General features: G+C 68.0%; 46 protein-coding genes and 5 pseudogenes (1 of these 51 running past the window's edge). 28 read left to right on the top strand and 23 right to left on the bottom strand.

Annotation, left to right across the window (positions count from 1 at the left end; translation table 11 throughout):
* From OG963_RS00255 to OG963_RS00235, 5 genes and pseudogenes are all read right to left on the bottom strand, one after another.
* Nucleotides 1-361 (bottom strand): annotated as a pseudogene (locus OG963_RS00255) (IS3 family transposase) (its annotated part extends 105 nt beyond the left edge of the window); the annotation flags it as partial.
* Between the two features lie 2 nt (nucleotides 362-363).
* Nucleotides 364-531 (bottom strand): annotated as a pseudogene (locus OG963_RS00250) (transposase); the annotation flags it as partial.
* A 115-nt stretch (nucleotides 532-646) separates the two neighbouring features.
* Complete coding sequence (locus tag OG963_RS00245; protein ID WP_371798141.1) at nucleotides 647-1306, bottom strand: transposase; 660 nt, start codon at nucleotides 1304-1306, stop codon at nucleotides 647-649.
* 24 nt (nucleotides 1307-1330) lie between these two features.
* Nucleotides 1331-1570: a hypothetical protein gene (locus OG963_RS00240; RefSeq protein ID WP_327425352.1), complete on the bottom strand. Its 240-nt coding sequence runs from the start codon at nucleotides 1568-1570 to the stop codon at nucleotides 1331-1333.
* Between the two features lie 527 nt (nucleotides 1571-2097).
* Complete coding sequence (locus OG963_RS00235) at nucleotides 2098-4164, bottom strand: hypothetical protein (RefSeq protein WP_371798140.1); 2067 nt, start codon at nucleotides 4162-4164, stop codon at nucleotides 2098-2100.
* A gap of 68 nt (nucleotides 4165-4232) precedes the next feature.
* On the opposite strand from OG963_RS00235, the gene OG963_RS00230 reads away from it, so the two are divergent.
* The 8 genes and pseudogenes from OG963_RS00230 (at nucleotide 4233) to OG963_RS00195 (ending at nucleotide 9393) form a co-directional block, all read left to right on the top strand.
* Nucleotides 4233-4772 (top strand): winged helix-turn-helix domain-containing protein, encoded by a 540-nt coding sequence (locus OG963_RS00230; RefSeq protein WP_327419962.1) that lies wholly within the window; start codon nucleotides 4233-4235, stop codon nucleotides 4770-4772.
* Nucleotides 4769-5305 (top strand): transposase, encoded by a 537-nt coding sequence (locus OG963_RS00225; RefSeq protein ID WP_327425749.1) that lies wholly within the window; start codon nucleotides 4769-4771, stop codon nucleotides 5303-5305. Before OG963_RS00230 ends, OG963_RS00225 begins: the two co-directional genes overlap by 4 nt.
* Before the next feature lie 49 nt (nucleotides 5306-5354).
* A pseudogene (locus tag OG963_RS00220) lies at nucleotides 5355-6651 on the top strand (Tn3 family transposase).
* Nucleotides 6588-6818: a Tn3 family transposase gene (locus OG963_RS00215; protein ID WP_371798139.1), complete on the top strand. Its 231-nt coding sequence runs from the start codon at nucleotides 6588-6590 to the stop codon at nucleotides 6816-6818. The pseudogene OG963_RS00220 and the gene OG963_RS00215 overlap by 64 nt, the downstream one beginning before the upstream one ends.
* On the top strand, nucleotides 6815-7288 hold the full coding sequence (locus OG963_RS00210; protein ID WP_327425349.1) for a hypothetical protein: 474 nt from the start codon (nucleotides 6815-6817) through the stop codon (nucleotides 7286-7288). Before OG963_RS00215 ends, OG963_RS00210 begins: the two co-directional genes overlap by 4 nt.
* Before the next feature lie 173 nt (nucleotides 7289-7461).
* Entirely contained in the window at nucleotides 7462-8130 is a 669-nt protein-coding gene (locus OG963_RS00205; protein WP_327425348.1) for a uracil-DNA glycosylase, read from the top strand.
* A gap of 211 nt (nucleotides 8131-8341) precedes the next feature.
* Complete coding sequence (locus OG963_RS00200; protein ID WP_327425347.1) at nucleotides 8342-8968, top strand: hypothetical protein; 627 nt, start codon at nucleotides 8342-8344, stop codon at nucleotides 8966-8968.
* The gene (locus tag OG963_RS00195; protein WP_331740934.1) at nucleotides 8965-9393 is read left to right on the top strand and encodes a site-specific integrase; all 429 of its coding nucleotides are present in this window, start codon (nucleotides 8965-8967) and stop codon (nucleotides 9391-9393) included. Before OG963_RS00200 ends, OG963_RS00195 begins: the two co-directional genes overlap by 4 nt.
* Nucleotides 9394-9648: 255 nt before the next feature.
* On the opposite strand, the gene OG963_RS00190 is transcribed toward OG963_RS00195, so the two are convergent.
* Entirely contained in the window at nucleotides 9649-10065 is a 417-nt protein-coding gene (locus OG963_RS00190; protein WP_327425345.1) for an SsgA family sporulation/cell division regulator, read from the bottom strand.
* Between the two features lie 85 nt (nucleotides 10066-10150).
* A complete protein-coding gene (locus OG963_RS00185; RefSeq protein ID WP_030931185.1) occupies nucleotides 10151-10579 on the bottom strand; it encodes a hypothetical protein in 429 nt (142 codons plus the stop codon).
* A 116-nt stretch (nucleotides 10580-10695) separates the two neighbouring features.
* On the opposite strand from OG963_RS00185, the gene OG963_RS00180 reads away from it, so the two are divergent.
* Nucleotides 10696-10905, top strand: coding sequence for a hypothetical protein (locus tag OG963_RS00180; protein ID WP_327425344.1), 210 nt, complete (start codon nucleotides 10696-10698; stop codon nucleotides 10903-10905).
* 272 nt (nucleotides 10906-11177) lie between these two features.
* Here the strand turns inward: OG963_RS00180 and OG963_RS00175 are convergent.
* Both OG963_RS00175 and OG963_RS00170 read right to left on the bottom strand, forming a co-directional pair.
* Nucleotides 11178-11669 (bottom strand): annotated as a pseudogene (locus OG963_RS00175) (transposase); the annotation flags it as partial.
* A gap of 95 nt (nucleotides 11670-11764) precedes the next feature.
* Nucleotides 11765-17065, bottom strand: coding sequence for a hypothetical protein (locus OG963_RS00170; protein ID WP_327425343.1), 5301 nt, complete (start codon nucleotides 17063-17065; stop codon nucleotides 11765-11767).
* Between the two features lie 420 nt (nucleotides 17066-17485).
* Between OG963_RS00170 and OG963_RS00165 the strand changes: the two are divergent.
* The 4 genes and pseudogenes from OG963_RS00165 to OG963_RS00150 all read left to right on the top strand — a co-directional run bounded on the left by OG963_RS00165 (nucleotide 17486) and on the right by OG963_RS00150 (nucleotide 21887).
* Nucleotides 17486-18600: pseudogene (locus tag OG963_RS00165) on the top strand (IS3 family transposase).
* A 101-nt stretch (nucleotides 18601-18701) separates the two neighbouring features.
* Entirely contained in the window at nucleotides 18702-18983 is a 282-nt protein-coding gene (locus OG963_RS00160) for a hypothetical protein (protein WP_327425342.1), read from the top strand.
* 18 nt (nucleotides 18984-19001) lie between these two features.
* A complete protein-coding gene (locus OG963_RS00155; RefSeq protein WP_327425341.1) occupies nucleotides 19002-19493 on the top strand; it encodes a hypothetical protein in 492 nt (163 codons plus the stop codon).
* Nucleotides 19494-19634: 141 nt separating this feature from the next.
* Complete coding sequence (locus OG963_RS00150; RefSeq protein ID WP_327425339.1) at nucleotides 19635-21887, top strand: DUF262 domain-containing protein; 2253 nt, start codon at nucleotides 19635-19637, stop codon at nucleotides 21885-21887.
* A 1184-nt stretch (nucleotides 21888-23071) separates the two neighbouring features.
* Here OG963_RS00150 and OG963_RS00145 read toward each other — a convergent pair.
* Nucleotides 23072-23761 carry a hypothetical protein gene (locus OG963_RS00145; RefSeq protein WP_327425338.1) on the bottom strand — a complete coding sequence of 230 codons (690 nt, stop codon included), beginning with the start codon at nucleotides 23759-23761 and terminating at the stop codon, nucleotides 23072-23074.
* An 878-nt stretch (nucleotides 23762-24639) separates the two neighbouring features.
* Between OG963_RS00145 and mobF the strand changes: the two genes are divergently transcribed.
* Together mobF and OG963_RS00135 are read left to right on the top strand one after the other, a co-directional pair.
* Complete coding sequence (gene mobF, locus OG963_RS00140) at nucleotides 24640-29328, top strand: MobF family relaxase (protein ID WP_327425337.1); 4689 nt, start codon at nucleotides 24640-24642, stop codon at nucleotides 29326-29328.
* Nucleotides 29329-29724: 396 nt separating this feature from the next.
* Nucleotides 29725-30351 (top strand): hypothetical protein, encoded by a 627-nt coding sequence (locus tag OG963_RS00135; RefSeq protein ID WP_327425336.1) that lies wholly within the window; start codon nucleotides 29725-29727, stop codon nucleotides 30349-30351.
* Between the two features lie 342 nt (nucleotides 30352-30693).
* On the opposite strand, the gene OG963_RS00130 is transcribed toward OG963_RS00135, so the two are convergent.
* Nucleotides 30694-30816 carry a hypothetical protein gene (locus OG963_RS00130; protein WP_371798138.1) on the bottom strand — a complete coding sequence of 41 codons (123 nt, stop codon included), beginning with the start codon at nucleotides 30814-30816 and terminating at the stop codon, nucleotides 30694-30696.
* A gap of 268 nt (nucleotides 30817-31084) precedes the next feature.
* Here OG963_RS00130 and OG963_RS00125 point away from each other — a divergent pair, with 268 nt between their 5' ends.
* The 6 genes from OG963_RS00125 to OG963_RS00100 all read left to right on the top strand — a co-directional run bounded on the left by OG963_RS00125 (nucleotide 31085) and on the right by OG963_RS00100 (nucleotide 37201).
* Entirely contained in the window at nucleotides 31085-31936 is an 852-nt protein-coding gene (locus OG963_RS00125) for a hypothetical protein (protein ID WP_327425335.1), read from the top strand.
* Between the two features lie 287 nt (nucleotides 31937-32223).
* Nucleotides 32224-32427: a cold-shock protein gene (locus tag OG963_RS00120; protein WP_327425334.1), complete on the top strand. Its 204-nt coding sequence runs from the start codon at nucleotides 32224-32226 to the stop codon at nucleotides 32425-32427.
* A gap of 252 nt (nucleotides 32428-32679) precedes the next feature.
* Entirely contained in the window at nucleotides 32680-33486 is an 807-nt protein-coding gene (locus OG963_RS00115; protein ID WP_327425333.1) for a hypothetical protein, read from the top strand.
* Nucleotides 33487-33835: 349 nt separating this feature from the next.
* Entirely contained in the window at nucleotides 33836-34426 is a 591-nt protein-coding gene (locus OG963_RS00110; protein ID WP_327425332.1) for a hypothetical protein, read from the top strand.
* Between the two features lie 18 nt (nucleotides 34427-34444).
* Complete coding sequence (locus tag OG963_RS00105) at nucleotides 34445-36715, top strand: hypothetical protein (protein ID WP_327425331.1); 2271 nt, start codon at nucleotides 34445-34447, stop codon at nucleotides 36713-36715.
* 111 nt (nucleotides 36716-36826) lie between these two features.
* Nucleotides 36827-37201, top strand: a complete 375-nt coding sequence (locus tag OG963_RS00100) for a hypothetical protein (protein ID WP_327425330.1) — start codon at nucleotides 36827-36829, stop codon at nucleotides 37199-37201.
* A 99-nt stretch (nucleotides 37202-37300) separates the two neighbouring features.
* Here the strand turns inward: OG963_RS00100 and OG963_RS00095 are convergent, their stop codons facing one another.
* Nucleotides 37301-38095, bottom strand: coding sequence for a hypothetical protein (locus OG963_RS00095; protein WP_327425329.1), 795 nt, complete (start codon nucleotides 38093-38095; stop codon nucleotides 37301-37303).
* Between the two features lie 294 nt (nucleotides 38096-38389).
* Here OG963_RS00095 and OG963_RS00090 point away from each other — a divergent pair, with 294 nt between their 5' ends.
* From OG963_RS00090 to OG963_RS00070, 5 genes are all read left to right on the top strand, one after another.
* On the top strand, nucleotides 38390-40588 hold the full coding sequence (locus tag OG963_RS00090; RefSeq protein ID WP_327425328.1) for a helix-turn-helix domain-containing protein: 2199 nt from the start codon (nucleotides 38390-38392) through the stop codon (nucleotides 40586-40588).
* A gap of 6 nt (nucleotides 40589-40594) precedes the next feature.
* On the top strand, nucleotides 40595-41149 hold the full coding sequence (locus tag OG963_RS00085) for an XRE family transcriptional regulator (RefSeq protein ID WP_327425327.1): 555 nt from the start codon (nucleotides 40595-40597) through the stop codon (nucleotides 41147-41149).
* 123 nt (nucleotides 41150-41272) lie between these two features.
* On the top strand, nucleotides 41273-43714 hold the full coding sequence (locus OG963_RS00080; RefSeq protein WP_327425326.1) for a Helicase associated domain protein: 2442 nt from the start codon (nucleotides 41273-41275) through the stop codon (nucleotides 43712-43714).
* Nucleotides 43715-43747: 33 nt separating this feature from the next.
* On the top strand, nucleotides 43748-43987 hold the full coding sequence (locus OG963_RS00075; protein ID WP_327425325.1) for a hypothetical protein: 240 nt from the start codon (nucleotides 43748-43750) through the stop codon (nucleotides 43985-43987).
* Nucleotides 43987-44364, top strand: a complete 378-nt coding sequence (locus OG963_RS00070) for a fic family toxin-antitoxin system, toxin component (protein ID WP_327425747.1) — start codon at nucleotides 43987-43989, stop codon at nucleotides 44362-44364. The genes OG963_RS00075 and OG963_RS00070 overlap by 1 nt, the downstream gene beginning before the upstream one ends.
* A gap of 319 nt (nucleotides 44365-44683) precedes the next feature.
* Here OG963_RS00070 and OG963_RS00065 read toward each other — a convergent pair whose 3' ends face one another.
* The 6 genes from OG963_RS00065 to OG963_RS00040 form a co-directional block, all read right to left on the bottom strand.
* The gene (locus tag OG963_RS00065; protein WP_327425324.1) at nucleotides 44684-46648 is read right to left on the bottom strand and encodes a DUF3732 domain-containing protein; all 1965 of its coding nucleotides are present in this window, start codon (nucleotides 46646-46648) and stop codon (nucleotides 44684-44686) included.
* A gap of 4 nt (nucleotides 46649-46652) precedes the next feature.
* Nucleotides 46653-47129: a three component ABC system middle component gene (locus tag OG963_RS00060; protein ID WP_327425323.1), complete on the bottom strand. Its 477-nt coding sequence runs from the start codon at nucleotides 47127-47129 to the stop codon at nucleotides 46653-46655.
* Nucleotides 47122-48306: an ABC-three component system protein gene (locus OG963_RS00055; protein WP_327425322.1), complete on the bottom strand. Its 1185-nt coding sequence runs from the start codon at nucleotides 48304-48306 to the stop codon at nucleotides 47122-47124. Before OG963_RS00055 ends, OG963_RS00060 begins: the two co-directional genes overlap by 8 nt.
* A 266-nt stretch (nucleotides 48307-48572) precedes the next feature.
* Nucleotides 48573-49052: a hypothetical protein gene (locus OG963_RS00050; protein ID WP_327425320.1), complete on the bottom strand. Its 480-nt coding sequence runs from the start codon at nucleotides 49050-49052 to the stop codon at nucleotides 48573-48575.
* Between the two features lie 622 nt (nucleotides 49053-49674).
* Complete coding sequence (locus OG963_RS00045; protein ID WP_327425319.1) at nucleotides 49675-50622, bottom strand: hypothetical protein; 948 nt, start codon at nucleotides 50620-50622, stop codon at nucleotides 49675-49677.
* 238 nt (nucleotides 50623-50860) lie between these two features.
* Nucleotides 50861-51052, bottom strand: coding sequence for a hypothetical protein (locus OG963_RS00040; protein WP_327425318.1), 192 nt, complete (start codon nucleotides 51050-51052; stop codon nucleotides 50861-50863).
* A 241-nt stretch (nucleotides 51053-51293) separates the two neighbouring features.
* Between OG963_RS00040 and OG963_RS00035 the strand changes: the two genes are divergently transcribed.
* On the top strand, nucleotides 51294-51932 hold the full coding sequence (locus tag OG963_RS00035) for an HAD-IA family hydrolase (protein ID WP_327425317.1): 639 nt from the start codon (nucleotides 51294-51296) through the stop codon (nucleotides 51930-51932).
* Nucleotides 51933-51984: 52 nt separating this feature from the next.
* Here OG963_RS00035 and istB read toward each other — a convergent pair whose 3' ends face one another.
* The 5 genes from istB to OG963_RS00010 form a co-directional block, all read right to left on the bottom strand.
* Nucleotides 51985-52779, bottom strand: coding sequence for an IS21-like element helper ATPase IstB (gene istB, locus OG963_RS00030; protein ID WP_222812189.1), 795 nt, complete (start codon nucleotides 52777-52779; stop codon nucleotides 51985-51987).
* On the bottom strand, nucleotides 52776-54410 hold the full coding sequence (gene istA / locus OG963_RS00025; protein WP_327425746.1) for an IS21 family transposase: 1635 nt from the start codon (nucleotides 54408-54410) through the stop codon (nucleotides 52776-52778). The genes istB and istA overlap by 4 nt, the downstream gene beginning before the upstream one ends.
* A gap of 352 nt (nucleotides 54411-54762) precedes the next feature.
* Nucleotides 54763-55020, bottom strand: a complete 258-nt coding sequence (locus OG963_RS00020) for a hypothetical protein (protein ID WP_327425316.1) — start codon at nucleotides 55018-55020, stop codon at nucleotides 54763-54765.
* Entirely contained in the window at nucleotides 55017-55505 is a 489-nt protein-coding gene (locus tag OG963_RS00015) for a tetratricopeptide repeat protein (RefSeq protein WP_371798137.1), read from the bottom strand. Before OG963_RS00015 ends, OG963_RS00020 begins: the two co-directional genes overlap by 4 nt.
* A 423-nt stretch (nucleotides 55506-55928) precedes the next feature.
* Nucleotides 55929-56591, bottom strand: coding sequence for a hypothetical protein (locus OG963_RS00010; protein WP_327425314.1), 663 nt, complete (start codon nucleotides 56589-56591; stop codon nucleotides 55929-55931).
* Between the two features lie 48 nt (nucleotides 56592-56639).
* Here OG963_RS00010 and OG963_RS00005 point away from each other — a divergent pair, with 48 nt between their 5' ends.
* Nucleotides 56640-57104 carry a hypothetical protein gene (locus tag OG963_RS00005; RefSeq protein WP_331740917.1) on the top strand — a complete coding sequence of 155 codons (465 nt, stop codon included), beginning with the start codon at nucleotides 56640-56642 and terminating at the stop codon, nucleotides 57102-57104.
* Nucleotides 57105-57671 lie beyond the last annotated feature (567 nt).

The following is a 57671-nucleotide window of genomic DNA, read 5'->3' as shown; positions in this document are numbered from 1 at the left end:
CAGGCGAAGACGGTCCTGCGGCAGGTGCCGGCGTCACCGTAGTCGCGGGCGCCCTGGAGAGTCTCGCGTTTCAGGGACGCGTGGTAGCTTTCGCAGGCCGCGTTGTCGGCGCTGGTGCCGACCGCGCCCATTGACCGGGTGACTCCGAGCTGGTCGCAGAGGGCGGTGAAGGCCCGGGATCCGTATTGCGCTCCGTGGTCGCAGTGGAACGCGGCGCCGACCAGGCCGCCGCGGGTCGAGGCTGCCATCCGCAGTGCGTCGGTGACCAGGTCGGTGCGCATGTGGTCGGCGATGTGGACCAGCCGACGATCTTGCGGCTGAAGCAGTCCAGCACCGTCGCGAGATAAGCTTGTTCTTTATCTACTAAGGTCTTCCGGGCTTGCCGATGGCCTTGAGGGTCTCGGGGCGTTTGACGGTCTTGCCGACGTCGTAGCGGGGTGCCCGGTGTTTGTTCTTGGCGCCGGGCGGACGTCCGGGGCCGGTGCCCCGGGGTTTGGGAACACGGGCCGGGCAGGCGAGAGGCTGTCGCACGGTTCCTGCCCGGTGAAGGTCAAGAGCGCTTCCTGGGTGCGTGCTTGATCAGTTTGTTGAGGTTGTGGACCGTGCCGAGGAGCTTGATCTCGGTGTCCACGGCCCGGCGGCCGCGCTAGCTGAGGTGGCGCCCGAATCGTTGGAAGAGCTGGGCGAACCCCGGCTCGACCAGGGCACTGCGCTGACGGTACTGGGCCCGTCCTGTCGGGGTGGCGAGGCGGGCCGCCATGTCCTGCTGGCCGGCAGGGGCCTGCTGGCGTTTCGCGGGGAAGCCTGCCTGGTCGGCATCGCTGGTGACCGAGAGCAGCAGTGGGAGGTCAGCGAGGGCCTCGAAGGCGGCGGCGGAAGCGTACCCGCTGTCGGCGAGCCAGAGTTGGATGTCTCCGGGGAGTCCTGCGGCCTGGTGATTGTGCTGCGTCTTGTTCACCATCGGAACGAGGGCCGTTCTGTCCGAGGGATTGTCGTGCGCTTCGATGGCCAGCAAGAACTGGCGGCGAGCGCACACAATCTGGATGTTGTATCCCTGCAGGTAGCCGCCGCGTTTGCCAGGAACCAGCCGGGAGTCGGGATCGCTCAGGCAGGCGCGGGACTCCGGATGTTCTCGGAGCGGAGCAGTTTGGCGACCTCTTGGACGAGGTCTGTCCCATACGAACCGGTGCTTACGCGGGTGATGCCGCTGTCCGTGACGACAAGCAGTGCGGTTGTTGCGTTGCTGCTGGCTTTGTTGCGCCTGAAGAGTGCCATCCGGGGATGGTACTTGGTGTGAGCACGCCATCCGTAAGTGGCTGACGCTGACGGATCAGACTTTTGTGATGACCGCCTTCATCTCGGCTCCGGCCAGCCACCGCTCCAGCGCCGCAACGACCAGCAGCACCGCCAGATCGGTCTCGACCGCCAGCGCGTCACCGTCCAGCAGTCCCGCGCCCACGCACCGCGGTGCGCGGCACCCGGAGGGGGACGCGATCGCGAACGCGGTCTTGAAGTACTGCTTGCGCCGCTGCAGCACCTCCAGCGCGGCGGACGGCAGCAGCTGCACCACCTGGGCCTTGCACCGCAGGTAGGGCGAGGGCAGGCCCGGGCGGTAGCGGTCACCGAGCGGCAGCGCGAACGCGGCGGCCAGGAACGCCTCGTGCAGGAGCAGCGACGCGCCTCCGCGACCGGCCCGGCAGGCGGGATCGCCTCACGGGGGAAGGCCGCGTCCTGCGCGTCGGCCTGAGCCCACGATCGCCCGTCCCGTGCACCTGCGTGTCCACCCATTCCCTCGCCCAGGGTCGCCGCCGACCGGTAGGGCTCGGCGAGGACGGCCGGGGCGATGCCGCCGATCCTGATACGGAGCCCGCGCCAAAGCGCTCGATCACGCCGCGAGAGCCCAACGTCAGCCAGAGCAACTGCATGCCTACGACTGCGCGATGATTCTCGCCAGCAACAGCTCCACCGCGTCCTCGGGCAGATGACTGAGCAGACGGCCGGCAGCCGACGGGGGCAGGAGAGCCGACAACGCAAACCTCTACGTCAACCGCACGGGAATCCCCTGCGAACATCTTGCGCACGACTTCAAACGCCCTCTCATGCGGTGAAGGTGGCGATCAGTCGGGGCAGGAGTACGGCATTGGGGGTGTCCAGGGGAACTCTGGTGGCGGCTTGGGACTGGCCGTGCAGGTAGAACCAGACGTTGCCGTCGGCCGCCCGCGCCCCCGCGAGCGACGACCACGACGGGTTGAACCGGTGGGCCAGGAGGCCCTCCGGGCGGATCTGAAGACCACCGATCCGGACGGTCTCGCCACGGCGGACACGGTCGACGAGCCCTGCCACGAGCTGCGGTTCGACGTACCGTTGGACGAACTCGACCATGGCGATCCACTCGGGCGGCGTCACGTGGTTCTTGCCGTTCTTGAACCACCCGAGGCCGATCACCGGCTTCCGCCCACGCTCGTCGTGACCCACGGACAGCTGGTACGAGGTGTCGTGCATGCTCGGGAAGAGGAACCCTCGGTGGATGGTGTGTGTGGCGGAGTAGGACACCCATTCCACTTCTTCGAGCTCGATCGAGTGGCGGCCGTACACGATCTGCCGTTCGTCGGCGTACAACTGCTTTCCGCGGAGCACGGTGTTCACCATCCGGGGCGGCGGCGCGACAGGCCCGCGCGGCTCGGTGCGGTGGTCGGTGGCGGCGCGCGGCTCGGACGCGGCGGGTTTCCCGGCAGCCGCGGCATGACGCTTCAGCCAGCCGGGGACCTCGCCCCTCGGGTAGGCGGCGAAGTCGTTGCGGTAGTGATGGGGGGCCAGCAGGTCCTCGGTGGGGAAGGGCTCGTCGCCGTAGTCGTACTCGGTCATGACGTGGGCACCTGTTCCCACGCTGTGGCTGACGGTGAGCAGCAGGCGCCACCACGGCCCGGCCGGCAGGTGCGCGGCGAGGTGTCGCTGTCGGCGGACCAGCAGGGCTATTTGCTCGGGAACAGGGGTCTCGGTGCGTCGTTTCCCGGACCGGAAGCGCAGTTGGGCGACTTCGCCGGAGACGGTGAATGAGAAGATTGCGGTGAAGTGGTCCCATCCCGGTGGGCCGAGCTGTGCCAGTTGCTGCGTGATCGGGCCGACCAGCCGTGATGCCCTGGCCACGATCTCTTCTGTGGAGGGGCCGACGACGGTGAACGAACTGATGCCCGCGGCGCCGCCCGATGCGGCGTCGAGCCGCATGACCTCCTCCTTGAGGTCGGTCATGAACCGGTCGGCTGCGGGACTTCGGCAGAGGTAGGTCTCCTCGGCGGTGAACATCTCCTCGGCCTGGTGCGGGGGGACCGAACTCGAGATCTCCTTGATCCGCCCGGCGTCGCTGACAAGGAACACCGACCGGCCCACCGGCATGTCCAGGAAGGCCATCGGGTCGCTATCGTCGACGTTCACCGGTGCGTACACGCTCCAGCCCGCCGCGAAGCGATCCGCCGTCAGGCCCTGCGTGGGGTAGTCCAGGCGGCGTGACAGGATCTCCTCCACGACCAACGAGATCGCCTGTACTGCCGCCATCCGCCTGTCCTCGGGCATCGATACGTCCTCGAGAGGGTGGTGGCCCGCTGGCAACCGCCTCCCGTGACGGCGCGTGAGGTCGAACCAGAGGCACATCTCCTCGGCAGTATCGACGTCGACATCGGCCGCGATCACTGACCAGGAGTTGTCGCTGCCGCGCCCGTAGAGCGTGACCACGTCACTGTCGTGCCGGCCGGCTATGACGTAGTCCGACTCGTGGAGATCGCCGAGTGCGGCGGCCTCGGCGGGCGTAGGCCTTGTGGGGCTGACACGTTCCCCGAACGGCTCGCCGTCCACGCCGATCGCGGTCAGCAGGTAATCGCCGGTGGAGGCGCGGCCGACCTCGGGCTCCTCGTCCCAGGCCGGCCGCGGCCCGCACAGGGCATCGTGCTGCCGGCGCAGTTCCACGACGACGGCGGCAGGGGCGCCGGAGGTGAGGACCGACCAGGTGCCGGTGGCGTCTCTTCCGTAGAGGGTGATGTCGTTGCCGTGACGGACCGACACGTAGTTCGTGCGATGCCCGGCACCGAATGCGGTGGCTTCGCCATGGGTGGGTGCGGTGGGGACGATCTGTTCCCCGAGCCGTTTGCCGTCGGCGTCGGTGGCAGCCATCACGTACTGAGGTTTTCGGGTTGTCGTCGGGTAGTGACGGTTCATGATCCCTGCGGTATGCCGGTGGTATGCGTTATCCGGAGGGTGGGGGCCTGACTGCTGAGCGTCGGGCGTTTCGTGAGGGGATCCGGCTGAAGGCTGGCGAGCGGTTCGCGGCGGGTGAGAAGACCGCGGTGATCGCGAAGGATCTGCGGGTGAGTGTGCGGTCGGTGGAACGCTGGCGCCGTGCCTGGCGCGAGAGTGGCATGGAGGCCTTGCGTTCCGCAGGCCCGGCCAACTCTCCGACCGTTACCGATTCCCAGTTCGCCGTGCTCGAGGACGAACTCGGCAAGGGCCCGTCGGCGCACGGTTTCGAAGATGAACGTTGGACCCTGGCCCGGGTCCAGACGGTGATCCGCCGGCGTCTGCGAGTGAGTCTGTCGGTGGCGACCGTATGGCGGCTGCTGAAACGGCACGGCTGGTCTTGGCAGGCACCTGCCCGCAGAGCCCTCGAACGCGACGAGCGCGCCGTCGAGCTGTGGAAGAAGGAGGTGTGGCCGCGGGTAAAAGCCTCGCGGCGGCCCATGGTGGCTGGATCGTCTTCGAGGACGAGGCCGGGTTCTCCATGACGCCGCCCCGCGCCCGCACCTGGGGCCGGCGCGGACACACCCCCGTCATCCGGGTGAGAGGCAGATCCCGTCGCCGGACCTCGGTGGCAGCCTTGTGCTGCTACAAACCTGGCGAGAAAAGCCGTCTCGTCCATCGGCCCCGCAACCACCTCCTGCTCAAGGGCGCACGCAAGAGCTTCTCCTGGCAGGACTACCGCGATCTGCTGGTCCGCGCTCACATCCAGCTCGGCGGGCCGATCGTGGTGGTCTGGGACAACCTGAACACCCACCTGGCTGCTGGGCTGAAACGGTACGAGGCCGAAAACGACTGGCTCACCACCATCCGCCTCCCGCCCTATGCACCCGACCTGAACCCCGTCGAGGCCGTCTGGTCACTCGTGCGCAGAGCCACGGCCAACACCGCCTTCGACACACCCGACGACCTCGACCGCACACTTCGCCGCGAGTTACGCAGAATCCAGATCCGGCCCCACCTGATCGACGGCTGCCTCACCGCCACGGGCCTGGCTATCAACCCACCGACCTCACCCTGAAAACCTCAGTAATCGGTCAACAGTTTTGCTCCCATCCAGGCTGAGAGGTGTGCAGGCCCACTGCACACCGGTGGGCCTGCACTGCTGGCCCACCGGCGGCCGACGCTCGCATGTTGCTCCACCGACGCAGCACCTTGCCACACTCGATGAGTCGGTCATAGTGGGCGGGACGACGGGAGCTGTGAAGCCCGGTCGCGGTCACGGGCCGTTCGGTTCACCCCCACCCAGGCCGAGGAGTGGATCACCGACGGTGAGAGTCCTGAGCTCGCCCGCGCTACGCACCTTGAAGAACGCCGACTTCCTCACCGGCTTCACCGACGAGTTCACCTCGGTCGCCGCCTACGAGCGCATCGGCCGCGCGACCCTCCAGCGGCGCCTGCTGCTCGCGCTGTTCGCCCTGGGCACCAACATGGGCATCCGGGCGATCGTGGCGACCGGCGAGCACGACGAGACCGAAGCCGCCCTGCGGCACGTGCGCCGGCACTTCATCACCGTCGACAACCTCCGCGCCGCCGTCACCCGGCTCGTGAACGGCACCTTCGCGGCCCGGGATGCCGCCTGGTGGGGTCAGGGCACGGCGTGCGCGTCGGACTCGAAGAAGTTCGGGTCCTGGTCCAGCAACTTTATGACCGAGTACCACGCCCGCTACGGCGGCAACGGCGGCAACGGCGTGATGATCTACTGGCACGTCGAGAAGAAGAACGTCTGCATCTACTCCCAGCTGAAGTCCTGTTCGTCGTCCGAGGTCGCGGCGATGATCGAGGGGCTGCTGCGGCACTGCACGGACGCCGAGATCGAGGCCAACTACGTCGACACCCACGGCGCCTCGGTAGTCGGGTTCGCGTTCACCGAGCTGCTGAACTTCCGGCCGCTGCCGAGACTGAAGAACATCGGCAGCATCCGCCTGTACCGCCCTGACCCGGCCGATCCGCTGGGAGCTGATCGAGCAGCAGTACGACCAGATGGTCAAGTACGCGACCGCGCTCCGCCTGGGGACGGCGGAGGCGGAGCAGGTGCTGCCGCGCTTCACCCGCGGTGGACCCAAGCACCCCACCTACGCCGCCCTCGAAGAACTCGGCCGCGCAGTTCGTACAGTCTTCGCCTGCGACTACCTGGCCAGCCCCGGCCTGCGCCGCGAGATCCACGGCGGGCTCCAGGTCGTGGAGAACTGGAACAGCGCGAACACCGTGCTGCACTACGGCAAGGACGGCGCCCTGACCGGCCCGGACAAGGAGCACGCCGAGACATCGATGCTCGCCCTGCACCTCTCCAGTCCAGCCTCGTGCACGTCAACACCCTGCTGCTCCAGCAGGTCCTGGCCGAGCCGAAGTGGGCGAACAGGCTGAGCGTCGAGGACCGGCGCGGCCTGACCGCGCTGTTCTGGTCGAACATCAACCCGTACGGTACTTTCCGGCTCGACATGGACAGGCGGCTCGACCTCGCGCTGACCGCAGAGTTGCCCCGTCCCCGCACCCCGGTGCACCCCGCCCCGACCGTCGCAGAGGCCCGATGAACGCGTACCGAACTGCCGAGCTGCACCGCCCGGCTGCGGACTACGACCGGAGGTTCGACGGGCAGCCCGTCGTCCACTGCCCAGACTGCCACTGGGCCCAGGCCTTGGACAAGCGCCTGCACCAGGGGCCCTGGGCCCTGATCTACTGGCACAGAGACCACCCGGCCGACGCGGTCGACCACCTCGCAGAGCTGCCGGACCGCCTGGCCATCCCCTCGTACGTGCAGTGGGGGTGGCAGGCCCACTGGCTGGCCATCGAGGACACGCGGACCGAGGAAGGGTTCCTGCTGTTCGGTCGGGAGGACTTGGAGATCTTCCACTCGGTCTCGGCGCACGGCAGCCTGGACCAGGCGGTGGTCGCGAACACCCATCGGCGGTCGGTCTTCCCGTCCGCGGCCCGCGCCGAAATTGAAGCCGCCGCCTCCGACCTGTTCCGCACAGGGCTGCTCCGCCCGGCACGCGGTCTATAAAGAAGTCAAGAATGTTGGGGGTCCAGCCAAGATGAGCCCAAAAGCCGCCACGAGATGATCTTGAAAGTGTGAGCCCCCTCTGGTGCCTGCGGGCAGGGTCGATCGAGCAGTCTGCAGGGTCAGACATGCCCGGTAGGGTCCCCGCGATGGTGGATGCCGGTATCGGAGGAAGCATGGCGAGACGAATGCGTGACGAGGCGTTCCGGATAGAGCAGGAGCAGCGGCGCTACGCCCCACACGTACGTTCGATCAATGAGATGGTCGACGCCTTGCGCGACCATGACGGGCGTGGATGGATGCCGCACGTCGCCCCCTGGCATGGGGGAGTGGATGCGCGCGCCCTGTCGATCCTGCGGGACCCGGGCCCCAAGACGCAGGAGGGTGCCGGCTCGGGATTCCTGTGCGTGGAGAACGACGATCCGACAGCGGAGCTTCAGGTCCAGCTCTTCGAGGGGGCAGGGATCGCGCCGCGAGACGTCACTCCCTGGAACGCCTACCCCTGGTACATCAACCGCTCGCCGAAGGCGGCCGAGCTCCAGGCCGGCGTCGAGGTCCTCAAGCAGCTGCTGGCGCTGATGCCGAAAGTCGAGGTCGTGCTTCTCCAAGGCGGCGAAGCCCAGAACGCGTGGGACCGCCTGCTCAAGACGCACCCCGGAGTTGTCCGTGAACGGAGTCTGGAGGTGGTCAGTACGTACCACCCTGGACGACAGGCTCTCTTCGTGCGAGACCCAGAGGAACGCGCCCGCCGCGCACAGCACAGAATCGACTCCTGCCAAAGAGTCGGTGATGTGCTCCGCGGGGGGCCTGCTTCCAAGGTGAGCCCAGAAGCCGCCATGGGATGACCTTGGTTGGGCCGCTGCCCAGGCTTGCCACGGACGCGGTCGGCTGAACGCCGGTTGCTGCCGCCTGCCGCGGTAAATGCCGGATTTACTGCGGCAGACCCTCTAGCGTGATCATCGCGACCTGCGGCGGGCCCTCCGGCGGCCGCAGGCGAGGTGTACGCATTTACTGCGGCAGGACCGGAAGGGCGGGACGGGCGTGATAAGCGAACCGGTGACCGAACTCGGGAGCGGGGGCGCGCTGCGTGTGCCGCGCACCCGGGTGGTGCCGCTGTCTGCCCCGCCCTCGTCGTACACCGCGGCGGTCGAGCGGTACCTCACCGGCGCGGGCACCGCGAAGTCCTCCGCGCGGATCTACCGGATCTCGCTGACGACATGGGGGTGGATGCTCGCCGGCGAACCGGCGCCGACCGGGCCCGCCCGCCGCGGCGCGAAGCCGCCCGTCTTCCCCGTCGCCGCGATCGACGATCCCGCGCTGCCCGAGGTGCTGGCCGAGCTGGCGGCGGCTCGGGCGGACGAGATGGACGCCGACACCGTCAACCGGGAGCTGTCCATCGCGCGCAAGGCGATCGGCTGGTGGCAGCGCCAGGGCTGGATCAGCGGTGACCCGACGATCGGGATCGAGCGGCGGCCGGCGCCGCCGGACCGCACCAAGGCCCTGGCCGAGAACCAGATCGCCGCCCTGTGGCGCCTGGACGTCGCCCTGCGCAAGAAGACGTTCTGGAAGATGCTCTACGAGTCCGCGGCCCGCGCCGACGAGGTGCTGTGCCTGAACGTGGAAGACCTGTACGCGCAGGACAAGCACGGGAAGATCACCGCCAAGGGCGGGGCCACAGAGTGAATTCACTGGCAGTCCGGCACCGCCCAACTGCTGCCCGCCTCATCGCCCGCCGTACCCGCGGTCCCTTGTTCCTCACCGACCGCAAGGCCCCGGCCGGGACACCGACGCTCGACGTGTGCCCGGAGACCGGACGGGTCCGGCTCTCCTACCGCCGGGCCGAGGAGATCTTCGAGGAGAACACCCGACTGCTGGCCAACCCGCTGGCCTCGCCCGAGGACATCGAGGACCTGGACGGCTGGACCCTCCACCGGCTCAGGCGCAGCGCGTTGACACACGATGCGGAAAGCGGGACATCCACGCCGATGCTGTTGGCCCGCTCCCGGCACGCCTCCGTCCGCTCCCTGGAGCGGTACGCCCGTCCCGGCGTCGACGCGGTTGCGGCCCACGTCGCGGCGTCCGACCCGGCCGCCCGCCGACGGAGCTGAGCCCCTGGTCAGCGATATCCGTTGTTTTTGCGGCGGATGATACGGCGACTCCTTCAAGGTGAATGGTTGAATCTTGCATGATATCGATGATGGCATCGTATGTCCGTTTTGACCTGGTGACGTCGGCCACGGTCACCCGTGGTACCCGGTGCACCGTCTTCATTGCTGTTGCCGGCCCGTCACCGTCGGTGTCGGGCGGGCAAGGGGGCTCGTGTGTGTGCCGATAAGCGAGGCTCCAGGAATCCCGGAACGGTTTCAGGCCGCTCCGTCCAGGAACTGGGTGAGGTGGGTTTCGAGGTCCAGTGCCTGGGTTTCCCTGGCGGCGGGCACGAGCTGGTACGTGCGGTGCAGCCACCGCTCGATCGCCGGGAGCGAGGCCGTGAGGTGGGCGGACCCGTGCGGGGAGGACAGTAGGAGGTGCAGCAGCGCCTCGCGGCCGGACCCGTCGGGCCAGACCTGTACGTCCCCGTCCCCGCTGAGGGTCTGAGTCCCTGCGGCGAGAAGGTCGCGCGCGAAGACCCACGGGACTGGGCCATGGAGGCCGTCCTGGAAGAGGAGCTGAACGGCGAGCGGGTCCTGTGACCTGTAGAGCAGGTGGGTCGGCACGAGGATCCGCTCACCCAGAGGGGACGCGAGCTCCATGTCGAGCATGTGATCTACGCAGCTGCTCATGGTTCGGAGTGTGTTGGGACCGGGGGTGCCGGGCCCGGGCGGTAGAGCGGGTGCCCGGGCTCGGCGCGCGCCATGGTCCGTGCGTTCAGCGGAAGATGCCGTAGTCGAAGTCGTGCCCGTTGCCGATCACGACGACCCATATGCCGCGCTCCCACTGGTAGAAGCGGTGGTTGTCGAAGCGGTAACGGTGGCCGTGGTCGTTGCTGTACCAGTACCCGCCCTGCCGCTCCCAGCGGCGGTGACCATCCCAGCGCCAGTCGCCGCGGCGGTCGTCCCGGTCGCCCCAGCGGTGGCCGTCTCCGTCCCGGTCGCCCCAGCTGCCGCGGTGGTCGTTCCGGTCGCCACGGTGGTCGCCGTACGTCGATGCGCCCGGGGTGTGGGAGGCGACAGCGGCATGGCCGGCCGCAGGATTCGGAGCTGCCGAGGCGGCTCCGCCCGCTGCCAGCAGGGTGCCGGCTATGGCTGCGAAAGCGACGGCCGCGGTGGCGGCGCGACGCCCGAAGGTGTGATTCATGATCTTTCTCCTTGTTCGGTGCCGGAGCCCTGTGGGTGGGGCCCTGGCGGCGCCCCGGGGTGGTGGGGCAAGAGCGACGCTACTCCCAAGCAAGTTGAACGTTAAACGTTCCGCCTGTGACATATTTCATCACCTTCAGGACCTGGTTTTCCCGCTCCGCGGACGCGGCAGAGGCCGACATCGCCGCCGGCCCGCTGTACCGGCCGGGCGGCCTGGAGAGCCTCCAGCAGCTCCGCGACCGGGGAGTTTTCCGTTCGGAAAACCGCCTGCCTGACCATGCGCCAGCGATGACGCGAGAAACGGACGGCGCTGCGCTGGGCCCTTGAGAGCAAGTAAGGGTTTCCTGGCGCCTGTAGAGAGGGTGTGGTGGTGTCGCTTTTAGCCCCTGGCGTCGCTGCTTACGCGGGTAGCTTCCGATCATGGTGATTGGCCCGGAATCGGCACGGTCTGAGATGTCTCTGTCGCACCCGGAGATCACCTATATAGGGTGCGCTCGGTGCGGGACGCAGATCGCGGGTCTCGATGGCCGGTACGCGTGTGCGGGTTGCGGTTGGGTCAATGACTGGTCCGAAGGGCACAGTCCGCTTCCCGAGCTCGGGCGCCTAGTGGTCTGCTTGGACGTTTCCACCCCGTAGACCTCGGCGAGGTGAGCGGCGATCTCACCGTGTGTGAGGCCCTTGGCCGACAGCGAGAGCACCATCTCGTCCACCCCGGTCAGTCGCCGCTGCCGCTTCTTGACGATCTGCGGCTCGAATGTGCCGGCGGTGTCGCGCGGCACCCGGACCTCGACCGGGCCGACATCGGTCAGCACGGTCTTGGTCTTGGCCCGGGTGCCGTTGCGGCTATTGCCACTGTTCTTCCCTGCAGCGTTGTCGTAGCCGACGTGGTCGGTGATCTCGCCCTCCAGGGCGGACTCCAGCACCCGCTTCGTCAGCTGCTGCAACAACCCGCCCTCGCCGGTCAGTTGCAGGCCCTCCGGGCAGGCCCGATCCACAAGCATCGCGATCAACTGCTCGTCGCTTGTCCCGCTCGCCGACGGCGAGGTGGCCTGCTCGACGGACTCCATGGACTCAACGGCGGTGTCGGTCATCTGGCGTCTCTCTCTTGATCATCAGATCCGCCGTTAGTTTTACAATCCCGAACCGTTCCGGGGTTGATCGTAAATGCGGAGCGGTTGAGGCTTGGTCATTCCATTTCGGTGTCGAGGTCGAAGTCGAAGAAGTCTTCTTGGGGGTTGGGTTGCGTTGTGGGTAAGGGTGTGGCTGCCGGCTGGGTTTCCTGGGTGGTGAGGCCGGCCCAGAAGGCGAGAGTTTCTGCGTCCAACCCGGTGAGGCCTGGGGATTGGGTTTCGTTTGGGGGTTGTTCTGTGTGCGGGTTCTGGAGGCCGGTCAGGAATTCGCCGAGGTCGAATGGTGTGGGCGGAGTGTTTTCGTGGTGGAGGCTTGCTATGAATTCTTGAAGGTCGAATTGTGCGGTCGCGTGCTGCCAGGTGATGTCTTCTTCGCCGGGGGTGGGGGGTTGGTGGGCGAGTTGTGGTTGGGGGCGTGGTTCGAGGGCGAGGGGGGTGTAGTGGTTGCGGTGGAGGCGGGTGTGGAGGGTGTGGGTGGTAGGGGGTTGGAGTGTGCTGAGGTGGATGGGCCGGGCGGTGACGTTGTAGGCGCGGGTGCGGCTGTTGTGCTGTTGGACGATCCTGATGGTGATGTCGAAGTTGAGGACGCTGGCGGCGATGTTGGGGACGAAGTCGCCGCCGTTTCCTGCCCAGTCTCCGAGAGTGGTGACGGTGCGTAGGACATCGTCGTAACTGACGCGGTAGGTGGGCGTCTGCCATTGGTCGATCCATTGCCGCACGGCCTGTTCGTTGGTGTCCATCCAGCCTGCGAACCGGTGGCGCAGTGCCTGCACATGCTCCGGGCCGCCGGGCAGGTTCTGGGCGGCGAGGACGGTTTCGTAGAAGCAGTCCCCGTTCTCCGGGATCCAGCGGTACTGCGTGGTGGGTGGGGGGTCGGCCGATTCGTCGTCGAGGGCGCCGAGGATACGCGCGTCGTCCGGCGCGGCACCCAGCTCCCTACCGGTGGACGTGTTCCGCAGTCTGACTGTGCCGTCAGCCAGGTACGACACCTGCCACAACGACGGCCCCGGCTCCCCTGACAGCTGCAGAACCACATGCTGGGTGAAGACCCCACCACCCGACTCGGACTCCATGTCCACGTCCATGCCTGAGTCCCGACCGGATGATTCCGGCCCGGACTCCGACCCCGAATCAGGCTCGCGCACGACCCTGGCAGCATGCCCACCAGCACCAATGCGGTCACCGCGGGATGTGTACAAGGCATCCTGTTCCTCTCCCTTCCAATGGCTATCCGCGAGAGCCGGCTGATGTTTCGCAAGCAGGTTGTACTCCTGCGGCGGCAACTCCCTCCTTCTCCGGAAGTACCGCTGGCCGATTTCCACGCTCCGCGTCTCTCCATCACGGTCAAGAATGCCGTGCACAATCGTGCCGAATTTGACTATGCCGTCCGGGTTTCTTTTGAAAAACTCCGCGAGAGTAGCCGCGTAAATATACTCTTCCTGATCGAATTTCCTCACGAGGTTTATGTTAATTTTCCTGGGTCCGTCGTTGTTTTCGAAGCGATACCAGTTGGGGTGTTGGGATTTTTTTACCGCCTCCCACACGTCATCCGGAAGGCGTTTTCCATTATGCGAGAGATTTGTGATGTACCTTCCGACTGGCACGTATATCGTTTTGCCGTCCGGATCGGTGATATTCTGCCACGTCGATGCAAGAAGTTTCTCGTCTGGGTGTTTGTTCGCGAATGCTTTGACAGCTTCGTAAGTGTTGTTGAGTTTTCTTACCCATAGTCCTTGGGTTGCGGTCGGCGGGTTTCTCCGTTCCCTTTTCCAGGCCCGGTATTGCTGGTGAATGGCGTGGATCTGGAGGGGCGTGAGGGTAATAGATTGGATGGTAAGTCTTTGTCTCATCTGGGGTTTTTGCATTGTCTGGTTGACGTGGTCGAATATCTGCCCGAATGTGATGGCGTCGTCGTGGCCTGAAATCCAGGTGTACAAGTCGGTGATCTGCTGGCGGGTGAGGGCGGGGAGGATGTTGGGGTCGGGTGGGGTGTTGGGGTCCAGAGGTGCGCGGCGCAGGAATCCGGTTGCGGCGGGCTCGTCCCAGCGGCGGAGCGCGAGTTCGTGTCCGAGGGCGGTGACGGCGTTGAGGCTGGGGAAGGGGGGGAGGTACTGGTCGGCGTCGATGGGAGTGGGGGCGCGGCGCGTGTCGGCAGGGTTGGGGCCATGGTGCGTACCGATGTCTGGCTCTGGTGTCACCGGGAGGGGTTCGGCTTCCTGGCGTGGGAGATTGAGGGTGAAGCGTTGATGTGGAGTGCCGGGCCTGGAGTCGAAGAGCGAGTCGGCATCGGAGTTGCTGCTGGTGTGGCTGGGACTGGGGCTGGCAGGCCTTGCTGTTCGTGACGGTGTACTGCTGGAACTTGTGGCTTGAGGTTGGGCGGACTGCCGGGTGGTCGGTCCGGTGTCGGGTCGAGGCGGAGCGGGTTGTCCGGTATCGGCGTGCGAGGTGCGATGAATATCGGAACCCGGCAACAGATGCCGGCTGGGCTGGTCGAAGTCCATGGTCTGCTGGCCTGCGTCCGGGGAGTGATCTTCCCTGTTAGCCGCTGGAACCCGACGTCGGCCACTGGAAGAAGATGGACCTTCAGCCGGTTGGCGACGACCAGCACGGAGCGGCTTGTCTCGAGACCATCCGGACTCCTCTTCCAGACGAGAAGCAGTCGTTGCATCCATAAAGCTCTCACCGGTCCTGACGTGATCCAGATACCTGCGGAGATGACGATAGGGGCCTTTCAGCGGGATCTTGTCGAGGGATCCTCTGCCATGCTTTGTCCCGTAATCGGAAAGCTCCTCCCAATATGGAGATACGGGCACTTCAGTCCTCCATCCCTTTGCCTGCAAAAATTCATGAACTTTACGACCTATATGCAGCTCTCCATTGCTGAACTTCTTCAGATAGTGCCCGAGGGGGACGCTCTCGTCCCTGTAGCGAGCGGTTTCAAATTCAAACCTGATTTCTTCGACGTGATTTTCCGGGATATTGTGGAAATCCCGATGTTCATCGAGATACGCTTTGGCGGCTGCAAGGATGGCGGTTTCATTATGCACACGACCGCCCATTTCGAGGATCTGCGCAGCAAATTCGCCTGGCACGCGCCTCCCTTTTTTGATGTCATCCAATATTTTCCCGACCTTTGCAGGATTCCCGCGGACTTCAAGTTCCAGCTTCGAGTCCATGTCTTCGAGTGTTCTGCCGTCCCCTTCGCTGCACCAGGCACGGAGGACGGGCATGAGAGCAGCGAGTTTGTCGGTAGGAGTCGGTGCTCCTCCGGGGAGTCGGGCTCCGGTGAGTTCGGCGGTGACGTGGTGGGCGGTTTGGTGGAGGGGTCCCGTTTTGAGTGCGTCGTGCATACGGGTGTACGCGTCGGCGATTCTTCCGGGCAGTTGCTTCCGCACCTCTTCTCCCCGGGTGAGGGAGTGACCCCATTCATGGAGTTGGGCGATGACGAGGTCGCGGACCTCCCCAGCGGCCTTTGTGTCGTGCGCGGTGAGGTCATTCCACGTTCGGACACTGTGGTCACCGTCGCTGATGTCGGCCAGGGCGTTGGCCGTTGGGGAGCGGTGCGTGGTGCGGGGGCTCGTAGGGCCTGCCTTGTCCGTGGCGGTGGTCCTCGCGGGTGCGTCTGCCGGGCCGGTGCGTGTGCCCGAAGCCGGGGCGTTCTGGGACTGTGCTGATGTCTCCTCACTCGTCACCGCAGCCATTCGACCTGCATCGATTCGATCAGTACCAATTCGGCCGGTATCAGCAGTAGTACTTGCGCCCGCATCAGTGCTGCTGATGGCGTCCGGGGCGGCTTTTCCCTCGGTGGCGGCCGGCCTGTCGGGGGAACGGCTGTTGTCGGCACGGGTGGTGGCCGATGGACCGGTGCCTGTTTTCGTGGGTTCGGTGTCGAGGGTCGTTGGGCGTTTGGCGGCTGTGGCGAGTCCGGACTCTGTATTCACGCCTGTATCTGGGCCGGTGACGGTGATGCGGTGGGGGCTTGGTGCAATTCCGGGGCCACTGGCAGCGGTGCTGGTCGTCGTGGGCTGCGTGATTGCCCGAGTGGTAGGGGCTGGCGAAGGGGACGCGGCCCGGCCCGTATCCGCAGCAGCACCCGTGCCTGCACCGGCGGTGGTAGCCGTGGTGCTGGAGAGGTTGGTTGTGAAGTTGGCCAGGCCTGCCTTGGGACCATGCTCGGTGCCGGTGCCGGTGCCGGTGCCGGTGCCGGTGCTGGTGTTCGTGTTCGAGTTGGTGGCAGTGGCGCCGACTGCCTGGTGGGTGTGGGTGGTCAGGGCGGTCATGACCTGGAGGGTCTGAGGGCTTCCCGTCCACGCGGCTGTGTTGGTGTCGGTGGTTTTGCCGGTGCCCAGTCCTGCACCGGCATGTGCACCGGAACTGCCCTTCCCCGAACCCGACCCGGCACCGGTGCCTGCTCCTGTGTCGGTGCCTGTGTCGTTGGTGAGTTCTGTGGGTAGGAGTGCGGGGTTGTCCAGGAGGTGGCTGGTGGCTGCGGTGATGTTGTGGGTGTTGCGGATGAGGTTGGTGAGGGCGCCGTCGGGGTGGGCGTAGGCCTTGTGGTGGGTGCCGCCCTCGAAGGCGCCGATGGCGCCGGAGGTGAGGCCGGTGCCGAACTGGAGGGAGTCGCCGCCGTTAATCGGATACGTCAGCGCCGTGCCGACCACGCCGGAGACGGCGCCGAGGACCAGTTTGGTCCCCAGGTGTTTGGGCAGGTTCACGAACTTCGCCTGCACGGCGCCGAAGACCACACCCGCCGCGGCACCGTTGACCGCACCCCCGAGTGCCGCGCTTTTGGTGTTCTCCACGGAGAACGTGTCACGGGTGCCCATGGCCAGCTCGATGCCCTGCACAATCGCGTCCAGCGCCACACCCAGCGCTGCCCCGACCGCCGCACCCACCGCGGCGGAGACCGCCAGCTCCCGCAGCAGCATCGTGATCGAGATCTCGAACGTGGCCAGCAGATTCGGGATCGCCGCCGGCATCGTGAACCACCACCACGCGATCTGCGCCGCAGCGATCACCACCTGCGCCAGAATCATGTCCTTCGTATAACGGGTCTGCACACTCGAATCCCGCAACAACCCCGACAGATCCCGCGCCACCCCCGCAAGCTCGGGAACATACTGCTCCAACTGCCCCACCAGCGACCGGAACTCGTCCGCGATCCGGCCGCCCACCGTGTCCAGAACACCCGAACCCGCAGACCCCAACGCCCCGCCCAGAGCCTGGATCTGATGCCCGAACCCCGCCCAGTTCTTGCCCGCCTCGTCCAGACGCGTCTCCGACGCATCCGGCCACCGCTGCCCACCCACCAACGTGAACACCCAGCCCACCGCGGCAGGCACCACCACATCACCCACACCACACCCCCACCCCGACACACCCACATGCCCCACAACCAACACCGGACACAACAGCGTTCAGACCATCCACCGCCCCGGCCCCAACCCACCGCACACACACCCAGAACCCGAATGCCAGCCTGCCAGCACACCCCCACCACCCCCCTCCCACACTCCCCGCACCCGAGCCGCCCGGGCAACCAAACATGACCGAACGGGCACCTCCCACGAGACGCCGACAAGCATTTGGATTTTCCGCTTCCTTGGCCGTCCGATCGCCGAGCCTGAGATCCGCCATCGGCTGTGGGCGACGGGCTTGCAGAACTGTTCCTGCACGACACCGCCAAGAACCAGTCGGTTTCGTATGGACTGAGGCGCCCCGAAGTTCTCGGACGGCGGTCCCCATAGGATCGAAGTCCAGAACGGCGGAGAGGGCACGTGGCACAGAAGCGTAGGAAGTTCAGTCCTGAATTTCGGGACGAGGCGGTCAAGATGGTGGTCGTGGAGTCCCGCCCGATAGCCGAGGTCGCCCGAGAGATACAAGTGAACGAGGGAACGCTGGGCACCTGGGTCAGCCGGTACCGGCAAGAACACGCCGGGGAGGAGCCTCCCCCTGAACATCAGCGAGCGCGCCCGCCTGCGCGAGCTGGATCGCGAGAGTCGGGAACTCCGTATGAAGACATAATTCTTGGAAATGCGGCGGCCTTCTTCGCCCAGGAATACCGGTGAAGGAGAAGTGCGAGTTCATCGTCGGCGAGGCGACAACTTTCCCGTGAAGCAGATGTGCGCCTGGGCGGGAGTATCCACGTCGGGCTTCTACAACTGGAGATCGAGGCCATTGTCGGCCACCGCGAAGCGCCGTGCGGAACTGAGGGCTGTCATCCTCCAGGTCTTCTCCGACTCGCAGGGGACCTACGGCTACCGGCGTGTCCACGCCGTGCTCCAGCGGGTGAGCGTGCAGGCCGAAGCGGAACTGGTCCACGCGCTGATGCGCGAGCTCGATCTGGTGCCGTACCAGCAGCGGCCCTGGCGGGCGACCACGATCGCCGATGATGCGGCGCCGGCCACGCCCGACCTGCTGGCCCGTGACTTCACCGCTGACGCTCCCGGGCGCAAACTGGTCAGCGATATCACCTACGTTCACACCTGGGCCGGGTTCCTTTATCTCGCGACCGTAATCGACTGTCACACTAAAGCTGTGGTCGGCTGGGCGATGGCCCACCATATGAAGACCTCTCTCATATCGGATGCACTCGATATAGCGGCCCGGAACATCGACCTCGCCGAAGGCTGCAACTTCGTTGCAAGCTCCGCTCGTTGGGCCTGCGAGCGTCGGTCGGCCGCACCGGTGTCTGATGGGACAATGCGATGGCTGAATCATTCTTCGGCGGCCTCAAGAACGAACTACGTTCCCAACACGCGCACATGCCCGCCGGGCGATCGTCCGCTACATCGAGATGTTCTACAATCGAAAACGCCTCCACTCCGGACTCGGCTACAAGGCTCCCGCAGCAGTCCACGCCGAGTACGAGGAGTTGCAGGCAGCGGCATAAGGAGAACCTTCAACACCGCTGTCCGAGAAGCGCAGGGCCCCTCAGCACGTCGTGCCCGCTTCGACGCGGACATCGCATCCCGGATGTGCGGATGCTGCCGGGTGGAAACCGTTTCCGCAGACAACGCTGTGTCGGATGTTCTCGTCGGCCTCGTTTCACTGTGCGAGCTTCTCGTCGAAGAGGCCGAGGAAGCAGGGAGCCGGGAAGAACCCGACTACGTACCGGACTTCCTGGGGCCGAACTTCAACTGGGATCACTGGCGGACCCTGCAGAGTGACGCGTCGCAGACTGCATACGGCCTGCAGGCGCACCCCTGGCTGCACGACTGGGCCCGCTCCACGCTGGAACGTGCCGTCGCCTGCGTGGAACGCCGGTGTAGATAACAACAGAGCATCATCAACATGGCCACACTCCACCAGGTCACCGTCGAACTGCAGCAGGTTGGAGCCACCACGCAGTCGGCACGGATCTGGCAGGAGTGGCGTTATCGGCAGGACTCGACCGACAGCACCAGTCCGGACTATGCCGCCTACGACCTAAGCGCCCGGCTTCAGCTCCCCGACGGGGACACCGCCCACGCCGGTGCGGAGACCGTGGAGGTCAGCGTGCGGCTCCCTCCCCTTGGAAGCGACCCAGACGCATTCACTGCGGTGGAACCCCTGTCGCTCTGGGAGACCACCGCGATCGTGGCCTACACGACATCCGCCGACTGGATCCGGGGCATCGTCACCCTGGCCGCGCCGCCCGCGGTTGCGCAGGAGCTGCTGAACCCGGCCAGGGCACTGACGTCGTCCTCCACGCCTTGGCGCAGGCGGGGCCGCAGCTGCTCGCAGCCCGTGACGTGGTTGGCCACGCAGGGGCCTCCTGCGTTGCGGTTGCCGGTCGTGCGGTGATTGGCGGTTGTCGTCGGGAGTGGCTGTGCCCGAGCCTTGCCGGAGTCCGGCCGGTGGCCGGCGCATTCGTCTGTCCCGGCGTTGTGCGCGCCGGTATTCGGCTCCTCCGCCGTCTGTACGGCATGGTGCCGGATTGGGAGTATGACGGGATATGCCTGGCAGGTGAGGGGTGGTTGTGTGGGGGCGGACGAGATCAGGTCTCAGGGCTTCAACCTGAATGAGCTATTCCGTGACGTGACGTACGAGATCGACTACTACCAGCGTGACTACACCTGGGGTGTGGAAGAAGTCCGCACCCTGTTGCGGGACTTGTGTGATTCGTTCAAGCACTGGTTGGGCGACTCCGCGTACCGGCGCCGCCCGCACACCGCGCCGCAGTACTTCCTCGGCCCCTTCGTTTACCACGAGCCGTCGAGGAAGTGCCGCTTCCTCGTCGACGGTCAGCAGCGCTTCGTTACTTTGCACCTGCTCTTTTTGCAGCTGAGACTGTCGGCTCAGGAGGCCGGTGATACGCACACGGTCGACCAACTCAACCGTGTCATCACGACCGACGGGAAGCACTTCAGCGTCGGCATCGCCGACCACGACCCCGTCCTGCAAGCCGTCAGCGAGGGCCGCAAATACGAGGCCGGCGCGGGGGACTCCCTCTCCCGCCGCAACCTGTGGGCACGCGGCGAGCAGATCGAATCCCAGCTCGCCGAGGAACTCGACGCGGAGGAACTCCACCCCTTCACCGAGTGGCTCCTGACACGGGTGGTCCTGGTGGGCATCCGCGCGGCCGGCCCCGACCACGGATACCGCATGTTCGAGACGATGAATGACCGCGGCGCCCGCCTCACCGCCGTCGACCTCCTCAAGAGCCATCTGCTGTCCAACGTCGGCTCCGCTGAAGATCAGCTGAACACCCAGTGGCAGGAGATGCTGCGGGAACTCTCCACCGACCGCGATGACCCCCAGGCGGCATCCCGCTTCATCAAGGCATACCTCCTTGCCCGCTGCGCACGCGAGGACTGCGACGAGGACCGCCGCCAGATCACCACCAACCTCAACGTGTGGGTACGCCACAACGCGGAGTACCTCGGCTTGACCCGGGGACGCCCCGACCACTTCCTCAACTTCGTGCAGAATCTGCTGAAGACGGCCCGTCTGTACAGGCCCGTCCTCGCCGCCACCCGCACCCTGAAGATGGACGGTGACCGCCTGGAGACGGTGCTGTTCAACGAGCGCAACGGCCTCGGCGTCCAGTCCGTCGCCGTGCTCGCGGCCATCGACCCCGACGACCGGCCCACCGACGCCAAGGACAAAGGCCGCCTCGTCGCCTCCTACATCGACCGCTGGTACGCCCTGCGGATCCTGCAGGACCTGCCCGTCCAGTCCGCCGACGCCGACGCCCTGGTCCACACCGAACTGCTCCTCCTCCTGCGCGGCTGCCGCACCGTCGCCGACGTCGCCTCCACACTGGGCGACCTCGCCCAGCACAACGGGAACCCGGTGCGCGAAGCGATCACCCTGGGCCTGCGAGGCAACAACGCCCATCAGATCCGCTATCTCCTCGCCCGCGCCACCGCTTACGCCGACGAGGCCTGCAAAAAGCCCTTCGACATCCTCGCCTACCTCGACCGCGACCAGTTCCACATAGAACACCTGTGGGCCAACCACCACCATCGCGTCGCCGGTGACATCCCTGACCCGGTTGTCTTCCGCAGCCGCCGCAACCAACTCGGTGGCCTCGGCCTGCTGAGGGGCCGCGAGAACTCCAGCATCAATGACCTCCCCTTCCGCGACAAGAACCGCCTCTACGCCCGCAACAACGTCCTCCTGGGCGTCATGGCCCCTGAATACGATCACCGCAACCCTGAACTGCGCGACTTCATCAAGGCACACCAACTCGACAAGCACATGCGGGCCTTCGGGCCGAGAGAGACCATGACCACGGTCATCGAGACCCGGCAGGAGCTGTATCTGCGCCTGTTCGAATACATCTGGAAACCCGAACGCCTGGGGTTGCCCGTCCCTACTGCCGTTGCACCTCCGGAACGCGACGCCAGCCAGCCGATCGCACGTCCGCGCCAGGCCCCTCCGCGGCGCCGAGCGGCTTATGGTCGACGCACCGACGTGGCCAGGATGATCGACGCCCAAGTTCTGAAAGCCGGCACCCGGATCGTGCTCACCTACCGCTCCACCGAGCATTGGGCCACCATCGACGCGAACGGCGGCATCATCCTCACCGCGACCGGAGGCACCCCCTACGGCCGGGTCGACGAGGCCGGAGCCGTCGCCCGCGGCACCAAGACCTGCCAGGGCATGAACGAATGGCACGTCGAAGACGAGAACGGAGTACGTGTCAGCCTGCGCACTGTCCGTGACCGCGCAGCGGCGGCTGGCGCCCTGTAGCCGGTCAGGCAGATCTGTCGGAGGGCGCCCCCGGCCCTGGCGGTAGGACAACACCGTAAGGGGAGGAGGAATGGCGCACGACGCCGTCCACGAACTGCGGGTCGGTGGACAGCTTGAAGCTGTCCTGCAGGTGCGGCTTGAGGCCGAACCTCTTCCAGATCCGCCCGATGGTCGGGGTCGCCTTTCCATGCCGTGTTGTGGTGCGTGGTCGGCCGCTGCCCGAACACGTCATGCGCGGGCCGGGCGGTTTCCCGGTTCTTGAGCCCGGCGCGCTTGCCGCGGGTCAGGTCCCGGCGGATCGCCCGGTGCAGCGTGGAGAGCGAGGGCACCGTGGGCTCATCCGGATCGTCGGCCGCCCGCTGAACCAGTTCGGCGTGGACTCGGGAGGCGTTACCGTCCCACAGCGCCAGCAGCCGGCGGATCTCCGCGGTGAGCGTGAGATGCGACGACTTCACGGGCCGGGCGGTGATTCTGGCGGGCGGTGGCCGGCTACCGTCACACCGTCTGCTCCGGCTTCCCCAACGCTTGTGCCACCAAGCGCACAGGCGTGGCCTGTAACTCACCGGGGCGGTCGGGGTCCAGCATCCGGGGCATCGCCGTCGCCCGCCCCGACACCGCATGGAACACTGCCACCGGACCGTCTACGGGATCCTCGCGACCCCTTGCGGGTATCTCGACTCCTTCGCACGAGTACAGGCGGTACGAGTTGCCGCCCTAGGCTCAGGTATCGCAGTCCTTCGGCACCCATCTGGCGGGTTTCGGTGAACGGCTGACAACCTGTCCGCATTGGACAGGGCTGTGCCTCCACTCTGCAGGGGCCATCCCGCGACGGACATTGCTGAGCTGGTCGGTGGACCGCTGGATGGCTTGCTGCACGACATCACAGGCTGGACGCCGGATGAGGTCGACCGGAGCTGCCCTGAAGGGAGAGCTCGGTCTGTTCGGCGCCGACAGGGCGGGCGATGTACGCCCCGCGTCCCCGGCGACCGGTAGGACGGGTGGGACGACACGCTGGGAGAGGGATCACCACTGGCCCTCCTTCTCGCAGGGGCGCAGCTCCGCAGCCGCCATCGACGCCCGGAGACGCCGCTTTCTACCGGGGCGTGGGGACGTTTGGTCGGGGAGCTCCTCGTTCCAGGACTCCCTTCTCTGAACCCGATGGTGTCTCTTGGTGGTCGCCCGCTTCAGGGAACCGGCTGCGCGGACCGGGCCGCGTGGACGTCGACGGCGACTTTGCCCGAGGTCGTCTTGCATAGCTGCCCGGGTCTGGCGCCGCACCGCATACACGTCGTGCCGGAGGCTGCCCTCGTGTGCTCGGCCAGGGCGAAGCGCGCGCCGTGGTGCGGGACCTCAACCCCGGTCCGACTGGTGCAGGCGCTGCCTGGGGTGGCCTGGCAGTAGCCACAGGCCACGGACGTCGCTCGCATGATCCGTTTCTGCGCGGCCCGGGCCGCTTTGGCCGCTGCCTCCGCCTGCCGGTGCTCCTCGGCGCGCCGTGTTTCCTCAACAGCCCGCTCGAAGGCACCGTACGTGGCGGGGTGCTTCGCACACGGGCCCTGCCGCAAGTCCCGTCGGCACCACGCACTCTTCCCTTCGGGGCCGGCGCAATGGAACTCCTGCGGCTCAGCGCAGTGGTTGGGACACGGCCCGTGCGCTCGGGTGTTGAACCGGCAGGGCCGCTGGGTGGTCGTTCCCATCACCCCGCACAGGCCGGGATTGCGGGACGCCTCGCCGTGGCGGGCGAGGTACTGCGCCAGCTCTGGCCACTCGGGATCCTCCGCCATGGCGCGCCACCAGCTTGGCGACGCCGAAACGGTGACCCACCCTGCCGGGTCGAGACGCACCTGGGCGTTCTCCTGAATGGCGATGGTCACGGCGGCACGCTCCCTGGAGAGTGTTGTACGGCTTGGGCGCGGGGTGCAGCCGACATCCGTGTGGGCCTTGGCATCTGCACCCGCCGGGAGAACTACCGGCTGGGCTTCGGGGTCACCCGGGTGTACCTGATCAGCCCAGGCCGGCCCGACGCTGTGGCCGTAGTGGCGGCACAGTTTGTACCGTCCCTACGCACTGCTGACCGTACGGCCCGCGGCGTCACTGTGGACGGCACGCGGAGTCGGTGTGTCACTCCTCGGGTGACACATGCCGCGCCCGTCCTCGGATTGCCGATCACGAGGTCAGGATCTCTGACACTGGTGCTCCGGTCCTCCGCCACCTCCGACGCCGCTCTACGTCGTGCCTGCTCCTTGCCGCGCCGGCTCGTGTCCCGGTTCGCTGTCACAGCAGCCGACGCCCATCGTCGAGGGTCTGCCCGGTGCGGGCCATGCCGCACAAGTCTTAGCCGCTCGCCTTGCCGCGAACCGGCGGCCCCGGCTGCCTGCGTCCCACGCGGTAGCACGGCCGCCGCGCCTGCCGGTCCCGCCCACGCGACACCGGTGTGGGGGTACGGCGAGGGCATCGCGTGGTCTCTGTCGGTGTGAGCCGGAGGGTGAGTGTGTGGGTGAGCCGGAGGGTGAGGGTGGTGTGCGAGCCGGGTGTTGGAGGATGGTGGTGGGGGTGGGGTGGTCCCCGGGTTGTGGGGCCTGTTTGGGAACACACCTCTGGCACTTTTGACGCCGTCCGCTTAAGGAAGCGTGATTTCCCGGGTGACGGGACGCGTTCGCAGATCATTTCCAGGGCCTTGGGAGGTTCCGGTCCTGGACGCCGGCGTGCCCGGCGCGGTCCTGGGTGGGGGTGCTGGACTGGCGTGGTGGGGATGACGGCGAAGGGGCTTACGGCCAAGAACTACCGCTATTACCGGCGCAATATTGCGGCGGGCGACGGCGCTCTGGGAAGCGAGCCGACGGTGTCCTCGGGCACTCCCGGCGTTCCGCCGGGGGTGTGGCACGGCCGGTCCGCCCAGGCGCTTGGGCTGTCGGGAGTGGTGAGCGAGCCGCAGATGCGCGCGTTGTACGGCCTGGGCATGCACCCTGATGCGGAGAGGATCGTGGCCCGGGCGCTGGGTGACGGCGACACGTCCAAGCAGGCTCTCAGGGCGGCCCGGCTCGGCCCGGCAGTGCCGCAACTGTCCGAGCTCTCCGCTCTGGACGAGGAGATCGAGGAGGTCCTGCAGCACGCCGCGGAGCAGCTGTGCCGGCCGCTGACGAAGGCCGAGACACGGCACTTGCGGATGCGGACCGCGGCGCGTGCGTTCGAGGCCGAGTACCACCGCCCGCCGGCCGACGGCGCCGAGCTCGGCCGCTTCCTCGCCGCTCGTACCGGCGCGCAGCGTCATGCCCGGACCGGCTTCGACCTGACGTTTGCCTCGGAGGAGTTGTCTCTGCTGTTCGCCCTGGGCGGCCCGGAGGTGCGGTGGATCGTCCTTGAGGTCCTGGCGCAGGCCCGCGGTGAGACGGTGGCGTGGCTGGAGGAGAATGCCCTCGCCGTGCGTACCGGGCCGGGCGGTATCGCCCAGCAGCGGGCCGTGCCGGGGCTGCTGGCGACGGTCTACCTCCACTACGAATCGCGTGCCGGTGACCCGATGCTCCACGAGCACGTGGTCATCAGCCCCCGTGTCAAAGGCCCGGACGACCGGTGGCGCAACCTCGACTCCCGGCTCCTGTGCCGTGAGGTGGTCGCGGCCAGCGAGCTGTTCAACCAGCGGGCCCTCGAGCTGGTCTGCGCCCGCCTGGGCCTTACCGCCGAGGAGGTCGAGGTCACCCCGGGACAGCGCCCTGTGATGAGAATCGTGGGCATCGACCGCCGGATCCGGTCGGAGTTCTCGCAACGGGCCACCGTCGTACGGACCATGGCCGAGATGCTCTTCGACGACTACCGGCGCCGCTACGGACGCGAACCGGGCCCGTCCACACGCCCGCGCCTGCAGCAGCGGGCGACCCTGCTGACCCGCCCGCCCAAAGGCAAGGCCCGCTCTTTGGACGACCTCCTGGCCGCGTGGCGGACCCGGGCGATCGCCGCCACCAGCCGCGCAACCGTCGACAACCTGCTCGCCACCGCCAAGGCCGCCGCCACACAACAGCACCCCCACCCGGACGTCGATCCCGAGATCGCGGCCGCCGAGGTCCTCGCCGCGGTCAGCGAACGCCGCACCACTTTCCGCCGCCGTCACGTCCTGGCCGAGGCACGCCGCTACCTGATGCGCACCTTCGGCGGTGCCACGGCCCCGGCTGACCTGGCCGACCACATCACCGACCGGGTGCTCGCGAACGGCGACTGCCTGGACATCACCCCACCCGAGATCAACCCCACCCACCCGGACCTGGTCCGGCCGGACGGCAGCAGTGTGTACCGGCCCATCGGGTCGGCCGCCTACACCACCCACTCGCTGCTGGGTGCCGAGAACCGGCTGCTGGCCGCCGCCCGCACCCACGTCATCCCACCCGTCGGGCGCGGCACCTTCCACCGGGTCGCTGCCCTGCACCGCGGCCCGATGGATGCCGGGCAGCGTGAACTGGCCCGCTCCTTCGCGTTGTCCGACCAGCTGCTCCTCGCGGGCCTCGGTCCCGCTGGTGCCGGGAAGACCACGGCGATGCGGCTCGTGGCCCGGGCGATGGACGCCTCCGGAGGCCGCCTGATCCCGCTCGCACCCTCGTCCCGTGCCGCGAAGGTACTCGGCGCAGACCTGAACCGGCGCGCCCACACCCTGCACTCCTGGCTCCATCAGCGCGGCCGCGCGGCCGACGGCAAGGAGGTCGGCAAGGACTTCCAGCTCCGGCGCGGGGATGTCGTCCTGGTCGACGAGGCGGGCATGGCCGGCACGCTGCTGCTGGACCGGATCCTCGCCGACGCGGCATCCGTCGGCGCCGTGGTGCGGCTGCTCGGCGACCCGCACCAGCTCGCTGCTGTCGAGGCCGGGGGAGCGCTGCGGCTCATCGCCCGGGCGGGCGGCACGGTCGAGCTCGACCGCCTGCACCGCTTCCGGGTCCCCGGCGAGGCCGACGCCTCCCTCGCGCTGCGCGACGGCGACAACCACCGGGAGGCGTTCACCTGGTACCGGGACAAGGGGCGGATCGTCGCCGGCAGCTACGAGGTGATGTGCGACGCGGTCTTCGACGCCTGGGCCAAAGACTGCGGCAAGGGCCTCAACTCGTTGATGACGGCCGCCGACACGGCGACGGTCACCGCCCTCAACCGGCGCGCCCAGGCCTGGCACATCGCCGCCGGTGACGTCGACACCCGCCGGTCGGTTGCCCTGCGTGCCGGGCAGCAGGCTCATGTCGGCGACGTCATCGTCACCCGCCTGAACCGGCGCCGTATGACGCTGCGCGGCGGCCGGGACTTCGTGAAGAACGGCGACACCTGGACCGTCCAGACCATCACCGCCGATGGTGATGTCGTGGTCCGGCACACCGGGCACCGCGGCCGTATCCGGCTGCCCGCAAACTACGTCGCCGCGCAGTGCGAGCTCGGCTACGCGAGCACGATCCACCGCTCCCAGGGCATGACGGTCGACACCTCGCACGCGCTGGCGTCGACGCGCTCGAACCGGGAGGGCGTCTATGTGCAGCTGACGCGCGGGGCCCGCACCAACCGGCTCTACGTCGCGGTCGAGGACGGCGACCGGCTCGACCAGGTGCTGGCCTTGATTGCCGCCCGGCGCAGTGCCCAGCTGTCGGCGACCGCGTCGATCGCCGCCCTGCAAAGAGAGGTCAGCGCCCCAGGTCAGCTGTGCGCGGAGTTCGCCGACGTCGCCGAGCGCGCCACGACCGCCCGCCTGACGGGCGTCCTCGAAACCGTTCTCGGTGCCGACCGGGCTGCTGCGTTCATGGCCGCCGACGCCTACCCGGCCCTGATCCGCGCGCTGAGCGACGCCGAACGCGTTGGGTTCGCCCTGCCCCGGCTCCTTGAGCGCACGGCCTACCGGCGTGGTTTCGCGGACGCCGACGACATGGCCGCGGTCCTTGCCTGGCGGCTACGCGAGCGCCTGGCGGATGCCGCCACGGCCCAGAAGGAGAGCCGCACCCGCCCGTTGGCCGAGCTCTCGCTGCACCAACTCGACGCCCTGGCCCGGCTCGCCGCCGACCACCGGGCCATGGCGCGCGAGGAGCTGAAGGCAGCCGACGCCGCCATAACCCAGCTGCCCACCCCCGTCACTACCCGCGCCGGCCACACCCATCCAGCCTGGCCCGACCGTCCGCTGGGGCCCATGACCCGCAGCGAACTCGCCGCCCAGACGGCCACCATCCGCACACAGATCGGCCGCGCACAGGCCAGCCGCACCCCGCTGTCACCGGCGGCCCGGCAGATGATCGCAGCCCTCACCCACGAGTCACAGCTGCGCCGCAACCTGCGCTGGCGCGAACAGGCACGCGAAGACTTCCAGCGCGAACCAAGCGCCAATCGCCCGCCCACCCGCACCCAGTCCCTGACCGACAGCCGGGACAGTGTCGCCCAGCGACGTGCGGCGACCGCGCAGCGACTGCACGCCGCGAAGACCGCACTCGCCCGCGCCAATGGCGTCGTCGACAAGATCGCCGCCGAACTCCGCCTGCGCGACCGGCTCCCCGACCACCTTCCACACCGTCCCGATCACCGCGGCGAGATCCCCGACTGGGTCGCCGACCGCCACGCCCTCACCCACCCGGCAACGCCCGAGCACTGGCGCCACCATCTTGCCGAGCGCCACCGCATCCTTGGCCGCTCGCTGACCGACCGCGGACACCAACTGGCCGCCGCACCGCCGTCCTGGGCCCGACCGCTGGGACCACCCCCACCCCACACCGCGCCGCTGCGCCGCACGAGGTGGGCCACGACCTGCGCCCTGGTGGAACTGTGGCGCACCCGCCACGCCATCACCGCGGTGCCCGGTCTGGGCCCCCGGCCGGCCGACCCGGACGACGCCTTCGCCTGGGACGACCTCGACGCCCGCGTCCGCGCACTGACCGGACGCCGCCGCCCGGTGCAGCTGCCGCCCCGCGAGGCACCCGCCTCGGTCGTCCTGGAAGCAGCCCATGGCCACCTCGACACCCCGCCCGACTCCGGGGCTCTGCCCGATCACCAGGCGCTGCGCGACCCCGGCGGTATCGCCCCGCTCAACCTGGCTGCCCTCGACGCGCGCCTCGCCCGGAAGGCTCTGGCCGCCGTCCTCAATGGGGACACCGTGCCGGAGCCGTGGATGGAGGAGATCACCGCCCCGGGTGAGGACGACGAAGACGAGCAGCGCACCTACACGAAACTGCTCACGGCCATCAGCGACTACCGCCGCCGCCACCGGGCCGGTCCCGAGGCCCTCGGGCCGCGCCCCCAAGGCCTCGGCAGTGAGGAGTGGGACCACCTCACCGATGCCATCGATCTGTACACCCGCGCCCGCGTCGAACGCCGTCTGGAACAGATGCGTGCCCGCACCGCCGCCTCCCGCGCCGCCGTTCTGCCGCCCACCTCGCCGCTGCACCAACCACCGGCACCCGGCACCCACCGCCCCAACCACCGTTCCCCGAACCGCTGAGACAGGACCGCGATGACTTGAGCGCTGCGGTTGCCCATCAGGCCTCCACCTTGTATTCGCGAGACGCATACCTTGCGCCGAGTAGGCGGAAAGGCCGGTTTCCCGGAGTATTCGTCTCACGAGTGCTTCTGGCCAATGCCTGTAGGTGAGCGAGGCCAAGGATCGGCCCGGGGAGCATGCGTGTGGAGAATGCTGCGCCCGGCATATATGCCTACTTGGGGCATGTATGCGGGGTGTGGTGGCCGCTGAGAGCGGTGTGGTCAGCCGCCCTTGGGATATCGGCGTACGGGCGAGTGGGTGGAGCAGTAGACAAAACGGCGAAAAAGGCGCTGGCCAGAACTGATGCCGACGCCGGGACGCCGGGACGGGCCTCTCCCCGTCACATCGCCCGCTGGTGTGCCGAACAGGGTTGGCCCTGTTCTGCTGACCGGCATCGACATCGGGGCCCTGCAGGGCGACCTGGCCGAGCGGATGCTGCCCATCGAGCTCCAGCCCATCACCAGCAAAGAGCGGCGAACCGAACGCAACTTGTGGGACGCCTACGGTGAGGCCCACCCCCGCATCCTCGGCGGGCTGCTCGACCTCGCCGCGCTGGTGTGGGAGAAGCTGCCCGAGGCCGCCGACAAGCTCACCGAGCGACCGCGCATGGCCGACTGGGCCGAGCTCCTTTGGGCGCTGGACGAGGTGACCGGCTGGACCACACTGACCACCTACACCGGTGCTCAGGAAGCGCTGATCGACGATGTGATCGACGGCGACCCGGTGGCCACCGCAGTCCTGCGCTGGGCCACGGCACACCAGGCTCCCTGGGACTGGCAGGGCCCAGCGGCCCACCTGCTGGAGCTGCTGCAACGGCCCGCCTCCGCCGGTGACGACTGGCCCCGCACTCCCGCCGTCCTCTCCAGCCGCCTCACGCGCGCTGCCCCAGCACTCCGGCGCCGCGGCGTGGACGTGACCCGGATGCAGCGCACCAAGTCCGGCCGCCCGCTGCGCATTTCCACGCTGCCCGGCTCACCGGCCTGACGCACCCCAATCCGTCGGCCTCCCGCTCAGCTCCGGCTGAGACGAGGGCCTGACGGCTGCCGAGAAACGCTGTCCTCCCGCCAGGTACATCGGACGAACCCCGTCGTTCTCCGAGGTACTTCGGCCGGCTCGGTGAGCCGCAGCAGGACCACATCACGGCCTCAGAGCCTCGCTGGCTCTCAGGTGCCTGCCCGCCGGGACGGCGCGCGTCACCCGACGTGTCCGTTACTGGAGTGTCGAGAGGCGCTGACCTACCGAGCACTGGTGGCTCCGCGCCCCGTTCCTCCTGCCAGGCCACAGATCCGCCGCTTGTTGCGTACAGGTCGCCACCGGGCTGGCCGGCTACCCGTTCACGGCGTCGATGGTGACGCACTCAGGGCCCAGGGTGACGCACTTGGTGACGCACTTGGTGACGCACTCGGTGACGCACTCGGTGACGCACTTTCCACCTCGCTCATACCCCATCTGACCTGCACTTCTTCCTGCCATCAGTCATCGAGGGGTGACGGGGTGACGCACTTTGCGGCTTTCTCTCTGTGTGAAGGGGAAAGGTCAAGAGAGATGTGTAGAGGAAAAGCCGCAAAGTGCGTCACCGCGTCACCCACTACGGCAGATCTGACAGATAACAGCAGGTCAAATGTGGTGTAGAGACTGAAGAGTGCGTCACCGAGTGCGTCACCCCGACGGCGAGAAGGATGACCCGGCCGGGCAGCAGCCCTACTACGGTGACCGCATGAGCGTGGGGGAGAGGGTGGGACGCTACGGAGCCCACATTGTGGTGACGGTCACGGTGGTCAGCCAGGCGGATTCCACGGCGGTGCACGGTTCCCAGCCCGCCGCGGCTCTCTACGCGGCTGTGATCGCCGGCGGTGTCTGGGCCTGGAACGGCCACCGCATCAACGACCGCGGAGTCTGGGCGGGTTCCATGGCGCAGACGATGACCTGGGACTGCTACGTCCGCCCTCACACGCCCCCGAAGGACGACGGTCTCTACCCGGCGCTCGCGCAGCGGATGCGGGAGACCGATCAGTACGTGCGTGCCTTCGCCGCCGAGCACGGCCTGGAGCGGATCTCTATTGCTCTGCCGCTGGAGCGCGGAGCTTTCGGCGAGGCCTGTTCCACCCGCCACGGCCAACGTGGACACCTGTGGCTGGGGACACGCTGGTTCCACCCGCGAGACACGCGCCACCTGCCGGCGGTCCTCGAGCACGAACTTGCACGCGTACGCCGCTTTGACCCGCGTAAGCGCCTGATCGCGGAGACCGCCGCCGTTGCGGCTACTGCCTTCGCCGCGGGGATGCTGCCCCTTTCCGCCTTCGCCGTGGCCGCCGTGGCCGCCTGCCTGGGAATCGGAGCGTTCCGTTGGTGGGGCGAACTCGCCAGCGATGCGCATGCCGTTCGCGCCTGCGGCCGTGCTCTCGTCGTCGGCATGTGGAGCGCCGACCTCGCCGAGGAGCGCACATGCCCTGGGCGTTCCGGTTCTGGCGCATCCTGGGCGCCCTGCGTAGGCACCCGCCGCTGCACCTGCGCCGATGGTTTGCCCGTCGCGCACCTTTGTCGCTCTTCGCGTTGGGCCACCCGCTGACCATGACACCGGGGAGCGTCCCTCAGGCCGTGCCGGGGGAGTGAGGCTCCGCAGAGGAACACCCTGGTTGGGGTCCTGGGCAGGGTCAGCCGCGTCCCGCCCCACCCGGGCGTGCACATCGCGTCGTTGCTCTCTGGTGGCGGCCGGTTTCGCCGTGTAGCGTCGCCGTCAGATGTCGTGGTTCGCAGTACCTGCCCGCGCTCCGGTGCGGGCATTTTGCTGTGCAGTGTGCGGACCAAGGCTCCCGGGACTGCGCGGTGCGGCTCCGGATATCAACGGGAGGCAGCATGGCCAGCGGAACCGTCAAGTGGTTCAACGCCGAAAAGGGTTTCGGCTTCATCGCGCAGGACGGCGGCGGGCCGGATGTCTTCGCGCACTACTCCAACATCAACGCTTCTGGCTTCCGTGAGCTCCAGGAGGGCCAGGCCGTGACCTTCGACATCACTCAGGGCCAGAAGGGCCCGCAGGCTGAGAACATCACGGCCGCCTGACCCGACGGGGCATCACAAGGCTCCCGGAGCACAGGCTCCGGGAGCCGAGCGGGGTGCGGATACCGGGCCCCGTTGCCGGCGCAGCAACTCCTTTCACTGCTGGCGCCGTCCCGTAGGACGGGACGTGCCCGCGATGCGTCGCCCGTCGGACGGGAGAGATGACGGCAGGCACGTAGCTCGAGGTTCGCACGTGTGCAGTGTGGCGGAAGCCGTGGCCCTCACAGGAGGCCGCGACGTCCGAGGAGATACCGAGTGACGCGACTGTTCGACCGGCAGCTTGCCCAGCCGGATCCGCCCACGCTGTACGACTTCCTTCAGACCGTCCAAGCCACCGACAGGGGCAGCGACAGTCCGGGCGCCGTGAAAGCACGCGTGATGATGGCGCGTCCGGACATCGTCCGGATGGCCCGCACGGTACGGGCCGGTGGTACCGGGATCCGGGTCCAGGAGATTCAGGGCGCCCACGTCGTCGCGGCCGAAGCAGTTCACGAACGAGTCGGGGGCACGCCCGCCCCGGAGCTCCTCTCTCGACTGTGCGAGCGCTCGATCCTGCCACAGCACGAGGCGACCTTCATCGAAGCCCAGAAACTCCGCTCCCTGGGTCCCGTGTCCGCCTTTGGATGGCTGGTCCACACCGAGCCGACAGAGGACGGCTACGCCCTGCAGGCGTACCTCGCCATGGAATGGGGCCGCGGCAAGCTCTTCTCTCCCCTCGCCGTCTGCTACCTCGATCCGGACGACCGGGGCCGCTACCGGCGCGAAGCAGACACGGACGGCCCCGCAGCCCAGTTCGCCACCCCGGACGATCCACAGCGACCGGGACTTCTTCCCAGCATCCTCGACCCGATCCTGCACAGCTTGATGGTCACTACCGGCACCCTGCTGGCGACCCTGGCCATACTCGCCGAACACCCCCAACTCCCCGCGATCATCCCCGACAGGGCGCAATCAGCCGCCTACCGGCGCCGCTCCGGCCGCCCGCTCGTGACCTACCGCAGAATCCCCCGGGAGACCGCTGCCCTCCAGGATCTCTTCGCCGACCTGGACACCGGTTCGTGAACCGGATGGCCCGGACCTGCGTTCACCGAGCTCTGCGCGAAGAAGACAACCGCCCGAGACGCACCAGGAACCAGCCGGGGCCGTTGCGGTAGGGCTGTTGGATCAGCGTCGGGTGATGGAGAAGCCGCTGTAGGGCTGCCTTCGTCCGCCTGCTGCACCGGCACGGCCACCACATGCCGTGACCGGACGCGCCCGGATTCAGGGTTGGTTCATCCTTTCGATCCGTGTGCGGGGTGAACCGGCTGCGTGGTTCGGTGGGGTGCTGTCAGGGTGAGGGGCTGTGGCAGACATGAGACGTGAGGATCCCGAGCCCGCTCCCGGTCCGCGCACCGTGGTTCAGAATCCGGGGATGGCACAGGAGGTATGGCGGCAGATCGCGCCGCTGCTCGCCGAGGACGGCATCCGCGAGGGCGACACCGTCCCCATCCGCGACCTGCAGCACGCTCTGGACCAGGCGGCCGAGCGATACAACCTGGCCCTCTTCAGCCCGGTCGGGCCAGCCCGCGCCGCCGCGCTGACGGTCATCGAGCGGGTGGTCACGGCAATCCACACCGGGGACACCACCCGCGCCGCTCAGCTGCTCGACGCCGTCGAACCCGCACCCTCCGATCCGGCGGATGCGAGCGTGGCCGGCTGCACCGGTACCGCCACCGGCCTGCTCGAGGCGTGGCTCGGCGGACACGACCCGGCTGCCCCGCCCGGACTGAAGAAATGTGTCCGGCTGTCGTCCGGTCACTGGACCGGTGAACAGGCCGCGACCGATCTGCTTGCGCTGGCGGGAAAGGCCCGCGCCCATGCCTCGCTGCGTATGGTGGTGGCCCGCCAGGGCGGCCTGCACGTCCTGTACGGCAGCGTCCTGGCGCTCGCCGCCACGATCGGCGCGTGGGCGGATCTGACCGGCACGGCGGCCGCGGACGTCACCCGCACCGCACTGCGCTGACATCTGGGGGAGTGGGACGTGACCGCCACCGAACTCGAAGAGCCGTCCGAGGGTGCAGCCCCGGGTCCGTTTGCCGCGTACACCGATGAGGCGGAGCTGTACGAGGTTCCCGACGGGGACCTGGAACAGTTCCTGCCGCCGTTCGCCGCCGGGCTGCTGATGGCGGCCGGCCGGATGCTCGCCGCTGTCGCTTACCGCGACGCCGCACACTACGGCGACCGCCCGTTCGACCGGACGGCCAAGGACGCCAACGCTTCGGTGCTCGCGCAACTGCCCGCAGCCTGCGACGAGTACGACCAGGTGTTCCGCCTGCAGGTGGCGCGGGCGCTGGGGGACCTGGCGGACGACCTCGCCGCCGGCCGCGCCCCGCTCGCGCGCTGCCAGGCCGAAACATGGGCACTGTCGGTGATGCTGGAGAGCGCCCCGAGAATGTGCGCCGCGACCGACGAAGAGCTCACCGCCCTCGGGATCACCGTGCCCGACGATGCGGACGAGAACACTTTCCGCGCCCCGTACTGGGACGAGGAGGCGTGGGCGTTCGTCGTCGAGGAGGCGAAGTACAGCATCCCCGAGGCCCGCGGCGACGACAGCGAGGAGGAGGTCCCGGAGCCGGAAGACGGCTGGGACGCTCCCGCGTACTGGTTCTCCCCCTACGGCATCACCCGCCCCCGCGACCCCGGCCGAGGCCATCCCGCCTGGGTACGCGACCACCTCGGCGGCGCCCCGCTCACCCCGCCTGCCCCGCTCACCATCGAGCGGGCCGAACAGCTGCTGCGTCTGGGTGACGACACCAACTCCCCACAGCCTCACCTGGCTTCGTACGCGGACTCCGGGTCCCTTGCGGAGGTTCTCACGCCGCTGGGGGCCCGGCTGCTGGCGGTGGCGGCCGACCATCTTGCCGAGCGGGGACGGGCCGACCTGTTCCACCACGGCGACCGGGTCTTCGAGCGCCCCACCAACGACGACGACGTCTGGGAACTGGAGCAGGACTCCTTCCTCATCCACCTGCCGCCCCTGTGCGACGGCCAGAGTGCCGCATGGCGCCTGGCCATGGTCCGCGCGGTCGAGCACCTCGCCGGTGATCTGCGCTCAGGCCGAGCCCCGCTGCCCACCTGCACCGCCGAAGAGCTCGCCTTCCACCTGATCGTCGCCGAGGCCGAACAAATCCTCGACCTCCTGACCGACGACGAGGAATTCGCCTACGACTGTCACCTGCCCACCGCCGACGCGTTCACGGTCCGCCACCGCACCTTCGGCCGATGGAAAGAGTTCTTCCTGCAGGACTTCGACGTTTTGATGCACTACGACGACACCCTGAGCGAGATCGCCACCGACCCGGACCACCCCACAAGCCAGCAACTCGGCACCGGCGACCTGCGCCCCCGCGCCTGGTTCGAACCCTTCGGCAACATGCGCCCCCGCTCCGCGACACCGGTCCCGGCCGACATCCTGGAGATGCTCGCCACGGCCGACCCGGACACCTTCTTCGCCAGCACCCCCGCCCTCAAAGACGACACCCCCCACCCGCCCGCGACCCCAGTGCTTCCCGAAGGCCTGCGCGCCGAGTTCGAGCATTTCACCGCGCTCGCGCAACACCGGTTCTTCGACGAACCCACCGCGATCGCGATGGCCGTCTCCCTCGAGCGGCTACTGACCCTGCTCTTGTCCACCCCCGCCCTCGTCCCCGCCCAGCTCTGGCCCCTCAACCCCCGCGCCAGCGCAGTAAACGCCGGACGGCTCCTGGTCGACGACGACTTCTGCCTCGCCGGCCTGGACCACACCTGGCGCCTGAACGCCGACCGCACCGACGCCCAGGCCCGCACCTTCACCACCCAGCTCCTTACGGACTGCGCCAACTACGCCCTCGCTCACTACGGCCGCACCCCCTGGGACCTCCTTCGCGGCGGCCCACCCGCAACCCCGCTCGACCCGAATCTGCCCGACATGCTCTGTGCCCGCCTGACCGACCTCGCCCGCGACGTCACCGCCGCCGGCCTGCTTGGCCACCGCATCACCCACCTCGGCCTGACCACCCGCGACCTCGCCGAACACGCCCTCCTGCCCGAACCCCTCGTCACCGCCTGGTTCAACGGCACCCCCGTCTCCCCGTCCCAGATCATCCGCTGCGCCCCCGTACTGCAGACGTCCGAGGACGTGCTGCTCGCCGCCGTCGACGGCAGACGGGACCCCGAGTACTGGCCGCTGCCCGTCCCGCCCAAGGACCACCTCGACCACCACGAGCGGGATCCGCACGGCACGGTGCCAGGGACTGCCGGGGGAGACGACTGAGCGCACACGCCGCCGTCAGCGGCCGTGGCCCCCCGGGTGACTCGGGTACCGAAGACGGCGGGCTCACAGGGACACAGAACAAGCCGGGGCTGAGAGAGCGGAGCATGTGACATGGACGACCAATTCGGTCCCGAGGCCGCTGCCTACACGCGGGCAGATGCATTCGAGGACGGCATCTTCATCGAGATCCCGCCGGCAACGGCCTCGGCCGCCGGCATCACGATGCCGCTGGTCATCACCGCAGGCGCGCGGCAGGAATTCGTGGCAGGCAACGACGGCGGCGAGGACGGGCGGCTGCGGACAGTGCTGTCCGCGGTAGCAAGGGCCGTCGAGCAGACGCCCGCCAACGAGGTCTGCTTCGTGGTGCCTGCGGGCGAACTGCCCTCCGGCCAGGCACCCACCGGCGCCGACCGGCTCATCGCTATCACCGAGACCGGCGACACGGGCGAGCCCGGCATGACCCTGATGCTCCCCCACGAGATGTGACCATGCGCGGCTGCCCAAGCAGGTGTGACTGCGCGCTACATTTGGCGAGTTGAGCGTGAGCCACGCTACGCAGATCTGCCGGCAGCCGGGCCCGTCGCATCACGACAGCACGGGTGCGCCCTTCCAGGTCTGTGTCACCAGGGCTCCTGCGGGGGTCCCGGCGAGAAGCTCCTCCCAGCCGGCTTCGGACATCGGTTTGATCCACCTGAACTGATCGGTGATGCTCAGGCTCTTGGCCAGCCCGGTCGTGGTGAGTACGGCGTACTGCACAAGCACGCTGAGGGCGTTGGTCGCGTGGTGCGAGTGGATGACGATCTTTCCTGACGCTGTCTGACTGGCGATGCCAGGGCAGTGGACGAGCTTTTGATCCTTGTCCTGGTGGGCGAACCCGTGGCGGACTTTGACCATGGTGTCCAGGAATTGCGACGCCTGCGCTTTGCTGAGTTGAGTGGTGGCCGAGCGCCAGGTTCCGGTTCCGCCGGTCTCACTGGACGAGACCTGGACGAGCCAGTCCCAGTCGTCATGTGGGTCATAGCGGAAGAAGGTCCAGAAGAGTTTCCGCAGGTTGTTGGGGCTAGGCGTCTGCACCATGCCCTTTCCGCCAGCGATGTTGTACCAGTTATTCAGGGGCGGCTTCGCCTGTGGATAGTGATTCTGAGCTGTGATCGCCAGGTCTTCGTTGAAGGCTTCGAGGGCGCCGACAGCCGCGACTACCACGCCACGGTTCAGTGCCGAGTGCTCCACCCCCGGTTGGCCGTTGCCGCCTTTGCCTTGTGCCTGCCGGTCAGCGGTCAGCCGGTCCAGCCGTTCCCTGGTTATCTTGTGGATCATCTGAGCGTCACGAAGGTATGCAGTCATCTCATCGATGGGGGACTGCAAGGGATTGAGCGCCACGTGATGCCTTTCCACGGCAGAGAAGTGTCGGGGGTCGGATCATAGGACAGCCCAGTCCATCCCGGGTCCGGGATCATGGCGGTCAAAACAGGCCAGCCCTGCGGAGAGATCACTGCGATGGAGACGTCACGGACGTCTCCATCGACAGCATGCGCAATTCGACCCCCTTCGCCCAACCTTCATGCGGAAGGGGGAGGAGACCGAAACCAAAGATGCTCCTTGAATGTACGGCAAATGTTCGCAATCAGTACGGAGGATGATCGATCCAGGCTATGGTGAGGGTGGGAGGTTTTCATGTCCGAGTTGTTCGACGCGGTCGACGCCCTGATTGCTGGGCATTCGCCGCTGCCCCCACCGGCTGAGCGTGAACGGCTGCGTAAGGCGCATGGTCTGACGCAGGAGCAGGTGTCTGCCGCGCTGAAGGTGCGCCGGTCGACCGTGGTGTCGTGGGAGAGCGGGAAGACCGAGCCGCGGCCGCCGCAGCGTGAGGCGTACGCCCGGCTGCTGGACAAGCTCGCTGAGCTCTACCCCGCCAACACGGCGACGCCCGCGCAGGACACGGCGGTGCCCGAGACGATCACCGCACCCGCCCCGCCTTCACCGAGAGCGGCCGTTTCTGCGCCACCGCAGCCACTGGCCACAGGCCAGTCCCCAGGTTCTGCGTCGGTGACCGCTGCTCAGAACGCCCCGCAGCGCGCGTCCGTCCCGCTGCGCCCGGCGGCGGGCGGGTCCAGGACGCAGTCGACCTCGCGGCGTCCGGCGGCGAAGAGGGCAACAGCGAAGCCGGCCTCGGCCGCGGCCGCGGTCGATCCGCGGTTCGAGAACGGGCCTCTCGCGGTGGTCGACGTCGAGGACGGTCAGGTGTCGGCGTACTGCGTGGGCGGCCTGGTCCTGGACGTTCCTGCCAAGTCCGTCCCGGCCCTTGTCGACTGGACCCTCAACGAGGCGCGCTTGGGCGCGCCCAAGCTGAGCGGGCCGGGGAAGGATGCCGACCCGCTGATCGTGCTTACCGAGGCCGCGTGTGAGCGGTACGGGCTGCCGGTCCGCCTCAGCGATGAGGAACGTCTGTCGGGGAGGCTGCCGGAGGGCCACAAGGTCATCAAGCAGCTGGTGCGGGCGGATTGGAAGCTGACGAAGCGCGGGTTCGGGCCGTGGGCCCGGATCTACCGCCCGGCGCAGGGCGGCAAGCGCCTGTGTATCCAGCTGTGCATCCCGTCGTGGGGCGCGCTGGACACACGGCACTGGAGCAACGCCGCGCAGCTGTCACCGCCAGAACTTGCCCGTCTGCTGGGCACCTATGCGACGCGGGTGATGACCCCGCGCGGCTCTACCGCTGTGACGGGCCTGGAGCTGATGAGCGCCCTGCATCCGCCGACCCGTGCGAGCGAGCCGGACGAGACCGGCAAGCGGCACAAGGAGCACAACCCCGGCTCGCTCGGCGAGGATGCGGTGCAGTGCGCGCCGTGTGAGGCTCCGGACGGGCATCCGTTGCTCAAGGACCTGCCCAGGTTCCATCAGCGCACTCCGGCCGAGATGCTGGTGGAGGAGGCGTACGACTGGTCGCGCCCGCTCACCGACGACGAGTGCCTCAAGCGGTACCTGGTCGGCATCGACGTGAACATGGCCTTCGCCGCCGGTGCGAACGGCACGATCGTCGGGCTTGGGGCGCCGACGCACGTGAAGAGCCCGGTGTTCGATCCGAAGCTGCCCGGCTCGTGGCTGGTGGACCTCTCGCATGTAGAGCTCGATCCGCGGCTGCCCAGCCCGTTCACACCGAAGGGAAACCGGCCCGAAGGCCCGGCCTGGTACGCGACGCCGAGCGTGGCGTACGCGGTGGAGCTCGGCTACCAGGTGGCACCGCTCGAGGCGTACGTGAGGTACGACAACGGCCGCTTCCTGGACGGCTGGTACAACCGGCTGCGCGACGCCTATGTCGCGACGATGGCCGATCTGGGCGTCACCGCCGACCTGTCGCCGGCCGACTTCCTGACGGCGATGGAGGGCTACCGGCAGCGCGACCCGCAGATGGCGATCGTGCTGTCCGCGGTGAAGGCGACGGTCAAGGGCGGCATCGGCAAGCTGCGCGAGCGTCCGCGCGGCGGTGGCTGGCGTCCCGGCGAGCCGTGGCCGGCCCTGAACCGGCCGACGTGGCGCCCGGACATCCGCGCCGCCGTCATCTCCAGGACCCGGGTCAACATGCACCGCAAGATGCTCAAGCACGCCGCAGCCACGGGCCAGTACCCGGTCGCAATCCTCTCGGACTGCCCCGTCTACGTCTCCGACGGCCCGTCTCCGCTGGATTTCCTGCCGTACAAGGACGCAAAGCCCCTGCCGGGCGGCTTCCGGCTCGGCGTCAGCCCCGGGATGGTCAAGCACGAGGGCACCCAGACCACCCTGTGGGCAGAGGGCGTACGCGAAGAACACGGAGACGAGCTCAACCTCGCCCGATACATCAAGGACGGGCACGTCACCCACACGGACACCGGGGAGTAGACCGCAATGAGTATGTTCGGGGACGGCCTCGACAAGGCGGTGCAGCGGGCGTTTACCCGCCCCATCCCGAAGACGGCCGGCGCCCAGGTCAGGTACATGGTCAAGCAGCTCAAAGGAACCAGGGCCGCAGCCGAGGCGCTCGGGATCTCCCAGCGCACTGTCGAGCGGTACGTGAAGGACCAGATCAAAAAACCCCGCAAGGACCTCGCCGCCCGCCTGGAGACCGAAGTCAAGAAGCGGTGGCAGCCGCAGATCCGCGCGAAGGCGAAGGAGAGAGCAGCCTCCACCGGCGGCATCGTCATCGACACCCGCGCCCGCTTCGGCTATACCGCCGCCCCCGGCAGCACCGACGACGCCCGGCTGCGCCACCTGACCGTCGCCCTCCCGCCCACCTACGCTGCCCGCCTCTTCGAAGCCCGCGAACAAGGCGCGTCCGACCAGCAGTTGCAGCAGATCGCCGCCGAAGGGCTCCAGGAGGTGTACTTCAAGGACGGCGGCCGGCGGGCCGCCGGGCTCCTGGTGGAGTACACCGACCTCGAACACATCGAGTTCGACCTCTAGCGTTACCGAACAGTCCTGGAGGGCCCGTATGGGACGCCTGCCTCTCTCACCGATCCCGGCCCGTAGTGCCCGCGTTCGGTGGCCGGCGCTGGAGACCGCCGTGGTTGCGCGATGATGGGCGCCATGGTCAAGGCCGCCGACATCACCCCGCAGCCACGCCCCAAGCGGCGGGTGCTGCGCCCGCATCAGGTCAAGGGCCGGGACGCGGCGGCCCGGCATCTACGCCGACCGGGAACCCGGGGCCTGTTCGTGTCGGCGACCGGGACCGGGAAAACGCTGGTCGCGATCCGTCTGGTGGATCTGCTGGGTCTGCGCCTGGTCCTGGTCGTGGTCCCGACGCTGGACCTGGCCGCGCAGACCGCTCTGGCGTGGCGCGAGGACGGTCACCTGGAGCACATGGTGATCGTCTCGTCCATGGACACCTACGGCCACGACCGGCTCTACGCGAACCGGGTCGGCTCGACCACCGACGCCACCGCCCTGGCCGCCGCCATGTCCGTCGTGGGCCCCGGCAAGGACCAGCTCCCCGCGCTCACGGTCATCTGCACCTACGACTCCCTCGACAAGATCGAGGCGGCCACTCAGCACACCGGACTTTCAGTCCCCCCGTTCGACCTCGCGATCCTGGACGAGGCGCACCGCATCGCCGGCCGGCCGGACAAGAAATGGGCCGCGGTCAACGACGCGCAGCGGGTCAGGGCCGAGCGCCGCCTCTACATGACCGCGACCCCGCGCAGCTTCGCCGCACCCGACGTCGCCGGCTCCGCGAGCACCCGCCCGCGCACTCGCCGCAGCACCGGCGGCCCGGACACGGACATCGACGCCGCGGCCAACTCCATGGACAACGAAGCCGTTTACGGCAAAAAGATCTTCGACTATCCCCTGTCGCAGGCAATCGCCGATGGCGTGGCCGCCGACTACCGCATCGTGGTGCCCACCATCACCGACAGCAACCTGCGCACCACCCTCAACGTCCCCGCCCCCGGCACCACCACCACCGACGACGCCGCCACCACCACCGACGACGCGCTGCGCTCCACCGCCCTGCACCTGGCCGTCCTTCGGACCATGTCCGCACACCGCCTGCGCCGCGTCCTGGTCTTCTTCCACCGCGTCGAGGACGCCAAGAGATTCACCTGCGAGCTCGGCCACACCCTGCGCCTGCTGCGCCGCACCGACCCCGACGCCTTCCCGGGCCTGAACCCCGAGACATTCTTCGTCGACGGCGACCACAGCCCCGACCAACGCACCAAGATCTTCGCCGACTTCGCCGCCTCCCCCTGCGCGATCCTCGCGAACGCGAAGGTGATCGCCGAGGGCGTCGACATCCCGAGCGTGGACGCGGTCGTCTTCGCCGACCCCACCGGCAGCATCATCCGCTGCGTCCAGGGCCTGGGACGCGCGCTGCGCATCGACGTCAGCGGCAAGACCGCCCTTTTGATCGTTCCCGTCTACGTCCCGCCCGGGGCCGACCCCGAAGACATCCTGGGCACCGCCTACGAGCCGGTGTGGGCGATCGCCACCGCTCTGGCCAGCCACGACCACCGGATCCTGGAACGCCTCCCGAACAAAGCCAACCGCCTGCCGCGGGAAACGAGCAGCATCATCGCCCACCGGTGGCACTTCGACTTCACCGTCCACCCCGAACGCATCGCCCGCGCGATGGACCTGATCTCCTTCAACCCCCGCGGCCCGCTCTCACGCGCCCGCCGCGAAGGCCTCACCGCAGCCCAGGCCTTCTACGACGAACACGGTCACCTCGACGTCCCCACCGACCACATCGACACGGTCGGTTTTGAGCTCGGCCGATTCATCACCACCATGCGCGACGCCCACAACACCGGGCGCCTCGACCCGGACTTCACCGCCGAACTCGACGCCCTGGGCATGATCTGGGACAAACACCAGGCCGCCTGGCGCGCCCGCCTCACCGCCGCCGCCGACTACCACCACGCCCACGGCCACCTCGCCGCCCCCTCCACCACCCCCACCGGGGCCTTCCTCGCCGAACAGCGCTCCCTCGCCACCCACGACCGCCTCGACGAGACCCGTACAGCCGACCTGACCGCCATCGACCCCCACTGGCAGCTCCCCTACGGGGCGGACTGGCACCGCAAATACCACCTCCTGCGCACCCACCTCACCGCCGGGAACGACCCCGCAACCCTGACCCCGGACACCACCCTGGGCACAGTGAAGATCGGCAGCTGGCTCACCCGCCAGCTCACCCACTGGAACACCCTCGACCCAGGCCAGCACCAGCTCCTGAGCGCCCTCGCTCTCACCCCCACCACCAACCCCCTCACCCCGCCCCGCCGCGCCCGCCGCACCTTCGAACAGACCGTCCAGCTCCTCGAGCTCTTCCTCCACCGCGAAGGCCGCGCCCCCACCGCCCGGGAGGAGGTCAGGGTCGATGGCGAGAACGTCCGGATCGGCCCCTGGCTGGCCAAGACCCGCACCAAGCACCGGAGCGGCCAGCTGCCCACCGAGCATGAGCGCCTGGTCGCGGCTCTCTTCGACGGGGATTGGACGGACGAGACCGCCGCCTCAGCCGTCCTCACCTAGAACAGGCTGGTAACGGCCGTTACCATGTGGGGTATGGCTAAGACACAGCTGGGTGCACGCGTGAATGAGGACGTGGCGGAGCTTGCGAGGAAGCGTGCCGCCGACCTCGGACTGAGTATCGGGGACTACCTCGCCCGTCTCGTGCAGGACGACGCGAGTGGCCTGCGGGCCCGGGCGGTGGACGCTGCCGCCCGTTTCCTGTCCGAGCACCAGGCGGTCTTCGACGAGGCCGAGGATGCCCAGCAGGCGCCTTCGGGAGTGCGCGCCGCGTGATGGAACTGCACATCGACGTTCCGTGGATCCTGCAGGTCGCCGAGGTGGCTGGCGCGGACGATCCCGCCCCCGACGACTACGGCGTCCCTGTCGCCGCTGTCGCGCGCCACCGGGCCGAGCTCTTCGAGCAGCCCGTTTACGACGGGCCCTACGCGAAAGCCGCGGCACTCGTGGACAACCTCGGCCGGTGCCGCTGGCTCGAGCGCTCCAACATGGCTGTGGCCGCCGCGACGGGCGTCATGTATCTCGAAGCCGCGGGTATCGCCGTCAAGCCCACCCGCGACGACGCCATCGCTCTCAAAGACCTTCTCCTCGATTCCGCCTGCACCGCCGCGAGGATCGCCGCGCTGTTGCGGACCTGGCCCACCACCACCTGACGCTCGCAGCGCACGACGCCGCTTCCAGGGCGCCGGGAGCTCCCGGTCACGGGTTGTTGACGCCCTCCGGTGCTGACACGCCCGGTGGCATATCGACGCGTACTTTGAAGGGACCGTGGAGTTCTCGGTCCCGCCAACGGCCGCGGGGCTCCGGGCCGGTGGCCCATGGACCTCCCGCTCCTGATGAACAACCAGGCCCACGCCGTTATTGAGGCGCTCGGAAGCCAGTACCGGCTGTCGTCGGTCAGTAGATCTGAGCAGGAGTCGGTTTTCTGACCTGTGGTTTCGCCGGTCCCGGGGAGCGCGGCATGCGGCGTGGTTACGGGGTGGGGTTGTCGTCGAGCCAGGTGGTGGGGATGAGTTTTTCGCCGCCTCGCCAGTTGTAGCGAACGGATTCCTGGTACCAGTCGTGGGACAGGTCGGCATGGTCGCTGACGATCATCTGGAAGTTCGGGGAGAGCTCGGTGACGACCTGGTGCATGAGCTGGAACAGGCGGGTGACTGTCACGCGGTCTTCGTCGATGGTGATGTCTTCCAGTCGCCCGCGCGCTTTGGCCATGTCGGAGGGGTAGTAGGGCTGGGTCGGCTGGTCGAGCATGAGGAAGCGGGGGACGGGCCGGCTGTTGTTGACGAAGTACTGGTGGAGGGCAAGGTGGGCGGCCAGGTGGTAGCCGACGTGGTTCTTGCCGCTGCCGATGCGGAGCAGTTCGGTGATGCCCTCGTGTGTGTCGGCGACGACAGTGAGCTTTTTGAGGTTCAGACGTACCAGGCGGTCGCCGTGCTCGAGTTTGAGGAATCGGGCATGACTGGTCATCTTTCCGCTGAGGTAGCTGAGGCTGTGCGTGAGGTTGTCGTCGATGGCCTCGCTGTCGAGCTGCTCTTCGAGGCCTCGGACGATCTGTTGGCCGATGGAGATGTCCGATTGCAGGCGCTGTAAGTGTCCGTTGTCGGTCGTGGTGCTGATCTGGCTCAGGTACGCACTGATTCTGCCGCGTGTGTAGGCCTGCGCCTCGGCTTGCCCGAGAAGGCCCGCCTGCTGGGAGCGCTGCTCGGCGACGACGCTGAGGGCGCCTTCGATGCCGCGGAGCTGTTCGCGTAGACGCGCTGCGGTCTGCTCGATTTCGCGCAAGGCCTGCTCGCGGCGGGGCTGGACTGGTTGCACACTGTCGAGCTGGCCTCGGAGGTCCGCGAGGGTGGTGTGCATGTCGGCGATGGTGGGGTCAGGCTCGGCCAGCTCGTTTCCGCACAGCGGGCAGCTGTGCTCACCAGGGAAGCCGTCGGGCACGAGGTTGAGCGCGGAGAGGCGTGACATACCGCGGGTGACGGCGCCGGTGTAGCCGACGGCTTGAGTCTCCAGGTCTCCCAGGAGCTGACGCTCCTCTGCGAGGGAGCGCAGCTGCCGGCGCAGCGCCGCGGATTCTTCGGTGAGGAGGAGTTCCTGCCGACGCTGCTCCTCGTCTCCGTTGTGCGGGTCGGGCCGGAAGGAGGAGGCCTGCTGGAGTGCCTCGATGACCACGGCCCTGTCAGAGCTGCCGATGTTGTCGTCGGCGAGGAGCCCGTGGACACTGGCTTCGCTGAGAAGGGACTGCAGGCGCGATTCCACGCCTTGGTTTGTCTCCTGGGCCGTCTTGAGATCGTTTTCGGCGCGGCGCAGGGCTCTTTTGGCTTGGAGGAGCTGCTGCTGGAGCGCCGCCTGGTCTTCGGGGACCGCACCGAGGAAGTAGGGGATCGTGGCCTTGAGGCTCTCGGGGATGCTGCGCTCGTTCTGGCGGTGGAACAGGGCTCGTTTGGAAGCGACTTCGTCCTGGTTCTGCAGGCAGAGCAGGACGGCGTGTCCGAGGTTGGCGCTGAGCGGGGAGAGCAGGCTTCCCGGCGCCGGCTCGCTGCGGGTGTCTCCGATGCCGATGCGGCGTCCGAGCTGCTGGCGCAGCTGCGTGGAGTCGGTGTTGACGCGAAGGTCGGGCAGTTCCGGGATGCCGAGGTCGTTGCCGACTTCGAGCATGGCATTGGTGACGGACTTGGCGGTTGCGCTAGGCGCCGGCCGTGCGGCGAGGACGCGGGTGTCGGGCAGTTGCAGGATGACTGCGTACCAGGCGACGGTGTTGAAGATCGGGCTGATCGGGAGCGTGGCCTCGTCCCTGCCGAGGCAGAAGTCGACGATGTCGAGCAGTGCGCTCTTGCCTGTCTGGGAGGTGCCGGTGACGATATTGAGCTCGCCGAGCCGGAAGTCCAGGACGCGCTTTTCGCCACTCTTGCTGTAGAGGATGATCGACCGGATCTGCACCCGCTCAGGGTCTCACGCCGAGCAGCGCAAATACGGTGGAAGGGTTGTCGGACTTGGCAGTCCAGCGGCCTATCAACGAAGCGGCCTTGATCAGGTCCGCGAGCTCTCCCTCGGTACGGGACTTCGAGATCGTGCCTTTGAGGCAGCCCTGTTCGATGGCGAGCATCCGATGGCGCAGCCCGAAGCGGAGGCCTTCCCGTACGGCGGGCACCAGTGAGGCGCTGCGCGCAGCAAGCCCTGCGACGAGTGCAGGGTGATCCGCCACCCAGTTCGTCAGATGGGTGCGCGTCGAGGCGGGCAACACTCGCCGCGTGGGCCGGTGCAGGACCAGCGGAGCCACAACAAAAGCCATCGGCCACGGCATCAGCCTGCCGGAGGCCTCCCGCTCGTAGTCGCGTGCCGCGGCGGCAGTGACGGCAGCGACGAGGGCCGGATTGAGGAAGGCGGCGCTGGCCTGCGGCCGCTCTGCCCAGCTAGGCACGCGCGGCCCTGATCAGGTTCTTCACCCGTGCCTCGAAGTCGGGGTGCCATCCGACCCGCCCGCGGTCGGCCAGCTCATGGTGCTTTCCTCGGGAGAAGAACGCCTCGTCGTACGCCTCCCGTATCCGATAGCGGGTCTGGTCCAGGACTTTGCGCAGCAGGGCCTTGCCGGCCTGTTCCTGCTCCCGGTCGGTGGCGTCTTCACCCAGGTCGTCGAGCATCCAGTCGAACTCCCGCTGCCACTCGTCGGAGAGGTCGCCTTCGAACCGCGCCAGCTCGTCGAGGTCCACCAGGTCGTCTTCGAGCCAGGCCACGGTCTGGGTGTAGGCGCGGTAGTAGTCCACCATCGCCTTGTTCAGCTGGCGGCCGGCGCCCACCCAGCGCAGCTGGTGGACGAAGCAGGCATCGGCCAGCTCGGCCTCGGCCTCCGGGGGGAAGTCCTCACGGCCCACCAGTGTGGGCAACCGGTCGGAGGTGTAGTCGTCGCGGATACGGCTGATGCGCTGCATCAGCCGGGTCACAGAGACGCTGGTGTGCCGCTTCTGCAGCATCTCCACAGTCTGCTCGTACCACCACGCCCACAACTGCCGCATGAAGGAGTCGGCGTGCCCGTCGGGGAGCGCGACCCTGAGTTTCACCCGCACCTGCGCGTCGAGGTCGTCGATGGACGGCGTACCGTCGATGACCCGCATCCGCCGTACGAAGACGGCCCGCTGCGCCGGCTGAAGGGCCAGGAAGGCCGCTCGTGCGTCCTTCGTTTCCATGGCCTTCGACTCCTGCGCGGCGGCGATGAGCAGTTCCAGCGCCTGGGCGGGCGCCGGATTGGGGGCCTTGAGCGCGGCCATGGCCGTACCCGGCCGGGCCTGCTGCGTGGTGACCAGGGTCAGCATGGGGCCGTACTCGTCACCGGGGGCGTGGGTGTCCATCCAGGACTGGATGGTCCGCCACACGTCGTCGTCCTTGTCGCCGAGCGACCGCACACTGCGGATGTGGTGCTTGACCTGCAACAGCTCAACAGGCCGACCATCTTCGTCCCATGCAACGTCGTCGTGGAGCTCCAGGCTGATCGCCCCGTCCGGGCGATCCTCTTGTCCGCGCAGCAGCTCAAGGAGGGCGAATTGCGCCTGGAAGATATAGCCCAGGGCGGACGCAGATGCCTCATGCGCGGAGGACGCCATGCCCACAGTCTCCCGATTCCGATATTGCCCTGTCCAGGACATCACACTAATCGAACACAGGTCTGACGGTGGCGTGTTGTCCGTTCCACTCGGGATGGATACCGGAGGGCGATGAGGAGGTATTGCTCGACCTCTTCGACTGGACCCTTGCGGGTGCTCGGCGAGGAGGCCGAGGCATGCTCAGGTGGTGCCTGCGGCCTGGGCGAGCAGGTGTGGCACGAATTCTGTATCGGCGCTCCGACGTCCTCAGCTCGGCCCCGCCAGGATTACCCGGTTGAGCGAGGCATCCGCCGGATCTCCACGATGCCGTTAAGGAACTCCTCCGGCCCGGCCGGCTCGGGCAGCTCGATGACCACGCTGGAAGCATCGGCTCGCCGCGGCATCTTGCCGCTCCAGTAGTCCACGGTGTCGGCGAGGAGGTCGGCGCGGGCGGACTGCGGCATGGCGCCGATGATGCCAAGGATCATGGAGCCGCTACGTGAGCGCAGGAGGGGATAGACGGTGCTGGTTCCCACTCGGATGTCGTGCGGAGGCAGCGGAGGCAGAGAAGCGGCCAGGCCGGCTAGGACCAGCTGGTCACCCTTCAGGATGCGCGCGGTCAGCTTCTTCTCGCAGGGGTTGCAGTCGGCGATTCGAGCAGCGATCAGGAGTGCGACGACGCTCATGTCGGCATCGTGGTCGGCCCCGAACGTGGCGCCCGGCACGGTTGTCACCGTCGGCCCCGGGTGTGTGTGGTCCTGGCTCATCAGGCAGCTCCTGAATCCTTGTCACGTCGACCCAAAAAACCCAGCGTCCTCGCACGCAGAGGTCGGGAGCTACCCATGGCCAGAGCATCGGGGGTGGCGGCCACCGACCGTACGGCGCCGACTGGCACCGCAAATACCACCTGCTGCGCCACCACCTCGAAACCGGCATCCCCCTCACCCCCGATACCACCACCGGCAGCATCAACCTCGGCAGCTGGACCACCCGCCAGCTCACCCGCTGGAAGGCCCTGGAGGACGGCCAGCGCAGGCTCCTGGCCGCTCTCGACCTCACCCCCGCCACCAGCACCCTGACCCCGCGCCCTGCAGCTCGCCGCACCTTCGCCGAGACCGTCCAGCTCCTCGAGCTGTTCCTTTACCGTGAGCGCCGCTGCCCCACCGCCCGCGAGACGATCACCGTCGACGGCGGCACCGTCAAGATCGGCCCCTGGTTCGCCAAGGCCCGCACCAAACACCGGGCAGGCCAGTTGCCCGAGGACCATGGCGCCCTGGTGGCCAGCCTGTTCAACGGCGACTGGACCGACGAGGGAGCCGAACCCGCCTGCCTGGTGTAGGCACGGAGACAGACTTCTGGGTGCCCCGCACAGCACGCCCGCCACCCGGCTCAGCCCCAGTGGGCGCGGATGGCCGCGGCGGCCTGTTCGATGCCGTGGTCCCCGCACGAGGCGAGGGCCGCCACGGTGGCCGGGGACGGCGCGTCGTCGCGTCCTGCGCGTGCTGCTTCGAGGCCGCGGTCGGCGAGGGTGACGCAGCCCAGGAGGGGCAGGCCGGCGCGGGCCATGTCGGCTTCGACCGCCATAAGGAATACCGGGTCCGGTACCGGTGCAGGCAGCCGAGCGGTGCAGGCGCTGACCATGCCGAGGAAGGGAGGCAGCCTGTCATGGAGGAACCGCAGGTGCCGGTCGCGCAGGAGCGCTGAGCTCTGGCGGGGGTCCAGAGGCTGCTCGGTGACCTTCCGTTTGGGTCCGTGGCCGTGCGCCACGCGCTCGGTCAGTGGGATGCCGCCGGTGTCGGCCACCAGGACGAAGTGCTCGACGTGCTCGGTGCGAGGCCAGGAGCTCCTGCCCATGATGACTACGACGTCGAAGTGGTCCTGGCCCAGGGCCACCGCCTCCCGCAGAGGAGTGTCGTCGTAGGTCAGCCGGCGCGGGTCGGGTGGCGGCGTGGTCCAGGGAGTGTGCTGGCTAGCCAGCAGACCACCCGCACCGACCGGCCCGGCCTGCCACAGCACGGTGCTGCGGTGCCCAGGCCACTCACGCTTCCGCTGCTCGGCAGCCCTGCGCTCCTTCACCCGACGCGAATACAGCGCCAAGTTCATGGGCGCGTGCTCGTATTCGTGCAGCATCAGGACGCGCAGCCCGCCTCGAGCCCACACTGCGGCGATCTGCAGCGGCAGCGACCCGACGGCGTGCCCGTCCTCCATGAGGAACTGCACGGTCCGGCCCCGCTGTTGGACCGGCGCGCGCCCACGGAGCCGGATGTACTTCGCCCCGGTGGTCTGCTGAACCTTCCGGGCGCGTGCCTTCGCTCCGCTCGCTCCGGCCTTCGTCATGATCGAACTCCGCTCCAGGGCCCCCACTGCCCCGCAGAGTCGACGGCGTACAGGTGTGATGGTCTTCCTGCGGGACCACCCCTCGGGCAACGGCCCGGGTGCCCTTCACCTGAAGGCACGCCCGGCGTGGGGCACCAGGCATCAGGTTCGCGGCGTGCGCAGCCGGCCGCGCCAGTACCCTAGCGGCCCGAGACGCCGCATACGGCACAACACACCAGCCACCCGGCCCCGACCGCGCCTATCGCCCCTGCCCCAGGGTGGGCAGGCCGCCCGAGACGGTGCGGACGCTCGGGCCCTTCGCCCGACGCCCGGCGAGCAGAAGCCCGCGTGCTGCCGCGCTCCACACGGTCGCCTCGTCGCTGCGCCCCGCTTGCTGGTGCTGCTGAGCGCCGCGCAGCAACGCGGTTCTCGTGCGGGTGGCTTCGATCACTTCTTGCGACAGCGTTTGTTGACGAGTTCTGACGTCGTCGCCCGGCCGAGGACTCCGCGGTTCGTCACGAGTTTTGAAGGCCGATGTAGCGGAGTCGTGTCGGTGGCTCGCAACAGGGCTGCCACAAGGTTTCAAGATCGCTTGACCTTGCCTCAGAGGGAAGGGCGACAGTGTCTCCGTAGATCAAATGAGCGAGCGGTGTGCGCTCGCCAGCCGGGCAGGACGAAGAGGGGGAGTTCGAGTGACGGCGACCTGCGTCATTCTCGATATCGGTGGCGTGCTGGAGATCACGCCGGAAACGGGGTGCGTGCAGCGGTGGGAAGAGCGGCTGGAGTTGCCGCTCGGCACTGTGCATGAGCGGATGCATGACGTGTGGCAAGCCGGGAGCATCGGGAGTATCAGTGAACGAGAGGTCCACGAGCAGGTGGCAGCACGCTTGGGGCTCGACGCGCCCCAGGTTGAAGCCTTCATGGCTGATCTCTGGGCGGAGTACTTGGGAACGCCTAACGAGGAGCTCATCGCTTATGTGCGTGGGCTGCGAGGAAGCTGCAGGCTGGGCATTCTGAGCAACAGCTTCGTCGGCGCCCGGGAACGGGAGACGGCGCTGTATCACTTCGACGAACTGGTCGAGCAAATCGTGTACTCGCATGAGATCGGCGTTGAGAAGCCGGACCCGCGTGCCTTCGAGGTCGTATGCGCCAGCCTGGAGGTGCGGCCGGAGAGCTGTCTGTTCATCGACGATCTCGCAGTCAATGCTGAGGCTGCTCAGGCAGCGGGCATGCAGGCACATCTGTTTGAGGACAACGCACGGACGATTACGCGCATCGCAGCCCATCTGGACGCTGGTCCCCGGGTTGTAGGGCCTGTCCCGCTCGGGTGATGTCGGCCTGGCCGGCCTTCAGCGGTTGCCGGCCAGGCGGTGGAGTGGTTGATCAGCCCGCTTCTGCGTGTTCGGCACGGGCTCGGGTGCTGGCCAGGCGGTAGGAGTCGGTTCCGGTCTCGATGATGGTGCCGTTGAAGGTGAGCCGGTCGACGATGGCGGCGCAGAGACGGGGGTCGGTGAAGGTCTTCGTCCAGCCTCCGAACGACTCGTTTGAGGCGATGGCGACGCTGTTCTTCTCCTCTCGCTCGGTCAGAACCTGGAACAGCAGCTCGGCGCCGTGCCGGTCCAGTTCCATGTATCCGAGCTCGTCGATGCACAAAAGGTCGACGCGACCGTAGCGGGCGATGGTCTTGTTCAGCTGCTTCTCGTCGGCGGCTTCGACCAGCTCGTTCACCAGTTTGGTAGCGAGCGTGTAGCGGACGCGGTAGCCCTTCATGGCGGCCTCGGTCCCCAAAGCGATAAGCATGTGGGACTTGCCGGTGCCGGAGTCGCCGATCAGGCAGAGCGGCTGGCTCTTCTTGATCCACTCGCAGCTGGCGAGTGTGTTGATGGTGGCCGCGTCGATGTTGGGGTTGGCGTCGAAGTCGAAGGTCCGCAGTGACTTCTCCCTCGGGAACCCGGCCGCCTTGATCCGCCGTTCCGAGCGTCGGCGGGCCCGGTCGTCGCACTCCGCCATCAGCAGCTCGGCGAGGAAGCCGCGGTAGGTCATCTGGTCCTTGGCGGCCCGGTCGGCGATGTCCGCGAACTCGTTGCGAATTGACGGCAGCCGCAGCAAGCGGCAGGCGGTGTCGATGGCGGTGGTGGCGGCTTGCTCGGTCAGTCCTCGCTGGCGGGGCAGGGTCACTGTGCTTCTCCCTCTCGGTGGTCACCGCCGCTGGCGCGACGTCGGAGCAACTGGTCGTAGGGCGTCACCGAGGGCAGTGGCCTGGTGTCCGGCGGCAGGTGGTTCAGCTTCCACTCGTGCAGGAACGTCACGGTCGCCGGCGGCTGCCCGGTGGCCAGCGCAGACGAGGTGGCTGGAGCGGGTTCGTCCTCGGTCTGGGCGGCTTTGCGGGCCTCCAGGGCGACCGCGTCCGCGGTCAGGGCCCCGGCCCGCAACGCGGTCGCCAGACCGGCGACCAGGTGCTCGTGCGGGATGTGCCGGGCCATCAGGAGCACCTCGATCAAGGCCCGGGTGCCCTCGGTGTCGCCGTGTGCTTTGACCGCTGCGGCCCACCAGGCGTCATGGACAGGGGTGAACTTGCCGGCGGAGCGGGCCTGCTCGAGTGCGGTCGCGCCGGGGAAGGCGCCTGGCTTGCGGATCAGGGCTTCGAGGTAGTGGTCCAGTTCCAGGCGGCAGCTGCCCTTGGCGATCAGCCGCTCGTGGCGGGCCACTTCCACATTCTTGTCGTAAACCACCAGGTGAGAGGCGTGCAGCATCACCCTGACCCGCTTGCCGATCAGCCTCACCGGCACCGAGTAGCGGTTGGTGCGGACCGCGATCTGGCTATAGCGGTCGACGCGAGGCGTGAACACCCGTCCGGTCTCGAACGGCTCCTCGGGCAGCGGCATCAGCAGCGGCCGCTCGACCTCGAAGTACTCGTCGATCGTTCGCGGCCGGGATCCGATCCGGCGCCGGCCGTCGTGCTGGTCCCACTGCTCGACCAGTTCGTTCAGCTCCGACAACGAGGCGACCTCGGGAACCGGGGTGAAGTGGTTGCGACGGAAATAGCCGATCTGCCCCTCGACCCCGCCCTTTTCGTGGGCGCCGTCGATGCCGGGCCGGCAGTAGAAGCTCTCGATCCCGAAGTGCGACTTGAAGGCGATCCACCGGTCGGTCTCCACCCTCGCCCGGCTCAGCCCCAGCACGCGGGCGACGGCGGCCTTCAGGTTGTCGTAGCGGACCTTGCTCCGTGGGACACCGCCCAGCGTCCGCAGGGCGTGCGCGTGCCCTTCGAAGAAGGCTTCCTGGCCGCAGGAGGCGAAGACGCGGTGGACGGCCTTGCCCGAGTACGACAGGCGGAAGGAGAACAGGTAGCAGGTGACCAGTTCGCCGGCGAGGCGCACGCTCACGTCGCCGAAGCCGACCTCGGCCTCCATGCCCGGCTGGTGGGTCTGGGGCACGAACGCTTCCAGCGGGGCCTTGCCCGACTCCACCAGGATCCGAGGCTTCCGGTCCGCGACGTAGCGCCGGACCATCTGGTAGGACACATCGGCGCCGTGCTCTTCAACCAGGCGGTGGAAGAGGCGCGTGACCGTGTGCCGCTGCTTGCGCGGCGCATCCAGGTCCGCCCGCAGGATCCCGTCGATCACCGCCTTGTACGGATCCAGCGCGGTCGGGCGCGGTGGCAGCTTCTTCCGAGGCTCCGGCCAGACCGAGTCCACGGCCCTGCGGACCGTCCGCCACGACACGTTGTACTTGCGCTCGATCTCCCGCATCGTCATGCCGCCGCGGTGGTCGCGCCGAATCGCGGCATACAGCTCGACCTTCGACATCTGCGGCATGACCAGGGCCTTTCACCAGGAACACCCCGATGCTCCCGTGGCAAGGACTCCACTGCCGTCAAAACTCGTGAACATCACCCGACCGTGGATCTGGGGGCCTCCCAAACCCGTGAACAACTGACGACGCAACTCGTGAACAAAGCCATGCGAGTCTTGAGGGTCTCGGTGTACATCGCCCGCGACCCGCGTACCTGGACTGCCCCGGCCGTGCCTCGCAGGCACAGCAGCGCACGTTCGTCCACGCCCCAGGGAGTGTGATGGTCTGCGGGGAAGTGTCAGGTGGACCTCGTCGTCTGAGCGTCAGGGGCGCAGGCGCGGTGACCTTGTCGTTGACGGGTGGTGCTCACTCGTTGCTGGCATGAGTGACGAAGGGCCATGTCATTCTCACGTCGAGCACCACCAAGACGTGCCAAGCCCTCATCAAAGCCGAGGGCAAGACAGGCAGCCCCGCCGCTTTCGGCGGGGCGGAGAGGCGGGCTTCGGCTTCGCGGAGGACGACTTCGGCGAGGGCGCCGTGGCCGTCGCTCTTGGGCAGGGCGGCGGCGTGGCGTCGGACGTCGGCGGCTAGGCCGGTCGTGGAGCACGTGTGGGTGCCGTTCACATCAGCGTCCCGTGTCGGCCGGACCGGTCAGCACCTCGACCACGAGGCTGTGGCGGCGCGGTGACGCGCGCGCCCGTGGTGCCCTGGCTGTCGCTGTCCGCTTCCTTCCGCCAGCGGACGGCGGCGCGCTGGGACACGACGGTGTAGATGAAGTCGGCTCCGTGCACCCGCTCCATGTCGAGCACCAGCCGTTCGAACGCCTCGGCGGCACCGGCCGCGTCCCCCGCCCTGCCGCGCAGGTTGGCCAGGTTGAGCCGAGTGGTGAGGACCTGAGGGTGGTCTTCGCCCAGCACGCGCACCCGGTCGGCGAGCAGCTGCTCGGAGATTTCCACGGCGCCGGCCAGGTCCCCGATTTCGCTCAGGTAGTGGGCCCGGTGCCGGAGCGCCACGGTATCGGGGTGCTCCTCGCGCAGCGCCCGATCGCGCTTGTCCAGTTCCTTCTCCGCCTGTGCGAAGGGGTTGCCCAGCACTCTCTTCACTCGCACCGCACAAAGCGTGGCCCCCACCACCGCGACCGCACCCGTGATCACCCATCTCCACGACACGTCAGGCACGCCTCCTTCGCTCCACGTCGTCCGGCCGATGCCCATCACATGGTCTCGGCCGTGTTGAACCCGCCACGGTCATGGACGCCCTGACGGCCCGCGTCAGTTGCGCCGGGCCCACCGCGGCGGCCGAAACGCGGCGGCTGCGGCACCGGTCACGCACTACGCCCGCGCCACGGCTGACCTACCGCTTCGTGTCACCGTAGGGTCCGAGCCCAGCCACCGCAGCTGTCGTAGATCTTGTGCGAAGGACTCCCGGGCGGGCGTGGCTCAGGCTGCCTCGCGCCCGGCATCCGTCGTCGCCGCGTGACCGCGCGTGCTCTGCGGCTGCCTGCACCGCCCGGCAGCCCGTCACGTGGGCGTTCAGAGCCTGGTGATGTGCTGCTCCCACTGGTGCAGCCAGTCGGTGTGCCCGGCCTGGCCGGTGGGGGGAACGGTCTGCAGCTCCTTGGGCAGGGTGATTTCCTCCGGCGCCCAGGTGCCGTTGTTGAAGGAGCAGGCCCACATGGCGTGACGGGAGGAGTTGACGACCGTGGCGGCGATGGCGCCGTCGTCGGTGAGGGCTCCGTCGTCCACGGCAGTTCGGCCGGCATCGATCGCTTTGCCGCTGCTGCGGAACACGCTGACGGACATGCCGTGCGGGTGGCTCTTGCCGGTGAGGAGGTAGAGGGTCCAGTAGGTGCCGACGGCGTCCGGCCACCGCTTGCGTGCGGCCTGCCGGGAAATCCCGCCCGCATACTCGCCCAGTTCCGCGTAGTTGGCCCCGGCACGGCCGGCCCGTGCGGCGGCCTCGGACGCCAGGCGCTGCGCGATATCGCCGACCTCCGTGGCGACCTCCAGGTACACCAGGTGCAGCTGCTTGGCGGCCGCCGACGTGGGGGAGATGGCGTTCGGAGTGGCCGGACCCTGCTGCCCGTTGAGGCCCATGCGCTTCCTGGTCTCCGACCAGATCAGGTTACGAACCTCGGCCGCGAAGGCGACCCTCTCCTCAAGTGCCTCGCTGTCGAGGCTCCACATGTCAACCATGCGTCAACTCTAGTTCACGGAACGGGATTTCGACAACGAAAGTTTCCCATGAGCATTATTGCGATGAACGTAATTCTTTGCGACGATCGCAATATGGATTTGATCAGCGACATTGCAGCGATCCGCTTCCCTCTTCCCGCACCCGGATCGGTCACCCCGGCCGACCTCTACTTCGAGGCCTACGAGAAAGCCGAACGCCTACGCGCCGAGGAACAGGAGAACCTCCAAGCCGCATGCGACGGCCTCGACACAGACCCGCTGCTCCTGGCCCTCCAGGACGCCCGGGCCCGCAAAGCCGCGGCAGACGCCGAGATCCGCCGACTCCTCGCCTACGGCCGGCGATTCCACGGCACCCGCCCCTACCACCTGGAGTCCCTGGCCGAGGCCAGCGGCATGACCATCTCCGGCATCCGCACCGCCTACGGAGACGACGAGATCGAGCAGGTGGAACAGACCATCGGCCGCAAACCGAGCCGACGCACCACCAAATCACCAACGAAGGGGGCCCGTTGACCCAAGACCAGGACACCTGCCTCTGCCCCACCCCCTGGCCCCGCCTCACCACCCTCATCGAGCAACGCGAATACACCGTCACACCCGCCCAAGAGCACAGCCCCACCTCCGCCCTCTACCTCGCCCACTGCGCCACGTGCCGGACTCCGTACACACGCCCCTGGAAGCGAACCCCCGCTGCTCCATCCAGCTCCCCGGCCGGCACCCCGACTCCACGGCCATAGCGGCCACCGGCCGTGGAGAGGCACGAGCCCGAGATCCGGATTCACCCAAAGTCCTGCCACAAGGAAGCAGCCACATGGCGCAGGGTAAGAAGCCCACCACAACGCACTGCAGACAGACCTACCCTGATGCGCCATCACAACCCACCCCGCTGCCAGCCAGCAGCCCGCGAAGCGGGCCAGGACTCGAAGGCGAAGCCGGAGAGACCAGGTAGGGCAGCGCAGCGCCCTACCCGTGTTGTTGAAGCGAAGCGGAGACAACACAACTCGGCGAAGCCGAGTCCAGTGCAACGCGAAGCGTTGCGCCATCACTTCTCAACACCTGCGCGAAGCGCAGGTGTTGCGC

This window comes from Streptomyces sp. NBC_01707, assembly GCF_041438805.1.
Classification (GTDB): Bacteria; Actinomycetota; Actinomycetes; order Streptomycetales; family Streptomycetaceae; genus Streptomyces.
The sequence above is the reverse complement of the archived record's forward strand: the minus strand, read 5'-3'. Positions and strand labels throughout refer to the sequence as shown.

Excerpts from the sequence above, each read along its gene's own strand:
- OG963_RS00245 (WP_371798141.1), bottom strand. The coding sequence starts at position 1,306 with ATGGCGTGCTCACACCAAGTACCATCCCCGGATGGCACTCTTCAGGCG.
- OG963_RS00235 (WP_371798140.1), bottom strand. The coding sequence starts at position 4,164 with ATGGCTGCCACCGACGCCGACGGCAAACGGCTCGGGGAACAGATCGTC.
- OG963_RS00230 (WP_327419962.1), top strand. The coding sequence starts at position 4,233 with ATGCGTTATCCGGAGGGTGGGGGCCTGACTGCTGAGCGTCGGGCGTTT.
- OG963_RS00225 (WP_327425749.1), top strand. The coding sequence starts at position 4,769 with ATGACGCCGCCCCGCGCCCGCACCTGGGGCCGGCGCGGACACACCCCC.
- OG963_RS00210 (WP_327425349.1), top strand. The coding sequence starts at position 6,815 with ATGAACGCGTACCGAACTGCCGAGCTGCACCGCCCGGCTGCGGACTAC.
- OG963_RS00205 (WP_327425348.1), top strand. The coding sequence starts at position 7,462 with ATGGCGAGACGAATGCGTGACGAGGCGTTCCGGATAGAGCAGGAGCAG.
- OG963_RS00190 (WP_327425345.1), bottom strand. The coding sequence starts at position 10,065 with ATGAGCAGCTGCGTAGATCACATGCTCGACATGGAGCTCGCGTCCCCT.
- OG963_RS00185 (WP_030931185.1), bottom strand. The coding sequence starts at position 10,579 with ATGAATCACACCTTCGGGCGTCGCGCCGCCACCGCGGCCGTCGCTTTC.
- OG963_RS00155 (WP_327425341.1), top strand. The coding sequence starts at position 19,002 with ATGGCCACACTCCACCAGGTCACCGTCGAACTGCAGCAGGTTGGAGCC.
- OG963_RS00150 (WP_327425339.1), top strand. The coding sequence starts at position 19,635 with ATGACGGGATATGCCTGGCAGGTGAGGGGTGGTTGTGTGGGGGCGGAC.
- mobF (WP_327425337.1), top strand. The coding sequence starts at position 24,640 with ATGACGGCGAAGGGGCTTACGGCCAAGAACTACCGCTATTACCGGCGC.
- OG963_RS00130 (WP_371798138.1), bottom strand. The coding sequence starts at position 30,816 with ATGGGGTATGAGCGAGGTGGAAAGTGCGTCACCGAGTGCGTCACCGAG.
- OG963_RS00125 (WP_327425335.1), top strand. The coding sequence starts at position 31,085 with ATGAGCGTGGGGGAGAGGGTGGGACGCTACGGAGCCCACATTGTGGTG.
- OG963_RS00120 (WP_327425334.1), top strand. The coding sequence starts at position 32,224 with ATGGCCAGCGGAACCGTCAAGTGGTTCAACGCCGAAAAGGGTTTCGGC.
- OG963_RS00110 (WP_327425332.1), top strand. The coding sequence starts at position 33,836 with ATGGCACAGGAGGTATGGCGGCAGATCGCGCCGCTGCTCGCCGAGGAC.
- OG963_RS00100 (WP_327425330.1), top strand. The coding sequence starts at position 36,827 with ATGGACGACCAATTCGGTCCCGAGGCCGCTGCCTACACGCGGGCAGAT.
- OG963_RS00090 (WP_327425328.1), top strand. The coding sequence starts at position 38,390 with ATGTCCGAGTTGTTCGACGCGGTCGACGCCCTGATTGCTGGGCATTCG.
- OG963_RS00085 (WP_327425327.1), top strand. The coding sequence starts at position 40,595 with ATGAGTATGTTCGGGGACGGCCTCGACAAGGCGGTGCAGCGGGCGTTT.
- OG963_RS00080 (WP_327425326.1), top strand. The coding sequence starts at position 41,273 with ATGGTCAAGGCCGCCGACATCACCCCGCAGCCACGCCCCAAGCGGCGG.
- OG963_RS00075 (WP_327425325.1), top strand. The coding sequence starts at position 43,748 with ATGGCTAAGACACAGCTGGGTGCACGCGTGAATGAGGACGTGGCGGAG.
- OG963_RS00070 (WP_327425747.1), top strand. The coding sequence starts at position 43,987 with ATGGAACTGCACATCGACGTTCCGTGGATCCTGCAGGTCGCCGAGGTG.
- OG963_RS00055 (WP_327425322.1), bottom strand. The coding sequence starts at position 48,306 with ATGGCGTCCTCCGCGCATGAGGCATCTGCGTCCGCCCTGGGCTATATC.
- OG963_RS00050 (WP_327425320.1), bottom strand. The coding sequence starts at position 49,052 with ATGAGCCAGGACCACACACACCCGGGGCCGACGGTGACAACCGTGCCG.
- OG963_RS00045 (WP_327425319.1), bottom strand. The coding sequence starts at position 50,622 with ATGACGAAGGCCGGAGCGAGCGGAGCGAAGGCACGCGCCCGGAAGGTT.
- istA (WP_327425746.1), bottom strand. The coding sequence starts at position 54,410 with ATGTCGAAGGTCGAGCTGTATGCCGCGATTCGGCGCGACCACCGCGGC.
- OG963_RS00010 (WP_327425314.1), bottom strand. The coding sequence starts at position 56,591 with ATGGTTGACATGTGGAGCCTCGACAGCGAGGCACTTGAGGAGAGGGTC.
- OG963_RS00005 (WP_331740917.1), top strand. The coding sequence starts at position 56,640 with ATGAGCATTATTGCGATGAACGTAATTCTTTGCGACGATCGCAATATG.